Source organism: Acinetobacter sp. 102, assembly GCF_037028485.1.
In the GTDB taxonomy this organism is placed as follows: domain Bacteria; phylum Pseudomonadota; class Gammaproteobacteria; order Pseudomonadales; family Moraxellaceae; genus Acinetobacter; species Acinetobacter higginsii.
Genome location: NZ_JAZEZK010000001.1, coordinates 345,889 through 403,559, shown reverse-complemented (window position 1 = coordinate 403,559; position 57,671 = coordinate 345,889). Strand labels below are relative to the sequence as shown.

Here is a 57,671-nt window from a genome sequence, read left to right as displayed (position 1 = left end):
TTCATTGCTGGTCGCGTGTGTTTGCTCATCTGCAGTGAGTTTGCGCCATGTGGTGCCTTTTTTATTCAGTACTTTGTCCGCACCAATCTCTTTTAACCAGATCGCTAAAGTATCTGCATCAATGCCTTGTTTTTTATAATCATGAAATTCGTAATTGATGCCGTTGGCTTGTAATGCATCAAAGGCTTTTTTCATCGAATTACAATTTTTAATGCCGTAAATTTTAAACATAGCGAAAACCATAAAAAGAATAAAAGAGATGAACCAAAGCCTAACGCAAAAGAAGGGTGGTGTACCAGTTGAAATTTTTTATTAAGTTGATCGTTAGGGTGTATGCAACAACAATGAAATGACGAAAAATGATCATGTGAATTGAGCGTAACTGCTAAAGACAAATTCAAGCGAGAAAATCTAAGATTTAGAAAAGAGAAAACCCGCATATAATCTTCCTGATTATGCGGGTCTCATTTCAACGTCCAATGTCTCATCCATGCAAATAAACTTAATCTAAGTTTATTTTATCTTCCTACGGCGTCCTATCCCTTTTTGGTCATCCTGACCGCTTCCCTGTGCCGTGAAGCTATAATGCCGTTCTAGATGCGAAATAAAAATACACAAAAGCGACAAGTTATGTAAGCTAAAGAAGCGATCAAAGTGAACAAGTGTTCACTTATTCGTGTATTTTATAGTCGATAATCACGGGTGCATGGTCACTAAACCATTGTTCTTTATACACCCATGCATTTGTTGTGCGTGCTTTCCAGTCTGGAGAACAGGCATGGTAGTCGATACGCCACCCAACATTTTTCGCACGCGCTTGACCGCGATTTGACCACCATGAATACAATTCTGCTTCAGGGCGAACTTCGCGGAAAGTATCCACATAACCTAACTCGTCATACATATGATCGAGCCAAGCACGTTCATGTGGCAGAACCCCAGAAGATTTCTGGTTACCTGACCAGTTTTTAATATCGATGCGTTTATGCACGATATTGTAATCCCCACAGACAATGATTGATTTATTTTCATCTCGCCACTGTTTGAGTATTTTGGCGTATTCTTGTAAAAACACGTCTTTGCGTGCTTGCGCTTCGTCACCGCTTGATCCTGATGGCAAGTATAACGAGGCAATATGAACAGTTTGTGACAGCCCTAAATCAAATTCAGCTGTGGTAAAACGCCCTTGAGAATCAGCCAGTTCAAAGCCTAGACCATCTTTCACTGACACGAATGGCAGACGGCTATAAATCGCCGTACCTGCATAACCTGCGCGTTCAGCAGGAAACAGGTGGGTATACCAACCTTCAGGTTTAAATTTATCGGTCCATTGTTCATGGGTGATGCGACTTTCCTGCATACACACCACATCGGCACCCGACTGTTCTAACCATTCGAGTAGGCCTTTGGTGACTGATGAGCGCAAGCCATTTACGTTAATTGAAACGACTCGAAGAATTTTTACATCACTTGGATAGCTATCCTTTGGTATCATACGTCTGTTTAACCTCAATTGAAGAATTTGGAGCACTTTAATATGACAACGCCTGTGTCATTTCATCCGCAAGCTTTTATCGAACTCGCATTATCACGTGGAGTGCTTAAATTTGGTGAGTTTACCTTAAAATCAGGCCGTGTCAGTCCTTATTTCTTTAACGCAGGTTTGTTAAACGATGGTGAAGCACTGTCTTTGTTAGCGCAAGGCTATGCCGATAAACTAGTGCAGTGCGACAATGTTGGTGTGATTTTTGGCCCAGCGTATAAAGGAATTCCTTTTGTCGCAGCAACAGCGGTGGCCTTGTCTCAAGTGCACGGTAAAAGCGTACCTTGGGGCTTTAACCGTAAAGAAGCCAAAGATCATGGTGAAGGTGGTGTGTTGGTGGGTGCATCGGTTGCAGGTCAAAAAGTCTGGATCATTGATGATGTGATCACTGCGGGGACAGCGATTCGTGAAGTTGTTACGATCTTAAAGAATGCAGGTGCTGAAATTGCAGGTGTATTGGTTGCGCTAGATCGTCAAGAACGTGGTCAAGGTGAACTTTCTGCGATTCAGGAAGTACAAAAAGAACTCGAAATTCCAGTTCATGCATTGATCACTATGAAAGATTTGATGGATTATCTGGATACAAAAGGCGAAAAAGACGCTTTGGCCAATATGCAGGCGTATCGTGAAAAATATGGCATCTAAGTTTTAGATGTAAACGAAAAGGAAGCTGAGGCTTCCTTTTTTATTCTTTGGTTTGAGCGGGAAAATACGATTACTCTATCTTGTTTAAAGAGACTGTATTTTGTAGTTGAGCGTTATTTTCATGATATTCAATCGCTAACTCTATTAAACGGGTAATGAGGTCAGAGTAACTTAGTCCACTCGCTTCCCATAGTTTTGGAAACATACTTATATTCGTAAAACCCGGTAAAGTATTTATTTCATTAATAAAAACTTCTCCATTTTTTGTTAAAAAAACATCAACCCTTGCAAGTCCTGTACATTCCAAAACTTCATAAGCTTTGATTGAGATCTCTCTAATTTTTTCGCTAATTTCATTTGGTATGTTTGCGGGAATGGTTACTGTTGCACCTTTATCATTAATATATTTTGTGTCATACGAATAGAAGCTATCTTCAAGCTCAATTTCCCCACAAACACTTGCTGAAGGCTCATCGTTACCGATAACGGCACATTCTATTTCTCTGCCATTAATTCCTTGTTCAATCAAAACTTTATTGTCGTAAATGAACGCTGTATCTAGAGCTGTTTCAAATTCATCTTGAGTGCTGACTTTACTCACACCTACTGATGAACCCTGATTAGCGGGTTTAACAAATAAAGGGCAGCCTAATTGTGAACTTGCAATTTCGAAGCTGATATCTTTTCTTTTTTTCTTCATTAGCTTTATGAAGGGGGTAATATTTAAGCCAGCATCTCTTAATAATCTTTTTGTTATATCTTTATCCATACACATGGCAGAACTGAGGACTTGAGAACCAACAAATGGAAGGTTCACCATTCTTAACAATCCTTGCAATGAGCCATCTTCTCCAAGTGTTCCGTGAACGATCGGAAAGATCACATCCAATTGCGATAGCGTTTTGTTTTGAAACTCTATGATTTGTTTTTCATTTTTCCCTGGAATGAACGCAATATTTCGTCCTGATTGATGCAGTGAAATGAGAGATGGATTATCTGAATTTAATAAAAAATGAGTACTTTCATTCAGGTGCCATATTCCATTTTTATCGATACCGATCAATGTCACATCAAATTTTTCTCGGTCTATTGCATCAACAATATTTCTTGCAGACTGAAGCGAAACCTCGTGCTCGGTAGACTTTCCTCCAAATATAATGCCAATATTTTTCTTCTGCATTCCTATATTTCCTTAAATATTTACTAAATTTTCGACTAAAAACTAAACCTTAATGTACCTCTGAATGATGTAACATCATGATTAATATTTGTGACACTTAGCTAAATTTATCTGAATATCAAGGGAGAAGGGAAGCCATTACAGAATGATTGATTACTATTGGTTACGATATATTTTTCTTCATTTCTAGGTTAGCTAAAGCTCAATAATCTTTTAATAAAATAAAGAATTAAAATATTTAGCTTATTGTTGAAAATTAACTTAGCTTGGATATCAAAGATATTTTCATTTGTTTCAAATTGATATAACCAGAGTTAGAGAAAAGAAAAGTGAAAAACAAGATTGAGCAGGCAAATCCTGATGTGAAAATTATAAGAGGATTTTTTACATCCCAAAGTGAGTGCCAACTCATTTCTCAATGGCTAGATGCTCGATTTTATCACTCTCTTGGGATCACCGTATTTCTTGATCGGACACAAGTGATTGATACACAGTGGCAGCTGTTAAGACTATATGATTCTAACCAGCCTGATGAGCTCCTCGGTGTTGCAGCCATACTTGCCAGAGGGACTTGTTTTTGGTTACCTGAGGAAAGCAGCTCTGCTGGATTGCTTTGTTCAGAGATTCTTAAACTCCAGCCACTTCGAATTGTCACTACATCTTTTGGCCGTGATGTATTGCGTTCTGTGGCAGGGCATCAAGTGAGCATATTACGACAGTATGATCAATGGATTATGGTCTGTACACGTCGTTTCCCACAGACAAGTGGCCGTTTAGCGATTACTTCAGATATTCCTCGTCTGATTGAATATCAGCACTTATACAACCAAGAACGCTCGGTAGATGAACGATCTGATTGGGATGTACTTATTCAGCAAGCGAAAGTTGTTGTGTATGAGGTTGATGGTCAGATTGTCTCAATCGTCCGATTCGGGATTGAAACTCATCGTTTAGTCAGTCTAGGCGGAACGTATACCTTTCCTGCCTATCGTCGGCAGGGCTATGCTGAGTGTGTTTTGGCGTTTGCAGTCAATCAAATCATTGAGAGTGGGCGTACGGCACACCTCGTTGTCGATATAGATAACACCTCTGCAATAGAACTGTACCGACAAATGGGCTTTGAATGTATTGGTTCATCTTATGTTGGCTATTTGGAGTATTCATAAACAGCTAAACATTCTGGTCCAACATCGCAGGCATCAGGATTTCTTTAACGCAGCTTGCCTTGCTGGTTGAAAGAATAAAATGAATCGCCTGAATCACATCGGCTAAAGGGATGAGAGAGTATTCGGTTTGTTCTAAAACATCTTGTGTAGCTTTATCTATTTCATATTCACTGGCCAGATAGCCCAAGTTCAGCACACTGACCCCAATCAAGTGCTCACGCAAGATTTCACGTAGTGATTGTGCAATGCCCCTTAATGCAAATTTGGTTGCCGAGAAAACAAGTTCTTTACCGTTATGATTATCAACACCCCAAGTGGAGCCGATCAGAATAATTTTGGCATTATCGGAGAGTTTTAGATTTTCAATAAGAGATTGAATCGACAGGATACAGGTGCTGATATTGGTATGAATAATTTGGTTGATTTCAGTAGCAGGAACATTTTCAAAATTATAGTTGTCGCTAAAAGCTTGTTGTTCCCAAATGCCGACATTGTAAATCAGCACATCAAGTTTTTGTTGTCCAATTGCTGTCTTTACGTCGCTTACAGCCTGCTCTGGTTTGGATAGATCAGCACAAATCCAGTTTAAGTTTGGAGTTTCTTGTGGTTGGCTGCGAGATACGCCGTAGATGGTATCTGTTGGCTTTGGTACAGCTTGAACAATGGCTTTGCCTAGACCTTTGCTGACGCCGTATATGAGAAACGTTTTATTTGAGTTATCCATCCATCTATCCGTATTTTTAGATTAAAAGGTCACTATAAAAGCTCAAGTTAACTTGAGGTCAAGAGTTATTGGAATACTAGGGTGGTGCTATTGATAATATGAGGAATTTGGTGGATTATCAGAATGTAATTTGAAAAAGATATAATCAACTAGGTTCTTATGACTGAAGATGAATTATTAGAAAGAGCATTGAATTATAGTGCGACGATTCATCAGCCCCATGCAATAAAATCTTATCAGGCTGCGAAAAATATTTTTACAGTTTTGGGAAATAATGCTATCTGGGAGCAAGCTGATAAATTAATTTTTCAAAGTGAAGTATATAATGTGCGCTCATTTACTCAAGATAGTCATGATACAAAATTTTCATTACCTCGTATTCAAAGCATATTGAATAGAAGTATTTATCCTGTTGCATATTCAGCATTATATCAATGGTATCGCAATTATGGATTTAAAAATATTTTTGATCATTATATAAAATCAGCTGCCTCGAATAATGAATATTTATCTCATAATGTAACGATATTATTATCTTTCCAGACTTTGCTGCCTAAGTTGAATGAAAAACAGATATATCCTTTTTTAGATCGTTTTACAGAATTTTTAACCTCCACTTTTGGTAATACAAGCAAACAAATCCTATCTGAATCCTTTGATCAAAATATCACTTTTCAAAGTTTACTTAACGAATGTATACATCAACCTAGTTTCTTCGGACATAATTTAATTACGCTTACTTGGTTGATGCGGTGTGAAAATCAAATTCCATCTGAATTAATGCAAAAGTTTAAATTCCATCTACACATACAGGCTACTACACCATTAGAGGATCCTGAGGATGAGCTGGATGCGGATATTTATAGTCAAAGCTTGGAGGGCGATCTAACACAGTTCATGCTGACTTTAGATAATTTAATATTTGGGACCTGTAAAAATTTGCATCAGGTGACACTGGCAGATGCTTTACTTTATCTACAACAGCAATTTCCTATATACACCCGAAAGCTAAACCGTATTGCGGATTATCAAATAAGGTTATTAAAACGATCATATTGAGTATTTTCTTCCTCACACTTCTTACATTCCAACATCACGCCTAATTTCTTACTGCGCCCTTGTTTGGTTAACACCCAAGGGCGATTCTGCCACGGCGGATCATGGCGTACATGCTGCCCATGCCCACAAGCAAGATCAGCTATCCAATGAGCTTCTTCATCGAGATGAAAACCGACAATCGCTTGCTGCATTTAATTTTCCTGACTCTCGAGTTTAGATTGTTCCAAACCCTTTAAAAAACGATGGCATAAGTTATGAATCGCCAGCAGATCATTTGGGTCCATACCCAATGAGCAGGCGAGCTTAAACGGAATTGCGATAATTTCATCTTTTGAAATCAGTGCTTTTTCCAGCAAAATCACTTTTTTCATTCGCTCATCTTCTTTGACCGCAACACGCTTTAAAAACTGTTTTTCTTCGAGTTTTTTAATAATCGGTGTCAGCGTTCCAGAATCAAAAAAAGTCTTTTGTCCAATTTCAGACAACATCACATTGTCCTGCTCATACAAAGCCAGCAATACAATAAATTGCGGATAGGTTAGATCATATTCCTGAAGTAAAGGGCGGTACTGGCGAATCATCGCATTGGTCGCGGAATACATGGCAAAACACACTTGGTTATCCAAAAATGAAACTTCAGCCATGATGATTTGTCCTCGACTCGGTTGTTGAACATTCAGTATAAATGGGATTGCATAAAAAGTATATTGCGCATAATTAACTTGTACACAAGGTGATTGTGTGCAATATTAAATAGGCAGGCTGAATGATTCAGCAAACGATTTTGAGTACATCCACGATTGGATCGAAGAGAGAGCATCTATGAGCAAGATTTATGATTTTCAGGCTGAACTGTTAGAAGGCGAACAAAAGAACCTCGCCGATTACCAAGGCAAAGTTTTATTGGTGGTGAATACGGCGAGTCAGTGTGGTCTAACGCCACAATTTGAAGGTTTGGAAAAGTTATATCAGGACTATCAACAGCAAGGTCTGGTGATTCTTGGTTTTCCATGTAATCAATTTGCCAACCAAGATCCATCCAGCAATGAAGAAATTGGCAGCTTCTGTCAACGTAATTATGGCGTATCTTTTCCGATGTTTGCCAAGGTCGATGTGAATGGCCCAAGCGCACATCCTTTGTATCAATACCTCACTTCTGAAGCTAAAGGCCTGTTAGGCAGCAGCATTAAATGGAACTTCACCAAATTCCTGATCAATCAAAACGGGGAAGTGGTCAAACGCTATGCTCCCATCACCAAACCTGAAAAAATTGCCAAAGATATTCAAAAGCTTTTGCGATAAATAGGCTGAAAAATGAGGAAAATGGAAATGACTGGTCTACGATGTATCCACTGGTGATTTCCTCATCCGAAACAAATTAAATCATAAAGCTGAATATTTTTAATATGTTGTAATTAATTGAACAAAATAGATTTTTTAATCTTTAAGATTTATACAACTTGTTTCACGATTGACCGCAAACTTCGCTATACTTTTTGCCAAGATTAAAAATACGAGCGTCAGATTATGCGTGTACTTGTAGTGATGGACCCGATTGAAACTGTGAATCTTAAAAAAGATTCAACCATGGCGATGTTATGGGCGGCCAGCCGTCGCGGACATGAATTGGGTTATGCATTACAACACGATTTATATATCGACCAAGGCAAAGCCTTTGGCCTGATCTCACCACTAAAAGTATTTGAAGACTATAACCATTACTATGAGTTGGGCGAGCAGCGCAAAGAGTCGTTGGCCGATTACGATGTGGTGTTGATGCGTAAAGACCCACCATTCGACATGAATTTTGTTTATACCACTTACATTCTGGAACAAGCCGAGCGTGAAGGCGTGTGGATTATTAACAAACCACAATCGCTACGTGACTGTAATGAAAAGTTGTTCGCGACCCAATTCCCTGAATTACAAGTACCCACTTTGGTGACCTCACAACAAAGCCTGATTCGTGAATTTATCAAAGAACATGGTGATGTGATTGTGAAGCCTTTGGATGGCATGGGCGGTATGGGGATTTTCCGTTTATACCAAGATGGCGTGAACATTGGTTCGACCTTGGAAATGCTCACGGAAATGGGCACGCGTCCAATTATGGCGCAACGTTATATCCCTGAAATTGTCGAAGGCGATAAGCGCATCTTGATGGTCAATGGCGAGCCAATTCCATATTGCTTGGCACGGATTCCGCAAAATGGCGAAGTGCGTGGTAACTTGGCGGCAGGTGGTTTAGGTCAGGCCCGCCCACTGACTGAAAATGATAAATTGATTGCGGCAAAAGTCGGGCCCTTCCTGCGTGAAAAAGGTCTGGTCTTTGTTGGTTTGGATGTGATTGGTAACTATGTGACTGAAATTAACGTGACCAGCCCAACCTGTATCCGTGAGATTGATGCGCAATTTGGCACCTCGATTGCCGACGATCTTTTCGATGTTTTAGAAGCAGGTCCTAAAAACTAAAAAAAGTTGCATTTTTGACCGAATTGCCCGTTTGTATTCCATCAAAATTTGGACGCAAATGGGCTTTTGTATATTGGCAGAACCTTGTTTTTAACAAAGAATCGAAAAAAGCACAGCTTTCTGTTGTAAACAGGTGAAATTCGCTTTTCGTGAATGAAACTTTAGGATTAAAATAACTTCCGAAAACAATAGACGATAACCTTCTTTTTTTGAGTTGAAGAATTAGACCGTGACCAATTCACCGCAGAACAAACCCAAACATGTCATGATGATGGCCGCAGGTACAGGTGGGCATGTGTTTCCCGCGCTTGCTGTTGCCAAACAGCTGCAACAGGAAGGCTGCCAAGTCTCTTGGTTAGCGACGCCTACGGGAATGGAAAATCGGTTGCTGAAAGATCAAAATATTCCAATTTATCAAATTGATATTCAAGGTGTACGCGGTAATGGCTTGGTTCGTAAACTCAGTGCGCCGTTTAAAATTTTAAAAGCCACGCTCAGCGCCATGCGCTATATGAAGCAGCTCAAGATTGATGCTGTGGCGGGTTTTGGTGGTTATGTGGCAGGTCCAGGTGGCTTAGCTGCACGTTTGCTGGGTATTCCTGTGCTGATTCATGAGCAAAATGCGATTGCAGGATTTACCAATACCCAATTGGCACGTATTGCCAAGACCGTGTGTCAGGCTTTTCCAAATACATTTGCAAACAGTGATAAAGTCGTGACCACAGGTAATCCTGTGCGTGCGGAGATTACAGCGATTTTAAATCCGTCATGGCGTTATCAAACCCGTGAACAGGAACAATTGCCCATCAATCTTTTAATTGTTGGTGGTTCACTGGGCGCACAAGCATTGAATGAGCGTTTGCCTGAGGCTTTGAAAAAGGTCAATGTTCCGCTGAAGGTGTTCCATCAGTGTGGTCAAAACAAGCAAGATGCCACACGTGCATTGTATCAAGGTGCACCTGCGAGTTTGGATATTCAAGTGGAACCCTTTATTCACGATATGGCAAAAGCCTATAGTGAAGCAGATTTAATTATATGCCGTGCTGGCGCTTTAACGGTGACGGAAGTGGCAACCGCAGGTTTGGCGGCGATTTTTGTGCCTTTACCGATTGCGGTGGATGACCACCAAACAGCAAATGCGAAATTCTTGGCCAATGCTGGCGCAGCTAAGATTTGCCAGCAAGCAGACATGACACCTGCTGTTTTAGATGAGTTATTAGCGACCTTATTAAATCGTCAGCTACTCTCTGAAATGGCTGTAAAAGCACGTCAACAAGCACAACCGAATGCAACACAGCATGTGGTTGATCTGATTAAAAAATTGTAATTCGAGTTTATTTATGTCTCCTACAAATCCAAACCAAGCCAAAAAGCTGATTAAAGTGCCAGAAATGCGCCGTATTAAAAATATCCACTTTGTTGGTATTGGTGGTGCGGGGATGTGCGGTATTGCCGAAGTATTGAGTAACCAAGGTTATAAAATTTCAGGCTCAGACATTAAAGCGTCGAAAACCACAGCTCAACTCGAAGCGAATGGTATTAAAGTATTTATTGGCCATTCAGCTGACAATATTAAAAATGCCAATGTATTGGTGGTGTCGACTGCGATTGATCCTGAAAATCCAGAGATTAAAGCAGCTATCGAACAACGTACCCCAATCGTGCGTCGTGCGGAAATGTTGGGTGAGTTGATGCGCTACCGTCATGGTATTGCGGTTGCGGGAACACATGGTAAAACCACAACGACAAGCTTATTGACCACCATGTTGGCGGAAGAAAACCTTGATCCGACTTATGTGATTGGCGGTTTGCTGAATAGCACAGGTGTAAATGCTGCATTAGGCGAAAGCCGTTTTATCGTGGCAGAAGCGGATGAGTCAGATGCATCTTTCTTGTATTTGCAACCGATGGCTGCGATCGTGACCAATATCGATGCGGATCATATGGACACCTATGAAGGCAGCTTTGATAAGCTAAAAGATACCTTTATCCAGTTCTTACATAACCTGCCATTTTATGGGTTGGCTGTGGTCTGTGGCGATGATGCCAATATCCGTGAGATTCTGCCGCGCGTGGGTCGTCCAGTCTTAACCTATGGTTTTGCTGAAGACAATGACATCCGTGCGGTGGATGTGGCGCAAGAAGGTATGCAGTCGCATTTTACCGTATTGCGTAAAGACCGTGAGCCATTGCGCGTTACTATCAATCAACCAGGTTTGCATAATGTCTTGAATGCATTGGCTGCGATTGGTGTAGCGACTGATGAAGGCGTGTCTGATGGCGCGATTTGCCGTGCCTTAGAAGGCTTTAGTGGTGTTGGTCGTCGCTTCCAAGTTCAGGGTGAATTTGAGGTTGATGAAGGCTTAGTAAAATTGGTGGATGACTATGGTCACCATCCAAAAGAAGTTGAAGCAACCATTAAAGCAGCGCGTGCCAGCCATCCAGACCGTCGTTTGGTGATGTTGTTCCAGCCGCACCGTTTTAGCCGTACCCGTGATTGTTTTGATGACTTTGTTGATGTGTTATCGCAAGTGGATCAGTTGTTATTACTGGAAGTTTATCCAGCAGGTGAAAAGCCGATTGTGGGCGCTGATAGTCGTGCTTTGGCGCGTAGTATTCGTCTACGTGGTGATGTTGAACCGATTTTGGTTGATCCAGTGGAAGGCAATTTACCAAACGTTTTACAAAAAGTGTTACAAGCAAATGACCTGTTATTAACACAAGGCGCGGGTAACGTTGGCGCAATTTCGGTAGAATTGGCTCAGCATCGCTTGTATGCCAAATCCCCCTAACCCCCTTTGTTAAAGGGGGAACCCCTCTCTTTTTAAAGGGAGGCGGGGAGAGATTTAATAGAATATATGAAGTTTTTTTAAGGATATAAACGTGTCAAATGCTGCAAAATTCGGCAAAGTTGCTGTGTTGTTTGGTGGGAAGTCGGCTGAGCGTGCTGTGTCATTGGACAGCGGTCAAGCTGTTTTAGAGGCGTTATTACGTTCGGGCGTTCAGGCAGAAGCATTTGACCCCCAAGATCGTAGTGTGACTGAATTGGTTGGCTATGATCGCGCTTTTATCGTATTACATGGTCGTGGTGGTGAAGACGGTCAGATCCAAGGTGTATTGGAGTGGCTAAACCTTCCTTATACCGGTACGGGTGTGCAAGGTTCTGCGATCGGTATGGACAAAGTTAAAACCAAGCAAATCTGGCAAGGCAGTGATTTGCCAACAGCACCTTATCGTATTGTCACTAAAGATACCGATCTGGATGCCGTGATTGCTGAATTGGGCTTGCCAGTCATTATCAAACCTGTACATGAAGGCTCAAGTGTTGGCATGAGCAAGGTTGAGAAAGCTGAAGATTTTGCTGCGGCAATTGAAAAAGCGACTCAGCATGATGCGGTAGTGATGGCAGAAAAATGGATCACAGGTCGTGAATTCACCATTTCATTCTTAAATGGTCAACCATTACCCGTGATTCGTTTACAGCCACCTGCAGACGTTGCCTTCTATGACTATGAAGCAAAGTATCAGCGTAATGATGTGGAATATGGTATTCCTTGCGGTCTAAGCGAGTCGGAAGAGAAAAGCTTACAAGCATTGTGCTTACGCGCATTCCAAGCGGTGGGTGCAGAAGGTTGGGGCCGTATTGATGCGATGCAAGATGAGCAGGGCAACTTCTGGTTATTAGAAGTGAATACCGTTCCAGGAATGACCAGCCACTCGTTGGTGCCAAAAGCGGCGCAAGCAGTGGGTTATAACTTTGATCAGCTCTGTGTTGCGATTTTAGAGCAAACCTTAGCTACGTCGGCTTAACGATTTATGGCTCAGCTTCCTGCCTCGATGCGCCGTAAAACGCGGCCAGCCATTAGCTCGATTCACGAGAAACCGCCTTCGCCTAAACAAAAAATGGTGAATGCGGGCGGTTGGGTCTTGCTGGTGATTGCGTTTGCTGTTTTGGCATTGGGTTTGTTTGGCTTATATAAAGTCATGACCGATGCAAGAGCGGCGCAGTTGCAGGTGGTTGGAACCAATTCTGATATTGAGAACCAACAGTTAGTTCAATATCTGAGTCCAATTATTAAAGATAACTATTTCACTTCAGATTTAGAACAAATTCGAGATCAAGCGTTAAAAGTGTCATGGGTTGATCGTGTGGTGGTGTCACGGGCTTGGCCAAATGCAATTCGGGTACGGGTGATGCCGCGCCATGCGATTGCACGTTGGGGAACAGGGCGTTTGCTCAGTGACAATGGCGATGTATTTAGTGAGGCGGTGCCAACAGCACATCCAAACTTGCCGCTTTTACATGGGCCAGCCAGCCAATCCAAAATGATGATGCGTCGCTATAATGAAATTAATCAGTTATTTCATCCAGCGAATTTGAGATTAAAAGAATTGTATTTAACCGAGCGTATGACGTGGTTCATGCAGTTTGATTCGGGCTTACGGATTATTGTAGACCAAGATCAAACTATGAATAAGCTGCAACGCTTAAGCCATTTGGCACAAACGGATTTAAAACCTGTATGGTCAAAAATCACGGCAATCGATTTGCGTTATCGGAATGGTCTTGCCATTCAGTGGAAAAACGCAGCTCCGCCGAAGATTGTCAACGGTCAGTTAGTTGTAACGATTGATGACACAAGCCTTGCAGGGGCAATTCAGGCAAAGCCATAATACGTGGCTTAAAATAAAGGGCAATCGTCCTAAACAACACTAAAGATATGGTATTGAAGTAATGAGTGAAGCTGTTCCCTCAGTTGTTGCGATTGATATTGGGACTCATAAAGTCTCAGTTTTGATTGGTAAGATCCATGCACCAGATAAGATCCAAGTCATTGGCATGGCAACTGCTCGCAACCGAGGTATGGTTAAAGGCAAGATTGTTAGCTTAGACAAGGTCATTGCGGCGATTAAGAATGCGGTATCCGAAGCTGAGGATATGGCTGAGTGTCGTATTCATAGTGCGTGGGTGTCGATTCCAAGTACTGAATTACAAAGTTTTTATGCCTCAGGCCGTACGCCTGTTGCAAACCACGATCATATTATTACGACAAATGAAGTGGTGCGTGCGTTAGAGTTGGCGAAAGCCAGTCATGTATCGCCAGATTACTATCTTGCCAGTGCTGTGCCATTGGGCTTCGAGTTGGGTGATTCAGCGGAGTGGGTACAAAACCCAGTCAATATGTCGGCGCATAGTATGACTGGGCATTATCAGTTAATGATGATGCCGATCAGCACCATGCAAAACCTTGATCGTGCCATGAAAGGGGCGAATATCGGGGTGGAGAAAATGGTGGTGTCTTGCTTGGCAACCGCTGAAGCCAGTCTGCTCAAAGATGAAAAAGAATATGGCGTGTGTCTGGTCGACATCGGCGCGGGTATTACCAATATCGCGGTATATCTAGATGGCCGTTTGGCTTTGGCACGAACCTTGCCACGTGGTGGTGAGAATGTGACGCGTGATATTGCTGCCGTTTTGCAGACCACCACAGAAGAAGCGGAACGCATCAAGATTTTACACGGTTGTGTTGACTTGAGTGTGGTGAAACCTGATCACATGATTCAGGTGCAGGGGATTGATGGTACGCAAACCATCAGTCGTATTGAGCTTGCAGAAATCATCATTGCGCGTTATGAAGAAATCTTCACTTTAATCCGTGAAGAATTGGAACATAGCGGTGCGATTCATGGTCTCTATCATGGTGTGGTACTGACAGGTGATGCGTGTCAAATTGAAGGTATGGTGAATTTGGCGCGTCGAATGTTGGGGGTGTCTGCGCATTTGGGCAATCCGCCATTACAGGTGTATGCAGATGATCAGCATTTAGCTGCATTGCGTCGTTCAATGTACGCAACCGCATCTGGCTTGTTGATGTTTAGCCAAAGTGATTTGCAAGATACGGTTGAAGAGCCAGAAGAAGCAAATGATCGTAGTTTTGTTGATCGTGTTGCCAATGGTTGGAATGCATTAAATAGCAAATTAAAGGCCATCTTTTAAGTTGTAGTTATTTTTGGGAAAATTTGTTAGGAAGTTGTTCTAAATCAGCCACTGTACTTGACAAGCTAGCTATTATTGAACAGCATCCTAAACATCAGTTGTTTAAAAATCAGGGCAGTAACGGGCTGAAGTAACTGCCATTAATATTAGGAAATCTAAAGGTCATGGCCTCATTTGAATTTATAGAAGATGAACTAGACAATGGCAACGGTCAAGCCCGTTTCACAGTATTTGGCGTTGGTGGTGGTGGCGGTAATGCCGTACAGCACATGGCGCAATCTGATATCCAAGGTGTAAAGTTCGTTTGTGCAAATACAGACAAACAAGCCTTGGATAGCATGAACGCCCCATTCAAAATTCAATTGGGTGAACAAAGTACACGTGGTTTAGGTGCAGGCGCTAATCCAGAAGTGGGTCAAATCGCAGCGGAAGAAAGCCGTGAAGTGATTCGTCAGCATCTTGAAGGTACCGACATGGTGTTTGTCACTGCCGGTATGGGTGGTGGTACAGGTACAGGTGCTGCACCAGTGGTTGCAGAAGTTGCCAAAGAGATGGGCATCCTGACCGTAGGTGTGGTGACTACACCATTCAACTTTGAAGGCCGTCGTCGTCAAAAGTCTGCTGAAAAAGGGATTGATGCTTTAGAAGCACACGTTGATTCATTAATCATCATTCCAAACCAACGCTTACTTAGCGTTTATGGCGATATTTCAATGAAAGATGCCTATAAAAAGGCAGATGATGTATTGTTGAACGCAGTGCGCAGTATTTTTGATCTTGTGGTCAATCGTGGTCACATTAACCTCGACTTTGCTGACTTGAAAACTGCAATGAGTACGCGTGGTTATGCGATGATGGGTGCTGGCTTGGGTCGCGGTGAAGATCGTGCTCGTCAAGCAGCAGAGCAGGCGATCCGTAGCCCATTGCTTGATAATGTAAATATTATCAATGCAAAAGGTGTGTTGATCAACATCACGGGTGGTGATGACATTACCCTACGTGAAACTGAAATCATTACTGATGTAGTCAACCAAATCGTTGATTTGGATGAAGGTGAAATCTTCTACGGTACGGTATTCGATCCGGATGCGCGAGATGAGCTTCGTGTGACTGTTATTGCAACAGGCTTAACCCGTAATGCAAGTGAAGTTGATCAGAAAAGACGTACTGTAGTTTCACATGCACCGTCTGCTCAAGCAGCTCAGCAACCAGTGGATGAAGATGATGTTCCTGCGATCAGCAAACGTGCAAATACGGATGCACCAGTGGGCGCAACAGCAAGTTCTACGCCACGTTCATCGCCAATGAGCATTCAAGACTATCTGAAAAATCAACAGCGTAAATAATAAAATCATATATTTAGAGAAAGGGGGTAAGTAATTACCCCCTTTTTTATTTTTTTAAAATGGCAAAATATGCTAAGTTATATCGGTTTTTGCAAATGAAGTTGGTATGGCATGTTGAAACAACGTACTCTCAAACGTGTGGTGAAAGCGAGCGGTATTGGTCTGCACAGTGGTCAAAAGGTGCTGATTAATTTTGTTCCACATCATATTGATGGAGGTATTGTCTTTCGCCGTATCGACTTAAATCCCCCGATTGACCTTCCAGCCAATGCTTTATTGATTCAAGAAGCCTTTATGTGCTCGAATTTGGTCCGTGAAGATATCAAAGTCGGCACTATTGAGCATGTCATGAGTGCGATTGCAGGACTGGGGATTGATAATCTGATTGTTGAAGTCTCTGCATCCGAAGTACCGATTATGGACGGTAGTGCAGGGCCTTTTATTTATTTATTGATGCAAGGTGAATTGGCGGAGCAAGACGCGCCAAAGAAGTTCATTCGTATTTTAAAGCCTGTTGAGGCTTTAATTGACGACAAGAAGGCCATTTTTTCACCACATTCAGGTTTCCAGCTGAACTTTACCATCGACTTTGATCATCCTGCCTTTGCCAAAGAGTATCAATCCGCAACCATCGATTTCTCGACGGAAACTTTTGTCTACGAAGTGAGCGAAGCGCGAACTTTTGGCTTTATGAAAGATTTGGACTATTTAAAAGCCAATAATCTGGCTTTAGGTGCGAGCCTTGAAAATGCGATTGGTGTCGATGACACAGGTGTGGTCAATGAGGAAGGTTTGCGCTTTGCCGACGAGTTTGTACGTCATAAAATATTAGATGCTGTTGGAGACTTATATTTGCTTGGACATCAAATTATTGCCAAGTTTGATGGCTATAAATCGGGGCATGCGCTAAACAATCAGCTATTACGCAATGTTCAAAACGATCCAAGCAGCTATGAAATTGTAACATTTAATAACGAGAGTGATTGTCCAATTCCTTATGTGAGTGTGACATAAGTCATTGTCTTTTATTGCCTATGTTATATTATAACAAATGAATGTGAGAGTTTCGTCACATAAAACTAGTGTGTATTCCAACACTTAATATATGAAGTTTACTTTTTATTGCTTGCCAAACGTAGTAAAGCTTGGCTAAGCTTAGGGTCGCTCACATATTCAGCGGCGCTGCGCAATTGCTCTTGGGTCTCTGATGTTAGTGTTTTTGTTGGGGGAGAGGGTTCACGAGAGACAACTGTTTTGTTTCTTAACCGAACTTGAATTTTTCGTAATTCCTTGAGTCCTTCGAGCTGAGCTAACTGCGCAACATAGTGGCTTTGTAAATAGCTGAGTTGACTAATCATTGCTTGATTTTCACCAGTGATGATCAATACACCATGTTGATAACAAACAACCTGCCATTGCTCTGGTTGGGGCAGTAAAGGTTGAATAATTTTCGTAAGTTGTTTCCATTGTGTGACTTGCGTCGTCAGAAACGTTAAGTTTCCAGTTTTTATGTGTTGTCCTTTCTGTTGGAAAACGTTGTTAGGGTCAGACATAGAACTTCCTCGGAGGTGATGTGTCCATCTTAAGCGTTTGCTTCAGCTGTTATCAAGGAACAGATGATAAAGGAACGTTTGAAGGACGGTTTCAAGAGGTTTTTTATGCATCATACGCGTCGTATTTTACTCGCATTTTCGTTGGCTGCTTCAGCTGCTTCGGTTGCTTTCGCAGATTATCAGAACATTGGTCAAGCCACAGGTGATGACCGCTTAGAGCAATTATCAAAAACCTTAGCTCAAGGTTCTTATACTCATTCTGCTGATATGGATCTGCCAGCCGTATCGAATGTCTCAGTTAAATTACGTGAAAAAACCATTGAATTGAACAACGCAACGATCGAGAAGAAATATGGTCGTTCAGCGATTTCATCTCAAGACAATGCTCCTTCATTCTCTGCAAACACAGGTTATTCTTGGTTGGTGAGTCATCCATTGCAAGAAGGCCGTGTCAGCTCTTCTTGGGGTAACCGCACCCTATTAGGTTCAACACGTCATCACTCAGGTGTTGATCTTGCTGCACCTTCTGGTACGCCAATTTACTCAACTGGTCCTGGTGTTGTGACGAAGTCGGGTTGGGGTACAGGCTATGGTCAGTATGTCGAGATTGATCATGGTAATGGCTATATCACTCGTTATGCCCATGCATCACGTTTAATCGTGAATGCGGGTGATCGTGTGAGTGCTGGTGAGCATATTGCCAATGTTGGTTGTACAGGTCGTTGTACGGGCCCACATTTACACTTTGAAGTAGTCAAAGATGGTCAACGTAAAAATCCATCAACTTACTTAGCAATGTTGCCTTAATGTAATTTGTTAACAGTTGTATATAAATATTCAAAAAAATCGCCTTTATTGGCGATTTTTTATGTGTTTTGTTTCATTTAGGTCAATGACTATTTTGTCAGAAAATAATAAGGCGTTTTGCATTCATCTGGGGCAATAGTTCTATCACAGCAAAACATGATAAAAATAGGGTCGACAAATAACTTAAGGGAAAAGGTGAATTGTATGGCGTTTTATGGCGACTCTGACGCGCAAGAAACCCAAGAATGGCAAGAAGCATTTGATTCAGTATTACAACATATGGGCACGGAACGTGCTGCCTTCTTACTAGAAAAACTCTATCAACGGGCAATTGCGAAACATGTGCCAATCCAGCGCTTAAATACACCTTATCTCAATACCATTTCAGTTGAAGAACAACCAGCGATGCCTGGCGATCAGGATATGGAACGCCGTATCCGTGCCTTGATCCGCTGGAATGCCTTAGCGATGGTATTACGTGCCAATAAAACAGGCGATGACCTCGGTGGCCACCTTGCAAGTTTCGCATCATCTGCAACATTATATGATGTGGGTTTTAACCATTTCTTCCGCGCAAACAGCAATAACTTTGGCGGTGATATGATTTATTACCAAGGTCACTGTGCCCCTGGTATTTATGCGCGTTCGTTCTTGGAAGGACGCTTAACTGAAGATCAATTGAATAATTTCCGCCGTGAAGTGGGTGGCAATGGTCTTCCGAGTTATCCGCATCCCTATTTAATGCCTGATTACTGGCAGTTCCCAACCGTATCGATGGGTTTAGGCCCGATTATGTCGATTTACCAAGCACACATTCAAAAGTATTTGATGAATCGTGGTTTGATCAAAGAAGAAGATCGTAAAGTCTGGGCTTATCTTGGCGATGGTGAGATGGATGAGCCAGAAAGTACAGGTGCAATTTCACTTGCGGGTCGTGAAAAGCTTGATAACCTCATTTGGGTTGTGAACTGTAACTTACAGCGTCTCGATGGTCCTGTACGTGGTAACGGTAAAATTATTCAAGAATTAGAATCTTTATTCCGTGGTGCGGGCTGGCGTGTGATTAAAGTGGTGTGGGGCCGTCATTGGGACCCACTACTTGCGCAAGATAATTCAGGCGCTTTAAAAGCGGTCATGGAAGAAACAGTTGATGGTGAATATCAGCGCTATCAAGTGAAAGGTGGTGCGTATACACGTGAGAAATTCTTTGGCAAGTACCCAGAAGCTGCGGAACTGGTCAAAGATTTAAGTGATGAAGACATCGATAATCTTAACCGTGGTGGTCATGATCCGTACAAAGTTTTTGCTGCCTATGCAGAAGCAATGAAAGCCAAAGGTCAACCAACCGTTATTCTTGCGAAAACGGTTAAAGGTTATGGTCTGTCTGAGGAAATTGAAGCGGTGAACAAAACTCACCAAATCAAAAAAATGCAGATCGACTCTTTGAAATATGTACGTGACCGTTTTAACCTGCCATTTACAGATGACAAGTTAGAAGAACTCCCATTCTACCGCCCAAGTGAAAACTCTCCAGAAATGAAGTACATGAAGGCACGTCGTGAAGCATTAGGGGGTTACCTACCAGCACGTCGTCGTGAGAGTGACACTTTAGCGATTCCTGAACTCTCTGTATTTGATGCGGTATTAAATGGTTCAGGCGGTAAAGAACAATCGACCACGATGCTGATGGTTCGTTTAATTGCGGCTTTACTGAAAGAAAAAGCAATTAAAGACCGCGTCGTGCCAATCGTTCCAGATGAAGCGCGTACTTTTGGTTTAGAAGGGATGTTCCGTCAGCTTGGTATTTATGCGGCACACGGTCAAAAATATACCCCAGAAGACCAAGAACAGTTAATGCATTACCGTGAAGCAAGTGATGGTCACATGCTTCAAGAAGGAATTAACGAAGCGGGTGCGATGAGTGCGTGGGCTGCATTGGCAACCAGTTATTCAACCAATAACTTGCCGATGATTCCAATGTATATGTACTACTCAATGTTTGGTTTCCAACGTATTGGTGACATTGCCTGGGCTGCTGGTGATGCGCAGGCACAAGGTTTCTTACTCGGTGCGACTGCTGGCCGTACCACATTGAACGGTGAAGGTTTACAGCACCAAGATGGCCATTCACATATCTTGGCGAACACCATTCCAAACTGCGTATCTTATGATCCATGTTTTGGTTATGAATTGGCTGTGATCGTACACGACGGTTTACAACGTATGTATGTGAACCAAGAGCGAGTGTTCTATTACTTAACCGTAATGAATGAAAACTACGAGCATCCTGCAATGCCAGAAGGCGCTGAGGAAGGCATTAAACGTGGTATGTACTTGTTCGAAAAAGATGAAAAAGCCACTGTGCAATTATTGGGCTCAGGTGTAATCCTTCGTGAAGTGATTAAAGCGGCGAAAATCTTGCGTGATGAATACCAAATCCACTCAAACGTGTGGAGCGTCACCAGCTTCAATGAGTTGTCGCGTGATGGCATGGCATGTGAAGAATACAACCGCTTACACCCGCTCACTGAAGAAGTAAAAGAATCTTGGGTATCTAAACAGTTACGTGGTACAGAAGGTATCGTGGTTTCTGCGACGGACCATATGCGTGCGTACAGTGAACAGATCCGTGCATATCTTCCAGATGGTCGTCCATTTGTTGCATTAGGTACTGATGGTTATGGACGTTCAGATACACGTGCAAACTTACGTAGTTTCTTTGGTGTTGATGCTGCGCATATCGTGGTTGCGACATTGAAAAAATTAGCGGACGAAGGTGAAGTTGAAAACCGTTTGGTGAAAGACGCAATTTCTAACTTTGAGTTAGATACGGACCGTCCAGTGGCATGGGCGCCACAAGCACATCCAGAAGTTCAGGCAGTTGCTGAATACCATGAAACGCAAACAGGTGAGGGGAAATAATCATGCAAATCCAAGCACCTGATATTGGCGTAGATAAAGCACTGGTTGCAGAAATCTTAGTCAAAGTAGGCGACCATGTTGCAGTTGACGATAGCCTTCTGGTTTTAGAATCAGATAAGGCAACGGTAGAAGTACCAAGTACTGCGGCAGGTATCGTGAAAAGTATTCTGGTTCAACAGGGCGATGAAGTCACTGAAGGCGTCGCATTGATTGAATTAGAGTCTGAGTCTGCTGCTGAAACATCTAAGAACGAAGCACCGACGCAAGAAGCGCCAAAAGCCGAAGCAAAAGCTGTCGAAGCTGAAACAAAAGCGCAACCAGTTGCTGCTCCAGCAGCGACTTCAAGCCAGATTGTGGATGTAAAAGTTCCAGATATTGGTGTAGAAAAAGCCTTGGTTGCAGAAGTGCTGGTCAAAGTCGGTGATCAGATTGAACCTGAACAAAGTATTGTAGTGGTTGAATCGGACAAGGCGACGGTAGAAGTCCCAAGTTCGGTTGCGGGGATTGTGGAAGCGATCCAGATTAAAGAAGGCGACAGCATCAAAGAAGGCGTGGTATTGATTCAGGTCAAGACTGCGAGCGCTGCAACGTCATCTGAACCACAAGCAGCCCTAGCTCAAACAGAAGCGCCAGTCGCAACTACAGAAGCACCAGCTGCAACAAATACCTCAACAGGTAATGTTGAAATTGAAGTACCTGATCTAGGTGTAGAAAAAGCTCTTGTTTCAGAAATTCTAGTCAATGTCGGTGATCGCGTTGAAGCTCAACAAAGCCTATGCGTGGTTGAGTCAGATAAGGCGTCGGTTGAAGTGCCAAGTTCAGTAGCAGGGATTGTGAAAGCAATCCATGTGTCTGCGAATCAAGAAGTGCGTCAAGGCGTGGCTTTGGCAACGATTGAGGTCAGTGGTCAGGCCGCTGCACCAGCATCTGCACCAAAAGCTCAAGCTCATTCGGCACCAGCAGCAACGACAGCTCCAGCAAAACCACAAGCAACCGTGACAGCGGCACCAAGTGAGCCTGCGCAAGCTGAGAAGTTGACTAAACAGCAAGAAGCTGACAATGCAAAAGTCTACGCGGGTCCAGCCGTGCGTAAACTGGCACGTGAGTTAGGCGTGGTTCTTGGACAAGTGAAAGCATCAGGTGAGCACGGCCGTGTGATGAAGGACGATGTCTTTGCCTATGTGAAAACACGTCTGACTGCACCACAACCGGCTGTAGTAACCCAAGCGGCAGCAGTTGCTTCAGGCTTACCGAAGTTGCCAGACTTTAATGCATTTGGTGGTGGTGAAGTGAAAGCGATGACGCGTTTACAGCAAGTGTCTGTACCGCAATTGTCATTGAACAACTTCATTCCACAAGTGACGCAGTTTGACTTGGCGGATATTACCGAGCTTGAAGCATGGCGTGGTGAGCTGAAAGATGGCTTTAAAAAGCAAGGCCTTAGCCTGACTATCTTGGCCTTTATTGCCAAAGCGGTTGCGCACTTGTTAAAAGAAGAGCCGTATTTTGCTGGGCATTTGGCTGATGATCAGAAGTCGGTGCTATTGCGTAACGAAATTCATATGGGTATTGCAGTTGCAACCCCAGATGGTTTAACAGTGCCTGTATTGCGCAATCCTGATCAAAAATCAATTAAGCAAATTGCAGCAGAATTGGCTGAACTCAGCCAAAAAGCCCGTGATCGTAAATTGTCACCGAAAGATCTACAAGGTGCCAATTTTACCATTACCAGCTTGGGTAGTATTGGTGGTACCGCATTTACGCCGTTGGTCAATTGGCCGCAAGTCGCGATTTTGGGTATCTCACCAGCGACCATGCAACCTGTGTGGAATGGTAAAGACTTTGATCCGCGCTTAATGTTGCCATTATCATTGTCTTATGACCATCGTGTGATTAATGGTGCGGATGCAGCACGTTTTACCAATAAGTTGACCAAGTTACTCAAAGACATTCGTAGCTTATTGCTCTAATCGCTTTTTGAATTTAGAAAACCTCGCTTTGGCGGGGTTTTCTGTTTTTAGGCTGAATAAAATATGAATAGATGTATGTTATGTTGAACTTAAAATAAATTTTCATTGCTGAAGGAGCAGGGATGTTGGTGATTTATCGGGTGATGCTGCCTTTATTGCTGATTGTTTTTGTGGCGATGGGCTTGTGGGTCAGCTTCTTACATTTTCCATGGGATTGGGTGATGTATGTGGTGATGGGAGTTGAAGTGCTGCTTGCGACTGTCGTCATGGCGATGGAATATCAAGCCCAAGATGTGGGTGGAGCGAGTGGCTGGGGGAGCTTTGGTTTTCTGGGCTTAAGTGCTTATTTGGCGTTTTTACTTGGTTGTCTGCGTGTGTTGATCTGGAGTTACCAAAAATTTTGGGTTTAACCATTCAAAAGCATTTTATTGTTTGCTAGAATAGTTTCACTTCATTGGGGAGTAGCCGCTCTTTACGCAAAGTAAAGAGGTGATGATCAACATAATTGTTCAACCGAACATGGTCATCATAGCAAAGAACCAAGAACAGCTTCTCAGCTGTGCTTTTGTTGGCAAGACCTTTGATTTACCACTCTGCATCAATCTATTTGATTTTGGCTAGCAGGAGGGGTAGGTCATCGGTATATTTTGCTAGCCAGAGCATTCAACTATGTATGAATTTCTCATTTCCACCTCAATTGTTGCCCTTGCTGAAATGGGTGATAAAACGCAATTACTCGCTCTCTTGCTTGCAGCACGTTTCCGTAAACCGATTCCGATTTTAATTGCCATCTTACTGGCCACTACGATTAACCATGGTATTTCTGCTGTCTTGGGACAATGGATTACCACCGTACTCAGTCCTGAAATTCTATTATGGATTTTGGCGCTTGGATTTATTGGTATGGCAATCTGGATGCTGATTCCAGATGAATTGGGAGATGAAACTGAAAACATCAATAAATGGCAGAAATTTGGGGTATTTGGTGCCACCTTCATCTTATTCTTCTTGGCTGAAATTGGCGATAAAACCCAGATTGCAACCGTGGCTTTAGCGGCACGTTTTGATAGTGTGTTCTGGGTGATGTTAGGTACCACATTTGGGATGATGCTTGCCAATGCCCCTGCGGTATTTATTGGTAATAAGCTGGCGGATAAATTGCCGATTTCATTAATTCATAAAATTGGCGCCGCGATTTTCTTGATTGTGGGTATTTCAACTTTAGTGCAGCATTATTTCTTCTAAATGATTCGAATTTAAAATCAGTCCAGACCCATCCAACAGTGATGGGTCTTTTTTATAAATTATGATAAAAGTCCAATATTTGATTGAAACATGAACTAAATCCCATTATTTTATTATGGAATTAAAAATATTTCATATTTAAAGATTTTTTCTGGGGTGGTTATGAGTTTTGAACGGACAACATCGCAAATATTGTTTGATAATGGCACACATAAATGCATTAGTTTTACCAGTTTGGTTAAAGGGGAAGGTATTCAGGCCAATCAATTTTTAATTATTGATCATGAACGTGCCGCTGTCTTAGATCCGGGTGGCGATCTGACGTATGTTCCTTTAACCATGGAACTCAATCGCTATACCAAATTGAAAAATCTCGACTATGTCATGGCCTCGCATCAAGACCCTGACATTATTACCTCAATGCCGCGCTGGTTGGTGTATACCGATGCCAAAGTAGTGGCTTCTAAGCTGTGGGCACGGTTTTTACCGCATTTAAATTCAGCTTTTATGAGTGAGCGTATGAAGGGGAATTGGGAAGATCGTCTGATTGAACTGTCCGATACAGGGCAAATTATTCCTTTGGGCGAGTCTGCGATTGTTGCAGTGCCTGCACATTTTCTGCATTCCGTTGGTAATTTCCAGTTTTATGATCCAACTGCCAAAATCCTATTTTCTGGGGATATGGGGGCTTCGATCGTTGATGATGCAAGCCTACCGATTACAGATTTTGAAACACATATCAAAAAGATGAAAGGTTTCCATCAGCGCTATATGTGTTCTAATAAGGTGATCCGTTTGTGGGTCAATATGGTTCGCCAAATGGATATCGACATGATTGTGCCGCAACATGGAACCGCTTTTGTTGGTAAACAGATGATCAATCAATTTCTAGACTGGATCGAAACGCTGGAATGTGGCGTAGATTTGATGAATGAATATGTTTTTAGTTTACCGACTGAAATGAGCTAAATTTCTGAGTCCGGAAAATGACTGGGAAATACATAAATCGCTGATTGAGCACGCTTGTCGCCATCAATAAATTTTCTTAGGATTCATTAGATAAAGGATTGAATTTGATAACGAGAATTTTAAGAAAATGTTGTCTCAAATTGCGACACCAGATGCGTGTGTCAGTTGTGGTGCGTGCTGTGCAAATTACCGTGTTTCTTTCTATTGGGCTGAGGCAGAACGGATCCCTGAGCACATGGTTGAACCACTTACAGCCGTCTATTCCTCTATGAAGGGAACCAATCAAGCACAAGTCAAATGTGTGGCTTTGCAAGGGGAGGTGGGACAGCAAGTGAGCTGTTCCATCTACCCATTTCGGAGTTCAAGTTGCAAGGAAGTACAGATTGCCGATTCACATTGTAACAAAACACGGTTGGCGCACAACCTGATTCCGTTGGTCACGGTTGAGCAGCAGGCCTCTGAAAATAATGACAATTATGATCAGGTTTGCTAACAGGAATTATAGGATTCGGTAGGCATAAGTGTGCATCAGAAAGCTTTTTAAGCAACGCTTGAAATTATTTTCATCATAGAAAATGAAAATCACATCGAAATTTGTTTATAATAGCTCACGGAAATTACCAGTGAGATTGTTATGCTGACCATCGTTCAAGAAGCGCTAACCTTCGATGATGTCTTATTACTTCCTGCCTACTCAACTGTTCTCCCAAAAGATGTCTCCTTAAAGACACGTTTAACTCGCGGAATTCAACTTAATATCCCTCTCGTTTCTGCTGCAATGGATACAGTGACTGAATCACGTATGGCAATTGCGATGGCGCAAAATGGCGGTATTGGTATTTTGCACAAAAACATGGATATCGCAGCGCAAGCCGCTGAAGTTCGCCGTGTGAAAAAATTTGAAGCTGGTATGGTGAAAGACCCAATCACTGTTGGCCCTGAAACAACAGTGCGTGAGCTGATTGCGATTACCCAAGCGAATAACATTAGCGGTGTGCCTGTTGTAAAAGATGGCAAAGTGGTGGGTATTGTCACGGGTCGTGATACACGCTTTGAAACCAATCTTGAACAACCTGTAAGCAACATCATGACCGGTCAAGACCGTCTCGTGACTGTTCGTGAAGGCGAGTCTAAAGAAAATATCCAAGCATTATTGCAAAAACACCGTATTGAAAAAGTTTTGGTTGTTGGTGAGAACCATGAGCTTAAAGGCTTAATTACCGTAACTGACTTCCGTAAAGCTGAAAGCTATCCAAACAGTTGTAAAGATGATTTGGGTCGTTTACGTGTTGGTGCTGCGGTCGGTACAGGTGCTGAAACACCAAGCCGTGTCGAAGCTTTGGTCGATGCAGGTGTAGATGCGATTGTGGTGGATACTGCCCATGGTCATTCAGCTGGTGTCATTGAACGTGTACGCTGGGTTAAAGCAAACTACCCGCAAGTTCAAGTGATTGGCGGTAACATTGCGACTGGTGATGCAGCATTGGCATTGCTTGATGCAGGTGCAGATGCTGTGAAAGTCGGTATCGGCCCTGGTTCAATCTGTACCACACGTATTGTGGCAGGTATTGGTATGCCACAGATTTCTGCAATTGATAGTGTTGCAAATGCACTGAAAGATCAAATTCCTTTGATTGCAGATGGTGGTATTCGTTTCTCTGGCGATATGGCGAAAGCAATTGGCGCAGGTGCGAGCACGATTATGGTCGGTTCACTCCTCGCTGGAACAGAAGAAGCACCAGGTGAAGTTGAATTCTTCCAAGGCCGTTACTACAAAGCATACCGTGGTATGGGTTCATTGGGTGCAATGGCGGGCGTATCTGGTTCTGCTGACCGTTACTTCCAAGATGCTAAAGCAGGTGCGGAAAAGTTGGTACCAGAAGGCATCGAAGGTCGAGTGCCATACAAAGGTCCAATGGGTAACATCGTACATCAAATGATGGGTGGTTTACGTTCATCAATGGGTTATACGGGTTCATCTGTGATTGAAGATCTTCGTCAAAATGCAAAATTTGTGAAAATTACTTCAGCAGGCATGTCAGAATCACATGTTCATGACGTGACAATTACCAAGGAAGCGCCAAACTATCGAGTTGGTTGATTTTTGGTAATTTTGTTGACAGAAAAACCGTCAGTCCACTGACGGTTTTTTCGTTTTGGTGTAAAGTGAATCAGATGAAGAAAGATATGGTTCCACACCATATAAAAGATAAGAAAGTGAGTAAAAGATGAGCTATTTTGGTACTGATGGAATTCGCGGCAAATTTGGGCAAATGCCAATTACCCCAGAGTTCGCATTAAAACTTGGCTTTGCTGCAGGGAAAGTATTAAAAAGAAATAGTCCTAAAAATAAACCGATTGTGGTGTTGGGGAAAGACACACGTTTATCTGGTTATATTTTAGAAGCGGCTTTACAGGCAGGTCTGAATGCTGCGGGTGTTTATGTACATTTATTGGGCCCGCTTCCAACACCTGCCATTGCACATTTAACTCGCGCATTACACGCACATGCTGGGATCGTGATTTCAGCATCACATAACCCTTATTTTGATAACGGCATTAAATTTTTCTCAAGTGCAGGTAAGAAGTTACCTGATACTTTGCAAGATGAAATCAATCAGGAACTCGAAAAAGACTTAGTGATTGAAGACACTGCAAACTTGGGTAAAAGTGTTCGTGTAAAAGATGCTAATGGTCGTTATATCGAATTCTGTAAATCAACTTTCCCGTACCACTTTGACTTACGTAATTTAAAAATCGTAGTGGACTGTGCCAATGGCGCAGCGTATAGCGTGGGGCCTTCGGTATTCCGTGAATTAGGTGCCAAAGTTATTCCATTATTTAACGAACCTGATGGTTTAAATATCAATGAAAACTGTGGTTCAACCCACCCAGAACAACTACAAAAAGCAGTGCTAGAACATCAGGCAGATGTTGGTATTGCTTTTGACGGAGATGCTGATCGTGTGGTCATGGTGGATAAAAATGGTCAATTGATTGATGGTGACCATATTCTTTATATTCTTGCGACACAGGCGAAGAATAAGCCAGCGGGTGTTGTAGGTACCGTGATGAGTAATATGGCTCTCGAGTTGGCCCTAGAACAAGCTAAGGTTGGCTTTGTTCGTGCTAAAGTTGGTGATCGCTATGTATTGCAAGCCCTAGAAGAAAAGAATTGGGTCACAGGTGGTGAGCCTTCAGGTCATATTCTCACTTTGGATAAGAGCACAACAGGTGATGCGATTATTGCAGCGTTACAAGTGTTGACCGTGATGGTAGAACAAGGCAAAGCACTGCATGAGTTGGTTGAAGGTTTTGTGTTATTCCCGCAAGTACTGGTCAATGTTCGTCTACAACACATGATTGATCCATATTCAATTCCAGCTTTGGTTGCAGAATTTGAAAAGGCTGAACAGCAATTGAAAGGTCGTGGTCGTTTGTTGATTCGTAAGTCAGGTACTGAGCCTGTGATTCGTGTCATGGTGGAAGGTGATCAGCAGCAAGAGGTTGAGGCTTTGGCGAATCATTTAGCAGATGCAGTACGCGCTCAAGCCCAAGCTGCTTAAGGGGGAGCCATATGAGTGATGTCATTAAAGACCTGAGTGAGCTGCGTTTGAGCTATGAGCAGGGTGAATTACATGAAGCCCAGATCAGCGTACAGCCGCATTTACAGTTTTTGAATTGGTTTAATCATGCATTAGCTGCCAATTTACATGAACCCTATGCAATGTCATTAGCCACGGCAAATGCTCAAGGGCGTCCGCATGTGCGTACCGTATTATTACGTGGTGCGACAGAAGCAGGTTATGATTTCTATACCAATTATGACAGCCAAAAGGGTTTAGACTTAGCTGACAATCCGTATGCTGAACTGCTGTTTTACTGGCCAAGTTTAGAGCGCCAGATCCGCATTGGCGGCAAGGTCATCAAGATTTCTGAACAAGAATCGACGGATTACTACCATAAACGCCCGCGTGACAGTCAGATTGCTGCGCATATCAGTACTCCACAAAGCGGGGTGATTGAAAGTCGTGAGTTATTGCAACAACGCTTTCAAGCGCTGCAAGCTCAGGCTCAAGATGAACTGGATAAGCCTGAATTTTGGGGAGGTTATCGCTTAGAAGCAGATTATTATGAGTTCTGGCAGGGGCGACCAAATCGCTTACATGATCGTTTAAGTTATGAAAAACAAAACGATCTTTGGACTATACAACGTTTGATGCCATAAATGACGCAGATTCAAATTCAAAAAAGACCACTGCTTACACGCCCTGAACAGTTTCAGGGCGTGCCTGCTTTTATTGCCGAAATTTTAGCAAGGCGTGGTGTGCAGTCTGAGCAAGAGCTGGAACTCAAACTCAAGCACTTGCTATCTCCAGAGCTTAAAGGCTTAGCAGATGCAGTTGCGTTGATCGATCAAGCGATTGATCAGCAAAAACAGATCGTGATTGTGGGAGACTATGATGCCGATGGCGCGACCAGTACCGCTTTAATGGTTCTTGTTCTGCAAGATATGGGAGCTAGAGTTGAATATCTGGTGCCTGATCGTTTTAAGTATGGTTATGGACTTACGCCCGCCATTGCTGAATTGGCAAAGCAGAGCTATCAACCAGATCTGTTGATTACGGTGGATAATGGTATATCGAGTCATGCGGGTGTGGACACGGCTCAAGCGTTAGGTATGCAGGTGATCATTACCGATCACCATTTAACCACCAAACCGACACCGAGTGCTGAGGCTGTGGTTAATCCGAACCAACTTGGTTGTGGGTTTTCAAGTAAGGCTTTGGCTGGGGTGGGCGTGGCTTTTTATGTATTGGCGAAATTGGCCAGTTCGCGCAGCCAGCAAGGCAAAAGCAGCAGTAAAGTGACCCAGTATCTCGACTTGGTCGCATTAGGGACTTATGCCGATGTCGCCAGTTTGGATTATAACAATCGTATCTTGATTGATGCCGGATTAAAGCGGATTCAGCAACATCAATGTCGTGCAGGTATTTTAGCCTTACTGGATATTGCAGGACGTGACGCAGCCAGTTTACGTGCACAAGATTTAGGCTTTGTAGTTGGTCCGCGAATCAATGCAGCAGGTCGAATGGAAAGCATGCGTATCGGCATTGAGTGTTTACTTGCGGCTGATATGGCAACCGCTTATCCGATTGCACAACAGTTGAATCAGCTTAATATCGAACGCCGTCAAGTTGAAACTGAAATGAAGCAGCAAGCACTGAGTGCATTGCAACATATTCAGTTAGAAACAGAGCATTTACCTGCAGCATTGGTAATGTTTGATGAACAATGGCACCAAGGTGTGATTGGCATTGTGGCTGGACGTTTAAAGGAGCAATTTCATCGTCCAAGTCTGGTATTTGCTCCAGATGAAGATGGGATTCATATTAAAGGTTCGGCACGGTCGATTGATGGGATTCATATTCGCGATACCATTGAGCAAGTTGCAGAACACTATCCACATCTGGTCAGTCATTTTGGCGGGCATGCTGCAGCCGCGGGTTTAACCCTGAAGAAAGAAAATTTTGCTGCATTCAAAACGGCTTTCACCCAAGCGATTGCCGAAATGGATGATGAATTATTCACGGCAACGTTATGGACTGATGGCGAGCTGGGTGATTCAGATTTACATTTAGGGACTTTGGATTGGATTGAGCAACTTGGGCCCTGGGGGCAGAAGTTTCCACTGCCTCAATTTGAGGGGCGGTTCAAAGTGATCGATTATCGTTGGCTTAAAGAGCAACATTTAAAACTCAAATTGGCGGTCGGGTCACATTCCATAGATGCGATTGCATTTAATGCGATGGACCGTTTTGAATTTAATCCAATGTTGGGTTATGTCGATTTGGTGTATACCTTGGAACGGAATGTCTTTAATGGCAACACCCGTCTACAATTGCAAATCGCTTATTTAAAACAATAAAAAATCCGCTCTGATGAGCGGATTTTTTTAATCGTTTACACTATTGATTAGAAGCGGACAGTACCGTTGAGACCATAAGAATCAACACCATCTGTTGTGGTATAACCGACGCCTAAAGCAAATTGTGGCGTAAAGAATTTTTGCGCGTGAATATTGAAAACACTGTCTGAATCATCAGCGGTAGAATCTGCAAATGAGATGCCGACACTGAGGGTTGTATCCAAATAAAGATCAGCACCTAGGCGATAGGTTGTTTCATCACCGATATAGCTCAGTGCTTCAAAGTTGGTATAGTAACCGCCAATCTGCGAAACATATTTCGCGCGTAAAGAAACAGCGGTATTGTCATTTTCGCCAGACACAATTGCAGCGTTTGAAAGTGTATTGCTAAAGCCGTATTGCGCAACCTGAACTGGATTTAGGCTATCCGATAAATCTGCAACACCCACTGCTAGGAGTAATCCATTGATTGGTAAGAAACCTGCTTCAAGACTATAGCCATCACCATTTTCGGAATGAGAGCCTAAGCCATTAATTGTTGCTTTGACATTGGTACGATGTAAGGCACCAGAAAGATAAAATTGTGAGTTAGGGACGTAGAACTCACCTTGAAGGCCGATAATATTGAATTGTAAGTCACCGAGATCTTCGTCATCTTTCAGTTTGCTATAGGCATAGCCGCCACCGATATTCGATGCCTTATCTAAGAAAGCAGCTTCTGCTAAGGGTGCATTACGGGTTTGTACAGGGTTAAAATAATATTTACCGCTGATGACTGCACTGTTGCCTTTCCCATCATCCATGTTGATATGTTCATATGCACCGTTGGCTTCAGTTTGATAAGCATGGGCATTGATGGCAAAGCAAGCACTTATGAGTGTCGCAAGAAGACTTAGTTTTTTCATTCGAATTTCCCCCGATTAAAAATAATACATATTTTGTTACACGAAGTAGTGTATTCAAAAATAGCTAAGCGTCAATTCTTAAATACAGGATTAAGCTGGGGAAAAACAAAAGTGGAGGATTGAAAATGATAAGAAAATGGGGAGCAATAAAAAACGCCCTGAATGATTCAGGGCGTTTCCGATGTTACAAACTTCTGTTCAAGTCTTAGAAGCGGTATGCGCCACGAATACCGAATGAAGTGTAGTCATTATCAATATATGATTTATCGTTACCGAAGCCTACACGACCTTCTAAACTCACTTGTTGGTTGAAGAATTTCTTCGCAGAAATACCCCATTCATTTGAGTTGATGAAAGTGTTGTCATAATCAAGCTTCTGATAATCAACACCAACGCTTAAAGTTTTGTCGATGAAGTAATCACCTTTTAACTTCACTTCTTTATTGTCACCAAAAGCAGTATATGCTTCTAAGTTCACGTCATTTTGACCAACTTTAGTCACATACTTGGCACGAAGTGTTGGGCTAGTTTCACGGTCGCCATCTTTCACGTCAACAGTTTTCGCACCCGCAGCAACCAATAAACCTGGTGCTGGTAAGTAACCGACTTCTGCTGAGTAATGGTTGATTTTTAATTTGTCTTCGTCAGTTGCATATTTAGAATTCGGTTTGATTTCTTCACGGCCAATATTACCGCTTAAATAGAAATCGCTGTTTGGAACAAAGTATTCAATACCTGCGCCATATTGGTTGTTTTTGAATGCATCATCTTTTTCATGCGCGTATTGTGCTTTTACATTGCTCGCACGGTCAAGGAACGCTGCTTCTGCAAGAGGTGCATTACGTGTTTGTACTGGGTTAAAGTAATATTTGCCGTCTACGCTGAAACGATCATTGTCACCAAAACGATCTTGGTCTTTATAGGTATAAGAACCACCTACCTCAGCTTGATAAGCATGAGCAGTTCCTGTTACTGCGATTGCAGATAAAAGTGCTGATGCAATTGCTAATTTTTTCATGGTTGTTTCCTCATTAAGATTTAAACCAAGTGTTAAACACTGATACATGTTTTGTTACAACTTGAGTCTAGAGTAATTTTCAATATCGTCAATCTTGATAAGGTAATCGAACAGTACGAATGTAATTGACTTGTAATTTTGACATTTTATCTTATTGATATTATTTAATAAAAAATCAATGTTTTGATTTATTAAAACTTAGGAGAGATTGTGTGTTTTAGTGTAATTGGTCTAATTTTTATACAAAAACTAGGGTCGCAGAAATCTGACTAAACATTTCAGGCATAAAATTAAGTAATTTAAAAAATCAATTTTAATAAATAAATGTATTCAAAATGACATAGCTGTGTCGACTAAAACAGTTATGTTAAAATAGTGGATTAAGTGAAAAAATAGTGTGAGAAAAGACGCGTGGAAATTAATCCGTATTTAATTCAATTGAAAGACTTATCTGATCGTAGCCAAACACTACGGGGGTATCTTTGACTACGATCTAAAAGCTGAGCGTTTAGAAGAAGTTTTAAGAGAATTAGAAGACCCTGCGATTTGGAATGATCAAAGCCGTGCTCAGGCCATCGCAAAAGAAAAGGGCAGTTTAGAAAACACATTAGGTGTATTTGATCGTCTTGCTGAACAGTTGGATGATGCCAAAGCCATGCTTGACCTTGCGGTTGAAGCGGATGATGAAAGTTTATTGTTGGATGTTCAAGCAGAATTAGACAGTGCTGAACAGGCCTTAGGTAATCTTGAATTCCGCCGTATGTTTAGTAATCCAATGGATCCAAATCCATGCTTCCTTGAAATTCAATCTGGTTCAGGTGGTACTGAAGCACAGGATTGGGCGTCGATGTTATTGCGTATGTATTTACGCTGGATCGAACGCCATGGCTTTAAAGCTGAATTGATGGAAGTGTCAGATGGTGATGTGGCTGGGATTAAATCAGCAACCATCCGTGTAGATGGTGAGTTTGCCTATGGTTGGTTACGTACCGAAAGTGGCGTACACCGTTTAGTGCGTAAGTCACCATTTGACAGTAACAACAACCGTCATACTTCATTCTCTGCGGTATTTATCTCCCCTGAGATTGATGACAATATCGAAATTGATATCAATCCATCTGATGTTCGTACCGATACTTACCGTGCTTCGGGTGCGGGTGGTCAGCACATTAACAAAACTGATTCTGCAGTTCGTTTAACTCACGCACCGACTGGTATTGTGGTGGCGTGTCAGAACCAACGTTCACAACATGCCAACCGTGACCATGCGTGGAAGCAATTGCGTGCCAAGCTCTATGAGTTAGAGATGAGCAAACGTAATGAAGCTGCTCAAGCCTTAGAAGACTCGAAGTCAGATATTGGTTGGGGAAGTCAGATTCGCTCGTATGTCCTCGATGACTCACGTATTAAAGACTTACGAACAGGTGTGGAAAATTCCAATACCAAAGCAGTGTTAGATGGTGACTTGGATAAGTTCATCGAAGCAAGTTTGAAACAAGGTTTATAAGTTTTAATCCAATTAAAACGGCAATCTCGTTCAGCATCGGTCAGTTAATCGAAAAAATATGATATTAATATCGAAAAAAATGGATATTAATATTTAAAAAGTTCGATATACTGGTTTCAGGTGCTGAACAAAGCGTTGCCGCTTGAGAAACGTGGTGAGTCTATGGATATTGATGTTATAAGCAAAGCCTTAGCCAATCCATTACGTCGAGAGATTTTGCAATGGCTAAAAGAGCCTGAGCAATTTCTACCCGTTGAGCAATGTGGTGGTAGTTTTGAACGGGGCGTATGTGCAGGGCACATCGAACGTTTAGGAAAAGTTGCACAATCGACCATGTCGAATCATTTGTCTGTATTGCAACAGGCAGGTTTGATTAAGGTTGAGAAATATGGACAGTGGTCTTATTTCACGCGCAATGAAGCTTTGATTCAGCAATATATCGAACATTTAAAACAAGCACTTTAAATCGAAGAAGTGTAAGTTGAGGCGATCATGGCTGAACTAAATTCTACTTTGCAAGTAGGTGATTTCACGATTAAAAACCGCTTGGTTTTAGCTCCTTTAACGAGAGCGCGTAGTGGTGCGCAGCGTATTCCAAACGATTTGATGGTGGAATATTACCAACAACGTGCCAATGCGGGCTTAATTATTACCGAAGCAACCGTGATAAGCCCAAAAGCAGCGGGATATGCCAATACGCCAGGTTTGTGGTCACAAGAACAAGCGCAGGCATGGCATAAAATTGTTGAAGCCGTACACGCACAAGGTTCAAAAATTGTGGTTCAGCTGTGGCATGTCGGTCGTATTTCACATCCAGACTTATTGGATGGTGATACACCTGTGGCACCTAGTGCGATTCAACCTGCGGGTGAAGTGAGCTTACTTCGTCCCAAGCGTCCTTTTGTGACACCACGTGCTTTATCGCATGAAGAAATTCAAGAAATTGTCGCGCAATATAGAAATGCCGCTGAACAGGCCAAAGCTGCTGGTTTTGATGGTGTGGAATTACACGCAGCCAATGGTTATCTGATTGATCAATTCTTACAAAGTAGCACCAATCATCGTGATGATGAATACGGCGGTTCAATTGAAAACCGTGCGCGTTTATTACTACAAGTTGTCGATACCTTCATCGAAGTATGGGGTGCTGGTCGAGTCGGCGTACATCTTGCCCCACGTGGCGACTCACATGATATGGGCGATGAAAATCCAGTAGCAACGTTTGGTTATGTGGTTGAGCAATTAGATCAACGCAATATTGGCTTTATTTTCACGCGTGAATATGAAGCTGCAGATAGTGTATTACCGAAACTTCGTTCGAAATTTAAAGGCGTGTGGATTGCCAATGAAGGTTTAACCGCGGATTCTGCGAAACGTATTTTGGCGACAGACCAAGCCGATGCAGTCTCATTTGGTAAACAATATATTGCCAATCCAGATTTGTTTGAACGTTTGCAACATGATTTGCCTTTAAATCCGCTTCAACCACAAACTTTATATGGTGACGGTGCTGAGGGTTATACTGATTATCCTGCCTTTGAGCAGTTAGAAGCTTAATCTGTTTTAAAACTTAAAAAATGACTCATGTGATTTACCAAAATCGCATGAGTTTTTGTTTTAAATTCCGCATAATGAGCAGCAATCACATTGTCAATTATGGTCTCGGATGGCGCAGAACACAGTAGCACAGCAAACACCGTTTTGGTATAACGTTCTACTGGCTTGTATCAAGCCGTTGTACCGCTGGAAAATCAAACAACGGGCTGAAAGTGATGCGCTGTTTCAACAGGAATGTATTGAGCGTTTTGGGCCGTTTCAGCCTCCTAAAAATTTAGATGCGATTTGGTTCCATGCGGTATCTGTTGGTGAAACCAACGCGGCTCAACCTTTAATAGAACATTATTTAAAATTAGGCCATCCAGTTTTAGTGACCAATACCACCAAGACAGGGCAAGCGCGTGCCAAATCCCTATTTTTAAAAGCCCCTTATCTCGATTTATTTCAGGCGGTATATTTGCCTGTCGATCAAAAAGCATTATTAAAACAATTTTTTAATCTGTATCAACCGCGACTATTGGCATTGGTTGAAACAGAGATCTGGCCAAATCTTATTGCCCAAGCAAAACAGCAACAGATTCCCTGTATTTTATTGAATGCGCGTCTTTCCGAAAAATCGGCCAAAGGTTATGGCAAGGTCCGTCGTTTAACTCAACCGATGCTGCAACAACTCACTTGGCTATTGGCACAAGATGTGTCAACGCAGCAACGTTATGTTGAATTAGGTTTAGAACAAGCCAAAAGTCAGGTGGTTGGCAATATTAAATTTGATATTTCAGCACCAGAACAGTATCTGCAACAAGCACAGCAGTTGAAACAAGATTGGCAATTGGCTGATCGTCAGATTATTACTTTGGCCAGTACGCATGCGCCCGAAGAACAAAGTTTACTCAAACAATTGCAGTCACATTTAAATTCAAATCCGAATTTGCTCTGTATTGTGGTGCCGCGTCATCCAGAACGTTTTGATGAGGTATACCAAGTTTGCCAAAGTTTAAATTTAAAAACTCAACGCCGTAGTCTGCAGCAATCTATCCAAGTGGATACCCAAGTCTTCCTTGCGGATAGTATGGGTGAAATGTGGCTCTGGTATGCCTTGAGCCAAGCCTGTTTTGTTGGTGGTTCATTGAATGAGCCAGGCGGTGGGCATAATATTTTAGAGCCGATGGTGTTGAATGTACCGACAGTGATTGGTCCGCGTTATTTCAATTTTCAAACCATTGTGGATGAGTTTGTGGGTCAGCAAGGGATTCTGATTGGAGAGGATGCAGCACAGGTGGGGCAGCAATTATTAGCCTGCCTAGGGGCTGATGCACAGACTCAGCAACTGGTTACGCAGGCTCAGCGGGTTCTACAAGCAAATAAAGGCTCACTACAGCAGCATATTCAGTGTCTTGATCACTATTTACAGCAAACCGTATCGTCATGAATATCGTTTTACTTGAAACCGAACAGTGTGCTTCAGCGGATGTATGGCAAATTAGCCAGCCCAGACAATTACAGCATTTAGCTCAGCACTTACAGCTTAATGTTGGCGATACCTTAAAAGTGGGGATTCGTGCAGGTCAGCGCTACTTAACTGAGGTGGTCGCTATCAGCGAAGAATGCATTAGGGTTCGTCCAGTTCAAACTGAAGCGGTTCCTGCAAAGCTTCCCGTGCATCTAATTCTGGCCTTGCCACGTCCTAAAGTATTACGTCGCATCATTATGGATGCGGTGACATTGGGGGTGGAACGGATTAGCCTGATTCATAGTTATCGCGTAGATAAAAGCTATTGGCAAACCCCGTTTTTACAGCAACTGAATGATTATGTGACTTTGGGTTTAGAACAGGCTGGCGATACCATTGCACCCGAAATCCAGCTGTATAAACGCTTTAAACCTTTTGTTGAAGATGTTTTACCGACGTTGATCAGCGCAGAACAGCCAGCTTATGTGGCGCATCCTTATGCAGAGCAGCAAATGCCGTATGCAATTCAACAGCCTTGTAGTTTGATCGTTGGCCCAGAGGGAGGATTTATTCCTTATGAGGTCGATCTACTCATAAAAAACGGCTGCCAAGCGATGAGCTTAGGCAACCGAATTTTGCGAACTGAAACAGCCGTATCGAATATTTTAGGGCGATTATTTGTCTAAAGCATCGCTCAGCTCAGATTGATCACCACGATAGACTTTGACTTCCTGCACTGGATAAGGAATTGAAATTCCTTTTTCATCAAAAGCAGTCACCACCAATTCTTGGATTTCACTGATAGAGGCTGAGGTGGTGGTTTCAGTGGTATTGACCCACCAGCGTACTGTTAAATTAATTGAGAAGTCTGCCAGTGCGGTAACGTTGACCGAGAAGCCGGGTTGACTCAGTACATTTAAATTACGATCCAGAATATCGAGAATAATCTTCTTGGCTTTTTGCATGTCATCTTCATAGCCAATACCGACCACAAACTCACAACGACGACGTTGATAGGCATTGTTGACTGTGACTGCACTGGTGTACACCGTGGCATTGGGAATTACGATACGGCGGCCATCAGGTGAACGTAAGAAGGTTGCTCGGATTTGAATATCCTCGACGTTTCCTTCCAAGCCATTGACGACAATATCATCCCCGATACGAAACGGTTCGCTGATTAAAATCAGAATCCCTGACAGTAAGTTTTGAAAAATATCTTTGAAAGCAAAACCGATCGCAACCGAACCAATACCGAGTGCACCAATCAATTGACTTGGGGTAAAGCCCGGGATGGCAATCACCAACGCAATCAAGAAGCCAAAGAAGATAATAAAGGTACTACCGACCCGATTCAGTACCAATACTAGGTTTTGGCGGGTATAGCTGCGATTTTCTAAAGTCTTGCGAATAAAGAGCTTAAACAACTTGGTGAGTAACCAAAAGATAATGAAAACTGTAATTGCGATACCGATATAGGGAATACGCTCCCAAAAGCTGTCCATGATTTTATCAATGGTGGTATAGGCATCGTGATACTTTTCAGTATGGGCCAAGACTGTTTCAGTGGTCTTGGTGCTGGCTTGATGAATCAGCGCACCCGTATCTTTTGCCACTTCAGTCAATGTTGTTTGTTCGTTTGCCACAGCAAGATCTCTATTTCGCAAAGGAAGGAGTAAATGAGGGAAGCAATCATAATGAATTTATTGCCAACACGCATGCAAAATTCAGTCTTTGTTTCCCATGATGATTAAATCAATTCGCTGAATACGGTCGTTTAAAAATATTCGGTCGTATTTTGAATGATTTGGGTTGGGGCTTCCCATAAATCTGGGCTAGCAAAATAATAAGCAAAAATGAATATCGTAAACATCATGAATAGGCTGAGCAGAATCATGAGCCATGCCAGTAATTTTTCCCAGCCACGAGATGGGCGAACATCACCATAGTCATTGCGATGCGGCGTTCCTGGTGCAAGCAAGACATATAAGGTAAATAGCAGCTGAATCACCGGCACCAATAACAGCAAGCATAGCCAGCCAGTCTTATTTAAGTCATGTAAGCGACGAATCAAAAGCACGATTTGTAAATAAAAGGCACCCAACCATGCTGCAATCATGGCAAAGACAGACATGCCTGAAAACGCACTAAATATGGCATCATCGATGTTGCTGCTTGCAAAAATACCAGCAAAGGCAAAGATCAAGATAAATGCAGCCAGACAAGCCAAACTGAGCAAACCGTACCAACCTAAATAGCTGAGACGGTTAAAACGACCCTTAGGAGAAAGTGGATGGTCATTGATTGGTTGTACTTGGGTCGTTATTACAGGGTCAAACATAGTGCATTCCTATTTTTCTGATTATTAAATCTTTTAAGCTTTTGGCAATGATCAAAATAATCACTTATTTTAAGAACAAAAAGCATAGACAAGCAGTTCAAATTTAAATTATTTTGAGTAAATTTTTGAAAAGAAATGGATCGTAAAAGCGTCGGCTTTGCTATTTTAGCCTAAAACGAAGACAAGATTGAAAGATTAAAAGCCCTGACATTTCTACGACCAAAGCCGCATTGTTTGCGCTTGTAAATGGTGTCAATACTGCAAGTGAGAACAAAACATACCCGTGTAATAGATGAGAACATCTAAGGTATGAGATAAAAAACCAAGGAAGTGAGCTATGAAAGAAATCTACCCAGTGCCTGATAAATTCAAAGAAACGGCAAGAATCTCTGAAGCAGACTATTTCAAACGTTACCAGCATTCGATTGAGCAACCTGAAGCATTTTGGGCAGAGGAAGCCAGCAAGATTGAATGGATCAAACCATTTACACAGGTCAAAAATACCAGTTTTAATCAAGATAATTTCAAAATCGAATGGTTTGCTGATGGTGAGTTGAATGTCTCAGCCAATTGCTTAGATCGTCATCTTAAAGATAATCCATTAAAACCTGCCATTATTTGGGAAGGCGATCACCCTTCGCGTCATAAAATCATTTCATTTTCTGAATTGCATGATGAAGTTTGTCGTTTTGCCAATGTATTAAAGAAACAAGGTATTCGCAAAGGCGATCGGGTTGTGCTGTATATGCCTATGGTGCCTGAGGCGGCAATTGCCATGCTTGCTTGTGCGCGTATTGGTGCAGTGCATTGTGTGGTGTTTGGTGGTTTTTCACCAGACTCCTTGGCAAGCCGAATTGAAGACTGTCAAGCAAAACTGGTGATTACTGCGGATGCAGGAATGCGTGGTGGCAAGTTACTGCCACTGAAAGAAAACGTGGATGCAGCTTTAGATATTGATGGCACCAGTAGTGTTGAAAACGTCATCGTGGTACATCGTACAGGTAATCCAATTCAGTTTAATGCGCCACGTGATGTTTGGTATCACCTTGCCATCATGGAAGTAGACGAACACTGTCCTCCAGAACCGATGAAGGCCGAAGATCCACTCTTTATTCTGTACACCTCGGGTTCTACAGGTAAACCGAAAGGCGTGTTACATACCACAGGCGGTTATCTGGTCTATGTGAACACCACCTTTAGAGAAGTCTTCGATCTGCGTGAAGATGATGTGTATTGGTGTACCGCAGATGTGGGCTGGATTACAGGCCATAGTTATTTACTCTATGGTCCACTCAGTAATGCCACCACCACGGTGATGTTTGAGGGGATTCCACAATATCCAACATGGGCACGTATAGGTCATGTGATTGATAAGCATAACGTCACCATTCTATATACAGCACCAACTGCGATTCGCGCCATGATGCGTGAAGGCGATGCTTATGTCCGTGAAAGTAACCGCAGTAGTTTGCGCCTACTTGGTTCGGTCGGTGAGCCAATCAATCCAGAAGCGTGGAATTGGTATCATGAAGTGGTCGGTGAAGGTCGTTGTCCAATTGTCGATACATGGTGGCAAACTGAAACTGGCGGTATTTTAATTTCACCATTGCCGGGTGCAACAGCCTTAAAACCAGGTTCCGCGACACGTCCATTCTTTGGGGTACAACCCGCCTTGGTGGATGGCGAGGGCAATGAGCTTGAAGGTGCAACCGAAGGTAATTTGGTGATTAAAGATTCATGGCCAGGTCAAATGCGAACCATTTGGGGCGATCCACAACGCTTTATTGAAGCCTATTTCTCGACCTTTAAAAACTACTATTTCACTGGTGATGGTGCACGTCGTGATGCCGATGGCTACTACTGGATTACTGGGCGTGTCGATGATGTCCTCAACGTATCAGGCCATCGCCTAGGGACAGCCGAGATTGAGAGTGCCTTAGTCTCGCATGTAGCAGTTGCAGAGGCTGCGGTGGTGGGTATGCCGCATGATATTAAAGGACAGGGGATTTGTACTTTTGTCACTTTACAAGCTGATGTGGCTGAATCTGAGGAGCTACGTAAAGAGCTGGTGAATTGGGTACGTAAAGTACTTGGCCCTGTGGCAACCCCAGATGCACTACATTGGGCACCCGCTTTGCCAAAAACCCGTTCAGGTAAAATCATGCGACGCATCTTGAGAAAGATTGCTGCCAATGAATTGGATAGTTTAGGTGATACCTCGACCCTTGCTGAACCCGCTGTAGTTGATCATTTGATTGCTACAGTTTATCCAAACCGATAAACCCGATTCAAATGTGAAAAGAGCGTTCGATTGAACGCTCTTTTTTTTATCTGCATTAGATTTCTTGCATAAGTCATTTTTTAAGCTGTGTTGAATTCGCAATGAAAGTTCCCTCTCCTTTTTAAAGGAGAGGGCTAGGGAGAGGATTTATATGAAGAATTCCCCTCATTCTTTTGCAGACTCACAGCCCTCATCTCAAAGGGAGAAGGGACTTTCAATACTAATTATTTACCAATGATTGATCCTTTTTCGGCTTTTGAAAGAGCTCTATGATTTAATGGTTTCCTAAAAAATCTGCCGTGTTTTGTACAGTGGCAAAGAAACCCAGTGCAGATAAGAACGCCGTTTGCACATCTGCTGCTTTGACGATTTTACCCTCATGTTCCAGATCACGGGTTGCAGTGGCATCAGCGATCAAGATGGGTTGGTAGCCAAGCTCTTTCGCTGCACGTGTCCCAGAGTCAATACAGACGTGGGTCATCATGCCTGTAATCACTAACTGTTCAACTTGATGCTGTTCAAGGATGGCTTGAAGATTGGTTTCTAGAAAGCTATTGGGGAAATGCTTTTCGACAATCAGTGATTGATTGGTGACTTTCAATTGTGGGTGTAATTCAACACCGACGGTATTTTCCTGAAAAAAACTGGCTGAGGCAGGATTAATATGCTGAATATAAATAATTGGTAAATTATTTTGAATAAAATGATCTTCTAATTGGTTGGTTTTCGCCAGAGCAAGGTCTGGATTGACCAATTCCATTTTGCCATTTTTAAAATAGTCGTTTTGAACATCAATAATCAGTAAGGCTTGTTTCATTGTTTTTACGTCCAACATTAAGATAAAACAAGAGTAGGGTGAAACTGAGAAATCGGCTATATTCAAATGAAAGCATTGTTGCTGGTTTTCTTTCGTAATGAAAAATGAATATTGAACTTGATCCCATCGACTTAAAAATTATTGAACTGCTGAAGCAAGACTCACGTTTAAGCCATAAAGAAATTGGGCAGCGAGTGCATCGTACTGGGCAGGCGGTGGGTGCTCGTATTGCACAGTTAATGGATGCAGGTATTATCAAAAATTACACCGTCGCGATAAAATACGAACATCAACAATTCATCCAACTGTTTATGAATGATCAGCAAGCTTTTATTGAGGTTGAGCACTTAGTCAAACAATATGAACAGGTAGATGAGTGTTTTAAAATTCTCGGCAATGCCTGTTATATGATTGTTAGCCACTTTAATCCATCACAATTGAATGAATTTATTGAGCAACTGTCGCAGTGGTGCCGTTATTCGGTTGAAACTGTCATGCGAGAAATTGAGACTCGCTAAAATAAAAAAAGCCCCAAGCCGAGCCTTGGGGAGTATTTGCCATTTCTTTTGTTTTTCTTCTTATTTAATGCTGAAAACTACGCTGATTTTGCTGCGAGATGATGCTCCTGTTGTTGTTCAAGTTGACGGACGAGGGGGAGAACTTTTTCTCCAAAATATTCAACCTCCTCAATGAAATGCAGAAAACCAGAAAGAACCAGATCAACCCCCACATTTTTTAGGGCCACAATACGTTCTGCAATTTGCTGTGGTGTGCCAATCAGATTGGTTTTAAAGCCATCGTTATATTGCACTAAATCATCAAAGGTCGATTTTGCCCAGTTGCCCTCACGCTCAGGGGCTGCTGCACCAGCTTCACGGGTGGCATCACCGAAGGCATTCACCGCTTCGACGTTGGCTTGAGCAATGATTTCATTCAGTACTGCTTTGGCTTCTTCCTCAGTATCACGTGCGATAATAAAAGCATTGACCCCAATCTTGACTTGTCTGTTGGCTAACTTTGCTTTACTGCGGACATCATCAACCTGCTTCTTGATTTCTTCAACGCTATTGCCGTTGGTAAAATACCAGTCTGATACACGCGCGGCCATATCACGTGCTGCACGGGAACTGCCGCCTTGAAACACTTCGATATAAGGTTTTTGCAAAGGTTTCGGTTTAAGCGTGTAATTATGGAATTGGTAATATTTGCCATCAAAGCTGTAATTGTCAGTTGTCCAGATACCTTTGAGGGTACGAATAAATTCCTCCGAACGAACATAACGTTCATCATGCTCAGGCCAAGGTTCGCCAATCGCATCAAATTCGCCACGGAACCAGCCACTGACCACATTAATCGCAATACGCCCTTGGGTGAGGTAGTCAATAGTGGCCAGCTGTTTAGCCGCGAGTACAGGCTTCCAAGGGCCTGGCAGGATTGCTGCAATTACTTTGAGTTTTTCGGTCTTTGCTAATAAAGCATGGCTAAAACTTACGGATTCATGTTGGTTTTCTGCGCCATAGCCAGCGGTAAAACGGATTTGTGTGAGGGCATATTCAAAGCCGCTGCGTTCCGCTGCTTGTGCTAAACGCACATTATAGTCATAGCTCCAGTCAGTACGTTGTTCAATGTTGCTTACAACGAGACCGCCACTCACATTGGGAACCCAGTAGGCAAATTTAATTGCGGATGCTGTTGTTGTCATCGTTGTATCCTCCATAACAGATATGGTTTATGCGACGTGGGTTAAATTCTTGGTTGACTTTGGGTGTAAGCGAGATTCAGCTGCATCCAGATTCGGCACTGCCGCAGATGGTAAGACTTCGGCTTGTTCGATTTGTTTGTTGATGCCGAGATTCTGATTGGCTTGCTCAGTTTTGGCTTTGATGGCCGCTGCACGTTGGCCTTTGGCTGGTGCCCATTCTAAAATTGGTAAGGCACGTGCCACAGCGAGAGTGACGCGATCAGACAATTGTTCGCTTTTTACCGTATATTCAGGCGTAAAGTCACGATCAGTAGCATAGACCCCAATCGGTAAGGTTTGTGCTTGGAAAAAGCTAAATAAAGGGCGTAATTGATGTTCTAGCACCAGGGCATGACGGTCACTGCCACCTGAAGCGGCGAGTAACACAGGTACATCAACCAAAGCGGTCTGCTCAACAAAGTCGAAGAAATGCTTAAATAAACCTGTAAACGAAGCACGATAAACAGGGGTACCCACAATCAATGCATCTGCGGCTTCAACTGCTGCCAAATCATCTTGTACGCGTTGAGGTAGTTGATTACGATAAATGGCGCCACCCAATAAAGGTCCAATTTCACTGAGCTTGACGAAATGTACTTTAATATTAATTGCTTCCGAAAGCTCATCCAGAATCGCCTGAACTAAGCTTTCTGTTTTTGATGGGCTATTTAAACCACCAGATACTGCAACAATATTAAGCGGAGTTGAGAGGGTATTGTGATTGGACATAATAACGGCCTAAAAGATCATTTCGAATTGCTATTTATTTATCTACACCGCATGCCAAGCTGTAAAATAAGGAAATGCTGCAAGCTTATCTTTTTTAAAGATATGTCGATAAATCACAATAAATATCAAATTTTAGGTCGTTAATTTTCTGTTTCTATTCAAGATTTTTGAATCTGTTTTATGCAAAGATGATTTTAATCAAGTTATATCAATATTTGATTTATTTTGCGGGAAAAGGAAATAAATCGTACCTTGTGCTTGACCTAGCCTTGAATTGAAAATAGGCTTAAGCGGATTGAATTTAAATAAACATCGTACAGTGACGTACTTGCAGATAGCTTAAGCGCTTATGAATATTTTAATTGTAGACGACCATCCTTTATTTAGACATGCTTTGATTCAAGCGGTTCGTTATAGTTTGCCTCAGGCGCAGATCCAAGAGACTGCAGATGTAGATGAATTCTATGCACGTTTAGAACACGGTGCAGAACCTGATTTGGTCCTTCTGGATCTAAATCTACCCGGTGCTTCTGGTTTCTCCGCTTTGGTGTATGTGCGTGCACAATATCCTGCGATTCCGATTATTGTGGTTTCAGCACATGAAGAGGTGTCGATTATTCAGCGTGCGATTGCGCATGGTGCAATGGGCTATATTCCGAAATCCTCACATCCAAGTCATATTGGTGAAGCGATTAAGCATGTTTTAGAAGGTGAGATCTGGTTACCGCCAAACTTACCGACCCATGCGGGCTTTGATCCACGTGCGGCAGATGAAACGGCTTTAGCTGAACGTTTACAATCACTCACGCCACAGCAGTTCCGTGTGTTGATGATGGTGGCAGAAGGTTTATTGAATAAACAAATTGCGTATGAATTAGAAGTTTCAGAAGCCACAATCAAAGCACATGTCACCGCAATTTTCCGTAAACTGGGCGTACAAAACCGTACCCAAGCGGTATTGGCAATTAGTGCTTTAAATATTGAAGATAAGAAGATGTAAGAGATTGAATGACAAATTCGATTTTTAATTTTATTGAAGATCAGAAAACAAAAAACCAGTTCATCAGAACTGGTTTTTTGTTATGAATAGAGTGTTCTATGTAGAACATAAATCCAATATTAGAAACGGAACTTCGCGTTTAAGCCAATAGTTTGCGTATCAGTGCTTTCATGTTTCGCATTTGCGTTAACATAAGTTGCGCCTACAGCAATTGCTGGAGTGATGAAGTAGTTTACGTTCGCACCCCAAGCAGAATTGATTGCAGAGAAGTTGTCTTCATTTGCTGGGTTAGAGCTGAAGTTTGCTTCAGCATAAGAAGCACCAACGCTTAACTTAGGAGTTACATATACGTCAGTTTTCAATTCGTATGCTTGGAAGTCACCGTAAACAAGACCAGCTTCAAAACCTACAGCCATGTTTGTACCATCGATGTTACCTACGTATTTAGTACGCGCAGTGATCGCATCTTGGTCTTCACCAATAACTAATGGTTGAGCTACTGATTTAGCAATACCATTTGAAAGAACGCTGTTTGCGTCTAAAGCAAATTGGTCAGCGATGTTAGTATAACCAACAGCAACTAAGAAGTTAGGAGTAAGCATAGTACCGACTTCTAATGCGAAACGGTCACCATTGTCTTTTTCGCCTTCAGACTTAGTTTGTGAGTGGCTGTATGCAGCACTTGTATACACAGGTAAGTAAGGAGTTGGAAGGTAAGCTTCACCTTTTGCACCGAAAGAATTGTTCTTCACAGTTGCAACTTCGTCACCGCTTAATTCTGCAAAGCTATAAGCTACAGAAACATTAGACGCTTGGTTTAAGAATGCAGCTTCAGCTAAAGGACCTTTAGAAGCATCTACATTTTTGAAGTAGTAAGTACCTTGAGCAGCACCAGTGAAGTCTTTGTCATTGTTGCTTTTTGCATCGATGAATTCAGACTGACCTTGAACTTCTACTTGGTATGCGTGAGCACCGGTCATGGCTAAAACTAAAGCAGTGGCTAAACCGAGTTTTTTCATAATAATTTCCAGCTTTAAAACAAGAAAGAGTAAAGTTGGAGCCATTGTATTGTAACAAAGTATGAAGTCAATGTAATAAATTTGGGCTTCCGATAAATGAACAAATACCGATCATGCAGTGTATAATAAATGAACAATTAAGAAAAACGCTGTCAACCTTTTATAAAATACATATCTAACAAATAGATAAGTTTATTTTTTAACAAGATAAGTGATGTCATAATAATGTCATCCCTAAATATTTCAATTGGTTTATTCAATCATTGTGATCGGTTTTTTCATTTAAATCATTCTTGTTATTGTCATAATTTTGACGATAAAAGTGTGTATTGAAATATTGTTCTACTGTTTTTATGCGACCTGCTTTGCATAATTTCATATTATTGACTGCGCGTTAATATAAACCAAAAGCATCGAATAAATCTGATTTTTAATGAACAATCAACAAAATCGATTGTAACGATAAACCCGATCTATTTAATCAACTTTACTTTGTGAGAGCCAATTCACATAATACAAAGCAAGGGATATCTAATTTGCATTTAAATATCTCATAACATTTTCTTTTGAGTTTTTTGATGTTTTTACATCATCGTTTTACTAGCTCGGCTTTCCCCAAGGCTGAGCTTTTTTTTGTCTGTTTTTTTACAAAGTATTGATGAAAATAACACTACAGAACAACGGAGACAAAACACTTATAGTGACAGATTATTCTACTTTTCCAGCTTTATGATGATGTCGAAAAAATTAAAATGTCTGGCCTTTTTTACAGCCATCTTTTTTGCAATTCCCATGACTGCTTGTCAAAGTTTTAGCCAACAAAAGCAACAGCTCTCGACACAAAAAAATGAGCAGCAGCAGATCTCAAGTTTATTCCAGAGTGCCCAAACCAATGGTGTTTTGGTGATTTATGATGGCAAGAAAATTCAAAAATTTGGCAATGATCTTGATCGTGCAGAACAGCGCTATATTCCTGCCTCAACCTTTAAAATGTTAAACGCCTTGATCGGAATACAGCATCATAAGACCACACCAGATGAAGTATTTAAATGGGATGGTAAAAAGCGGGCATTCAGCAGTTGGGAAAAAGACCTCACATTAGCTGAGGCGATGCAGGCATCGGCGGTACCCGTGTATCAAGAATTGGCAAGACGTATTGGTTTGGAACTGATGACCCGTGAAGTAAAGCGTGTGGGTTATGGTAATAAAAATATCGGGACACAAGTCGATAATTTCTGGTTAGTTGGCCCCTTAAAAATCACTCCCATAGAAGAAGTTCGCTTTGCCTATGCGCTGGCAAAACAGAAATTGCCCTTTGACCAGCCGACACAGCAACAAGTCAAAGCGATGTTATTGGTGGATCAGATTCAGGGAACCAAAATCTATGCCAAAAGTGGTTGGGGTATGGATGTCAGCCCGCAAGTGGGATGGTGGACAGGCTGGATTGAACAGCCAAATGGCAAGATCACAGCCTTCTCACTGAATATGCAAATGAGTCAGCCTGAACATGCAGATGCACGCAAAGTGATTGTGTATCAAGCCTTGCAAGAGTTGGGATTGTTAGCCCATTAAATACGCAAAAAAAGACCCAGCTTTTGGGGAAAGCTGGGCTGAGAAAGGATGTTTCGCTTGGGGGAGAAAACATCCTAGAGGGTTAGAGGTTTAAATTCTGCAATCTCTGTATGCTTAAATTATGTGCTTTGGAAAGTAATTTGTAAAATTGATAATTTATATACTTGGGATAGTTTTTTTCGATTTTTAAATGCATTCAAGCGTGGAAAATCAAGCGCATAACCCAAGTGAAATATGATTGATTTTATTTAAAGTAGAAGTTTAGTGGCAAAACGTTTAGATCACTGGTGATGTGTAATGAGACTCAAAACGTTTTGCCCATATGAGTGCATTAAATTTCGTGATTACCACTCGTAGCGTAAGCGAAATAAATGCATGTCCGGCGTATGGTTGCTATCTTGGGTATATAGGCGCTCATAGTCAAAGCCAATACCATGATTGAAACGGATTGCCACGCCAATGCCATGATCGCGTCGAGAGAAATCGTAGCCGCTCCGATATTTTAAATAATTCCCCATCAGATAAGGTTGAATGTATTGCATACCATGATGGTCAAGGTCGACATGATAGCCTGCATAATATTCAAGTCCATAAGCCTCAGTGTCTAACAGGTTTTCAACTGATTGGGTGGAGGCCTGATTGAATGCATCAAAATTAGGCAATAGATTTTTATACCAGCCTGCACCTGTACTGAGCATCCATGTCCCATCAAAATAGAATAGGGCAGTCGCAAGCATGTCTTGAGAGAGCTTAGATGTTGCATGATCAGATTGCACCTGAGCTTTGTTGTGTTTCCATGAAATCGCCCAGTTTAAGTTTTTATTTAAGTGAATATCGACAGCGGCTTCTTGCCCCGCTTTGCGTTGATAACGGAGCGGATTAAGACTAGTGTGATCTTCAAATAAATAAGCCGCATAAAAATCAATATTTTTCGTTTTTTTCTCATATCTTAAAGTCTTACTGGCCGCTTGAGTCCCATCGAAATAAGCAAAAGGGCTCCATGTTTGTGGTTGCGCCAAGGTACTGTAGTCCCAAAGATCGGTTTTACTCCCGACCACATCGTAATACAGACTATAAATTTTTCCATATTTTAAAGTGCCATAGCGATGGCTCGAGATTCCCGCATAGGCTTGTTCTGTGGTCAGACGCTCATCATTGTTTTGATAATGCCCATCCCAATCTAAAATTTTGGCTGGATTAATAAAATTCTGATAACCCGTAATCAAATGCAGATCATCATTGATTTTATAGTCGGTATTGAGATAAATCCTGCTGGTTGAGCTATAGCCATTGCGACGATATTTCTGTGCTGCATTGGATGGCTGATACTGATCGAAATTCAGGGCTTGCAATCTGAGACTACCAGCACTGGTCAGTTTAAAGTTGTCCTGCGCAGTGAAAATCTGATCTTGATTGATCAATTCAATCTGTGCAAATGCCGAAGAGCAGAGTGCGAAACTCAGGGCAATAAAAACCCGATGGTATTGAAGTTTGAACTTAACCATTTTTAATTACGTCCATGTATAGATTTAAGTATGAGTAGTTAATCTCCGATGAAAATATTCATCTAAGATGTTGTAATGATGCGTGTTATTAAGTAGTTGGAAGGAGACAAAGTCTGGGTCGATGGCTTTCCTTTGATGAAAATACGACTGACTTTGCCCGATCAACTCATCGAGCTCTTGTGCGCCACAGAAAATGGCATAGGGCTTTTGGACAGCGGTCTCGACAAGGATGGGACTATATTGTCGAATCTCGTGTTCCGAGAGATTCAATGCTGTATTTAAATGGGTCTGTTGAATGGGCATGAGATCATAAATGCCACTCAATAAAACGGCTTCAGTTACAGCCGGATGCTTGAGCATTAATGCAGATAAATGAGCTCCTGCAGAATGCCCAACCAGTATGATGTCTTGAGTGCTCCATGCTTGTTGTTGGATAAAATCAAGTGCTTGTTGGATTTGCTTGACGATTTCGCCGATGCTGCGTTGCGGGGCCAAGTCATATTCAAGCAAGACACACTGCATATTGTTGGCAACAACATCCGTGGCGATAAAGGCAAAATCGGATTTATTGCACCATTGCCAATAGCCGCCATGCACAAACACGACGGTTTTGTGTGCCTGCGCTAAAGGAAAGAGATCTAAGCAGGATCGAGCCGTCTCAGCATAGGCAATATCCTGAATACAGGGGTGTTGCTGATAGCTCAACCGACTACGCTGTTGAAACTCCATCAGAATAGCCTGCTCATTTGCAACCGTTCGAGAATTATCATAAAGCTTCATGGTGTGTTTACTCAGAAGCTTCGGTGTTTGTGCTTAAATCGAGCTTTGCCGAGCTGCGTTTTAGCATATAAAAAATGATTAACAGCGCAATGAAGGGAATGCCAAACTGTAGCGTAGATTTAAATTCGGCAGTAACCCAGGTGGTGAGGGTAATGCTCAGAATACTGAATAAACCAAACAGTGAAATGAACTGACTGGCTGGAATTTTGTATTTTAATCCAATGCCATTTTTCACAATATGCCGTCTAAAACAGATATGGGTCACAAAGATGCTGCCCCAAGTAAATAATGCGCCGAACATGGATAAGGCAATCATGATGGGGAAAGCCGATTCCGGATTGATGGTATACACCACGCTGGCAACAGCAATCCCCATCGCGGATAAAAACAGCGCATTGATGGGCACGCCATTGGGACGGATTTTACCGAAGATTTGAGGTGCATCGCCTGCCCGTGACAAGCTAAATAGCATTCGGGTTGAAATATACAGCATGCTATTCATGGCAGAGAGGGCGGCAACAATCACGATGAAATTGAGAATGCTATCTGCATATGGAATCCCGACAATTTTCATCACGGTCACAAAGGGGCTGCTGGCCTCTTTGCCAATCAGTTCTGTCCATGGAACCAGTGCCACGATTAAAGACAGGGACAGTAAATAGAATAAAATTAGACGCAGTGCGGTACTTTTAAAGGCGTATTTAACCGCTTTTTCTGGGTTCGAGGCTTCACCTGCAGCGACGGCAATCATTTCAATACTTAAATAGCTAAAAATTGAAATAATCACCCCAATCCAGACGCCACTGAATCCATTGGGAAAGAAGCCACCGTGTCCAGTCAGATTACTCACAACATGGTGACTTTGCTGCGTGTTTTGAGTCAGAATACCGATTGCCAACAGAATAAACACGATAATCGCAAAAATTTTAATGGTGGAGAACCAGTATTCCACCAGTCCAAATGCCTTGACGCTATAAGCATTCACTGCAAGCAATGTACCTGAAAAAAACACGATCCAGATCCATGCGGGCAGATCGGGAAACCACATTTTCATGTAGTCTGCGACGGCGGTGATCTCAGTACCAACCGCCAGTACGATACAGGCCCAATAACTGTAGCGCACCAAGAAACCCGCCAAGGGGCTGATATAATGTTCAGCATAAGCCCCAAATGAGCCTGAAGTTGGGTGTTGCACTGTCATTTCGGCGAGACATGCCATCAGTGCAAAGGCAATCAGCCCGCCAATGGCATAACTCAAAATGACAGCAGGGCCAGCAAAGCTAATCGCAAATTTGCTCCCCATAAACAGGCCCGTTCCAATCGCACCACCAATTGCAATCATTGCCATCTGCTTGGCGGATAATTTTTTATGTAGTCCTGCTTCACGTGCTTGAATCTTATCAAAATTATTCATCGGCCTCTCCTAGCCATCAGCTCAATCCGAAAGTGACGACTTAGGTCACTTCACCCCGTACCAGGTAGCTTTCATTGTTCCATTCCTGATGCTGCATGATGGCTTTGAGATGTTGCACCGCATGCCAGATATCTTCAAATCCCAGATAGAGTGGGGTAATGCCAAAGCGTAAAACTTCAGGTTCACGATATTCTCCGATCACGCCACGGGCGATCAGTGCCTGAATAATTTCATAGCCATGTGGATGTTGATAGCTGACATGGCTGCCGCGATATTGATGTGCTTTCGGGGTGATCAGCTCAAAACCATACTCGGCACATTCCTGATCAACCAACGCAATAAATAGGTCGGTTAATTTAAGCGATTTCTCACGAATTTTCTGCATGTTGGCTTGCAGGAAAATATCCACCCCGCATTCGATCAGACTCATGGAAATAATCGGCTGAGTACCACACAGATAACGGCGGATATTGTTGGCTGGCTGATAATGCTGAGCCATGGCGAAGGGTTTTTGATGTCCCCACCAGCCAGAAAGTGGTTGCCAGAATTGATCCCGATGTTTGGGATTGACCCAGAGTAATGCAGGCGAGCCAGGACCACCGTTGAGATATTTATAGGTACAGCCAATGGCAAAATCACTGTCCGTTTGATTGAGATCCATCGGTACAGCGCCAACAGAGTGGCATAAATCCCAGATGATTAAGGCATTACTGGCATGGATTTGCTGATTAATCGCGGCCATATCATAGAAATAACCAGTGCGATAATTGACATGAGACAGCACCACAACAGCGACATCAGTCGTTAAAATTTCGCTTAAACCTGCGGGGCCATCAATCAATTCGACCTGATAGCCTTGATTGATCAAGTCAATAAAGCCTTCGATAATATAAATATCGGTGGGGAAAGCGTCTTTTTCCGCGACAATGATTTTACGTTGTGGATGTTTCTCGGCCTGAATTTTGACTGCAGCGGATAACACTTTAAATAAATTTAAGGTGGTCGAATCAGAAATCACGGTTTCGCCAGCATTGGCCCCGATCAGTTGTCCGACTTTATCGCCTAAACGGGTCGGTAAGCCCCACCAATCTGCTTTATTCCAACTGTTAATGAGATCTTCACCCCATTCTTGTTGAATAATATGCTGCGCATAATTTAAAGATTGCTTCGGTCTTGCACCTAAAGAGTTACCGTCTAGATAAATCACATTGTTAGGCAAGGCAAATTCATTTTTAAATGCGTTGAGCTCGTCTTGTTTATCCCAATAAAGGCATTGTTCTTGTGTCACCATATTGAATTACATCCCTATGTTTATTGAATTCCACTGTTAAATTTTATCACTGCAATTTTTGTTTTTTATCCGATAAAACCAGTAGATAAAGTTGAAAATTAGGATATGATTTCAATAATATTTAAATTATTAGAATAATTTCCGAATATGAATATTGATGCGATTGATCTTAAAATTCTAAATTTCTTGCAGAACGATGCACGCCTGAGTAATCAGGAATTGGCCGATCTGGTGAATCTTTCACCCTCTGCTTGTCATCGACGGGTCAAGCTTTTGGAAAGCAATGGCATTATTGAGAAGTACCAAGCTAGGCTCAATTATGAAAAATTAGGTATTAAAATTGAGGCCATAGTTGAAATAAAATTGATTCAACTTACTGAAAGTGATCATAATTTTTTCTTAAAGCAGATTGAGGACTTTGAAGAGGTCGTGAATGCCTATGTGATTACAGGCGAATCGAATTATGTGCTGCATGTGGCGACCAAAGACCTGAATGCGTTTTCACAATTCATTATTAATAAATTGAATAAGATTAAAGGCATTATGAGTATTAATTCTAAGATCATTTTAGATAAGGTCATTCAGAAAAAACTGCTTTGATTTCCGATTCTCTATTGAACCTTGGTCTAGATTTAAAAATATTTATTTTAATGATATAAAATACTTAGATTAATTTAATTAAATAAAAATCATTCTCATAATCAATTTTGAAAAGTAATTGCGGGACTGAAATAACGATTTAATAAAGTCAGTCGCGATTAATGTAACCAAAAACCTCGGTTTAAGCGTGGTAGTGGGTTTTATAATTCAGGTAAAATTAAGTTCTGTTTAAAAATCAATTGAGATCGTTTTTGAAAAGTACAAGGTGTATGAATGGGGCGTGAATTAAAAAGCTCGAAATTACGTTCTGAGCAGATTAGTCGTCGTCTCTTTTTCTGCATGATAGTCATTATCTTTTCGATTTTTTATCTCTCCATCCCTTTAATTATTAATAGTTATCAAGAATATATAAAATCAGAACAAACACTCAATGAAATTACCTGCCTTCGCACATTAGTTAAAACAGCCAATAAAATTTCCAGAGAACGTGCACCTTCCAATAAGGTGATGTCGAGCGAACCGAATGTGTTATTGGAAAATCAAAAAGAGTTATTCGAGTATCGCAAGATTGTTGATGCAGAAATTGATAACAGCATTGAGGTCTTAAAACAAAACGGGTTTAGGCTGATTGCTTATGAACTGGAAACTGATTTAAAAGTTAAATTGGCTGCAGCACGCGCCATTGTTGATGCTTATGCCAGCACGCCACATGCCGAGCGAACATCCAAGCAATATGATCATGCGATTTTATCCATGTTTAGTGTCTGGGATGAAAGCCGTGAGTTCTTAACGTGGTTATTGGTTCGTTCCAATAGCAAAAACAGCAAGATGTCGAATTATTTCACCTCAATTTTGGTGCTCACCGATATGCGTGATCAGGCTGGTAGAGTTGCATCTAATGTTATGGCACCGGTGACATTTGGGGAAAAAATTTCGGATGAAAATCGAGCACGCTCATTACAGACACAACATCAAGCGATCTATCTGTGGGAGTTAATTGATACGATCCAGCCTGAACAGTCGAAGACGCTTGAATATGTAGACTTATATCGTCGTGTTAAAACGGAGTTTTTAGATAAAGGATTACCGATTATTGCGCGCTTATTGGATGAAAGTAAAAATAATAAAGCCTACTTTCTGTCAGGGACACAATTGACAGAACGAATGGTGGGGAAATTTACGCCAGTCATGGACTTGCAAAACTATATTCTGGATTACAGCATCCAAGTTGCAGTGAATGAAAATAAATTCGCAAAGCGGCAGTTTATTTTTACTTTAATTATTTCGAGTCTGTCTTTATTGATTGCAATTTTCACCATGATTTATGCCAAGCGCAAGGTGTTTAGTCCACTGATCCATGCCCGTGATATGATTTTGCGCTTATCTGGAACTTCAGATGAACTTCCTTCAGGTAAAAATAATAAGGAAGAGTTTTTCTCGTTGTTTGAAGCGATTGATAAATTAAAAGGGATGTTAAAACAGCGCGATGCTATGGAGTTGCAACTCAAGCAGATTGCAAATTCTGATGTATTAACGGGGGTCGCAAACCGGTTGGCTTTAGATGAATATATTCAGCTTCTGGAATCCAAGCCTGAGGCTTTGTCTCAGACTTGTGTGATTGCGATTGATATTGATAATTTTAAGTTTGTAAATGATCAGTATGGGCATATTGTCGGTGATCAGGTGATTAGCATGATTGCTGATCAACTGAAACATAATGTTCGTGCATCTGACTTAATTGTGCGTTATGGCGGTGATGAGTTCTTGGTGGTGATCGAGAATATTCAGATGACCGCTGCCAAAGTGGTGGCAGAGAGTATTCGTTCGGCTATTTTAAAGGAAAGGATTGTGATCCCGAATGTAGCTGAGTCGATTCATGTTTCGGTCAGTATTGGTGTTGCGATTGGGGCAAATAGCTGGTTAGAGTTATTAGAAAAAGCCGATCAATCACTGCTCAAAGCGAAGGCAAAAGGGAAGAATATTGTAGAGACTTAACGCTTGTGCGAAAGGTGTGATGCTTATTTTGCTTTAGGTATCTTGAAATATTGAATCAAAAACAGGATTAAGTTTGTGTACTTAATCCTGCTCGAAAATGCTAATCCTTTATAAGAAGGATCACTTCAACAAAGGTTTTAAGAACTTCGCTGTATGTGAAATTTTAGATTTCACCACTTGCTCAGGGGTTCCTTCGGCAATGATTTGACCACCACCCGAACCGCCTTCAGGGCCTAGATCAATCACCCAATCGGCTGTTTTGATCACATCCAGATTATGCTCAATCACTACGATGGTATTGCCCTTATTGCGCAGCTCATACAAAATGTCGAGTAACTTGGCAATATCATGGAAATGCAGACCTGTGGTCGGTTCATCCAAGATATATAAGGTTCGACCTGTATCACGTTTTGCCAACTCACGTGCCAGCTTCACCCGTTGTGCTTCACCACCTGAAAGGGTTGTCGCTGCTTGTCCTAAACGGATATAGCCAAGCCCGACTTGGGTCAAAGTATCTAAACGACGATGAATCACAGGAATAGCACTAAAGAATTCCGCGGCATCTTCCACCGTCATTTCCAGTACATCAGAAATGTTTTTGCCTTTATAACCGACTTCTAA

At 42.1% G+C, this 57,671-nt stretch carries 54 protein-coding genes and 1 riboswitch (2 of these 55 only partly in view); of the genes, 34 read left to right on the top strand and 20 right to left on the bottom strand.

Annotated elements, in window-relative coordinates; translation table 11 throughout:
• Both WA352_RS01940 and WA352_RS01935 read right to left on the bottom strand, forming a co-directional pair.
• On the bottom strand, positions 1–231 hold the 5' portion of the coding sequence (locus WA352_RS01940; RefSeq protein WP_032859429.1) for an arsenate reductase. The gene continues 120 nt to the left of window position 1, outside the view; 231 of the gene's 351 nt are visible here — the first part of the coding sequence; its start codon is at positions 229–231; its stop codon lies beyond the left edge, outside the window.
• Between the two features lie 439 nt (positions 232–670).
• Complete coding sequence (locus WA352_RS01935) at positions 671–1,495, bottom strand: exodeoxyribonuclease III (RefSeq protein WP_005317339.1); 825 nt, start codon at positions 1,493–1,495, stop codon at positions 671–673.
• A 42-nt stretch (positions 1,496–1,537) separates the two neighbouring features.
• On the opposite strand from WA352_RS01935, the gene pyrE reads away from it, so the two are divergent.
• Complete coding sequence (pyrE, locus tag WA352_RS01930; RefSeq protein ID WP_005317342.1) at positions 1,538–2,188, top strand: orotate phosphoribosyltransferase; 651 nt, start codon at positions 1,538–1,540, stop codon at positions 2,186–2,188.
• Positions 2,189–2,258: 70 nt separating this feature from the next.
• Here pyrE and ddlA read toward each other — a convergent pair whose 3' ends face one another.
• Positions 2,259–3,368 carry a D-alanine--D-alanine ligase gene (gene ddlA / locus WA352_RS01925; RefSeq protein WP_005317345.1) on the bottom strand — a complete coding sequence of 370 codons (1,110 nt, stop codon included), beginning with the start codon at positions 3,366–3,368 and terminating at the stop codon, positions 2,259–2,261.
• A gap of 329 nt (positions 3,369–3,697) precedes the next feature.
• On the opposite strand from ddlA, the gene WA352_RS01920 reads away from it, so the two are divergent.
• Entirely contained in the window at positions 3,698–4,534 is an 837-nt protein-coding gene (locus tag WA352_RS01920; RefSeq protein ID WP_005317348.1) for a GNAT family N-acetyltransferase, read from the top strand.
• A 4-nt stretch (positions 4,535–4,538) separates the two neighbouring features.
• On the opposite strand, the gene WA352_RS01915 is transcribed toward WA352_RS01920, so the two are convergent.
• Entirely contained in the window at positions 4,539–5,258 is a 720-nt protein-coding gene (locus tag WA352_RS01915; RefSeq protein WP_005317351.1) for an SDR family NAD(P)-dependent oxidoreductase, read from the bottom strand.
• 159 nt (positions 5,259–5,417) lie between these two features.
• Here WA352_RS01915 and WA352_RS01910 point away from each other — a divergent pair, with 159 nt between their 5' ends.
• Positions 5,418–6,317, top strand: a complete 900-nt coding sequence (locus WA352_RS01910; protein ID WP_005317353.1) for a hypothetical protein — start codon at positions 5,418–5,420, stop codon at positions 6,315–6,317.
• Here WA352_RS01910 and WA352_RS01905 read toward each other — a convergent pair.
• Both WA352_RS01905 and WA352_RS01900 read right to left on the bottom strand, forming a co-directional pair.
• The gene (locus WA352_RS01905) at positions 6,287–6,508 is read right to left on the bottom strand and encodes a DUF3565 domain-containing protein (RefSeq protein WP_005317356.1); all 222 of its coding nucleotides are present in this window, start codon (positions 6,506–6,508) and stop codon (positions 6,287–6,289) included. The genes WA352_RS01910 and WA352_RS01905 overlap by 31 nt on opposite strands.
• Positions 6,509–6,961 carry a MarR family winged helix-turn-helix transcriptional regulator gene (locus tag WA352_RS01900; RefSeq protein WP_005317359.1) on the bottom strand — a complete coding sequence of 151 codons (453 nt, stop codon included), beginning with the start codon at positions 6,959–6,961 and terminating at the stop codon, positions 6,509–6,511.
• A gap of 178 nt (positions 6,962–7,139) precedes the next feature.
• Between WA352_RS01900 and WA352_RS01895 the strand changes: the two genes are divergently transcribed.
• The 9 genes from WA352_RS01895 to lpxC all read left to right on the top strand — a co-directional run bounded on the left by WA352_RS01895 (position 7,140) and on the right by lpxC (position 17,147).
• Entirely contained in the window at positions 7,140–7,619 is a 480-nt protein-coding gene (locus WA352_RS01895; protein ID WP_005317362.1) for a glutathione peroxidase, read from the top strand.
• Between the two features lie 225 nt (positions 7,620–7,844).
• On the top strand, positions 7,845–8,789 hold the full coding sequence (gshB, locus tag WA352_RS01890; protein WP_005317365.1) for a glutathione synthase: 945 nt from the start codon (positions 7,845–7,847) through the stop codon (positions 8,787–8,789).
• Positions 8,790–9,018: 229 nt separating this feature from the next.
• The gene (gene murG / locus WA352_RS01885) at positions 9,019–10,116 is read left to right on the top strand and encodes an undecaprenyldiphospho-muramoylpentapeptide beta-N-acetylglucosaminyltransferase (RefSeq protein WP_017402156.1); all 1,098 of its coding nucleotides are present in this window, start codon (positions 9,019–9,021) and stop codon (positions 10,114–10,116) included.
• A gap of 13 nt (positions 10,117–10,129) precedes the next feature.
• Positions 10,130–11,581 (top strand): UDP-N-acetylmuramate--L-alanine ligase, encoded by a 1,452-nt coding sequence (gene murC, locus WA352_RS01880; protein ID WP_005317368.1) that lies wholly within the window; start codon positions 10,130–10,132, stop codon positions 11,579–11,581.
• Between the two features lie 91 nt (positions 11,582–11,672).
• Positions 11,673–12,599: a D-alanine--D-alanine ligase gene (locus tag WA352_RS01875; protein ID WP_005201595.1), complete on the top strand. Its 927-nt coding sequence runs from the start codon at positions 11,673–11,675 to the stop codon at positions 12,597–12,599.
• Positions 12,600–12,605: 6 nt separating this feature from the next.
• The gene (locus WA352_RS01870) at positions 12,606–13,463 is read left to right on the top strand and encodes a cell division protein FtsQ/DivIB (RefSeq protein WP_005201594.1); all 858 of its coding nucleotides are present in this window, start codon (positions 12,606–12,608) and stop codon (positions 13,461–13,463) included.
• A 61-nt stretch (positions 13,464–13,524) separates the two neighbouring features.
• Positions 13,525–14,787, top strand: coding sequence for a cell division protein FtsA (gene ftsA, locus WA352_RS01865; protein WP_004803607.1), 1,263 nt, complete (start codon positions 13,525–13,527; stop codon positions 14,785–14,787).
• A 164-nt stretch (positions 14,788–14,951) separates the two neighbouring features.
• Positions 14,952–16,133 carry a cell division protein FtsZ gene (gene ftsZ, locus WA352_RS01860; RefSeq protein WP_005317373.1) on the top strand — a complete coding sequence of 394 codons (1,182 nt, stop codon included), beginning with the start codon at positions 14,952–14,954 and terminating at the stop codon, positions 16,131–16,133.
• A 111-nt stretch (positions 16,134–16,244) separates the two neighbouring features.
• Positions 16,245–17,147 carry a UDP-3-O-acyl-N-acetylglucosamine deacetylase gene (gene lpxC / locus WA352_RS01855; protein ID WP_004803611.1) on the top strand — a complete coding sequence of 301 codons (903 nt, stop codon included), beginning with the start codon at positions 16,245–16,247 and terminating at the stop codon, positions 17,145–17,147.
• Positions 17,148–17,245: 98 nt separating this feature from the next.
• Here lpxC and WA352_RS01850 read toward each other — a convergent pair whose 3' ends face one another.
• Positions 17,246–17,686, bottom strand: coding sequence for a hypothetical protein (locus WA352_RS01850; RefSeq protein ID WP_004803613.1), 441 nt, complete (start codon positions 17,684–17,686; stop codon positions 17,246–17,248).
• A gap of 105 nt (positions 17,687–17,791) precedes the next feature.
• Between WA352_RS01850 and WA352_RS01845 the strand changes: the two genes are divergently transcribed.
• The 11 genes from WA352_RS01845 (at position 17,792) to recJ (ending at position 31,528) form a co-directional block, all read left to right on the top strand.
• Entirely contained in the window at positions 17,792–18,493 is a 702-nt protein-coding gene (locus WA352_RS01845; RefSeq protein ID WP_005201593.1) for a M23 family metallopeptidase, read from the top strand.
• Positions 18,494–18,697: 204 nt separating this feature from the next.
• Positions 18,698–21,415 (top strand): pyruvate dehydrogenase (acetyl-transferring), homodimeric type, encoded by a 2,718-nt coding sequence (gene aceE / locus WA352_RS01840; protein ID WP_005201592.1) that lies wholly within the window; start codon positions 18,698–18,700, stop codon positions 21,413–21,415.
• A 2-nt stretch (positions 21,416–21,417) separates the two neighbouring features.
• Positions 21,418–23,385: a 2-oxo acid dehydrogenase subunit E2 gene (locus WA352_RS01835; RefSeq protein ID WP_005317375.1), complete on the top strand. Its 1,968-nt coding sequence runs from the start codon at positions 21,418–21,420 to the stop codon at positions 23,383–23,385.
• Between the two features lie 122 nt (positions 23,386–23,507).
• Positions 23,508–23,795 carry a hypothetical protein gene (locus WA352_RS01830; protein WP_004803620.1) on the top strand — a complete coding sequence of 96 codons (288 nt, stop codon included), beginning with the start codon at positions 23,508–23,510 and terminating at the stop codon, positions 23,793–23,795.
• Positions 23,796–23,829: 34 nt separating this feature from the next.
• Positions 23,830–23,971: riboswitch (yybP-ykoY riboswitch) on the top strand.
• A gap of 83 nt (positions 23,972–24,054) precedes the next feature.
• On the top strand, positions 24,055–24,630 hold the full coding sequence (locus tag WA352_RS01825; protein WP_004803622.1) for a TMEM165/GDT1 family protein: 576 nt from the start codon (positions 24,055–24,057) through the stop codon (positions 24,628–24,630).
• A 162-nt stretch (positions 24,631–24,792) separates the two neighbouring features.
• The gene (locus WA352_RS01820) at positions 24,793–25,599 is read left to right on the top strand and encodes an MBL fold metallo-hydrolase (RefSeq protein ID WP_005317378.1); all 807 of its coding nucleotides are present in this window, start codon (positions 24,793–24,795) and stop codon (positions 25,597–25,599) included.
• A gap of 127 nt (positions 25,600–25,726) precedes the next feature.
• Entirely contained in the window at positions 25,727–26,092 is a 366-nt protein-coding gene (locus WA352_RS01815) for a YkgJ family cysteine cluster protein (protein WP_336141062.1), read from the top strand.
• A 141-nt stretch (positions 26,093–26,233) separates the two neighbouring features.
• Entirely contained in the window at positions 26,234–27,700 is a 1,467-nt protein-coding gene (gene guaB / locus WA352_RS01810) for an IMP dehydrogenase (RefSeq protein ID WP_004803627.1), read from the top strand.
• Positions 27,701–27,827: 127 nt separating this feature from the next.
• Positions 27,828–29,165 (top strand): phosphoglucosamine mutase, encoded by a 1,338-nt coding sequence (glmM, locus tag WA352_RS01805; RefSeq protein ID WP_004803629.1) that lies wholly within the window; start codon positions 27,828–27,830, stop codon positions 29,163–29,165.
• A gap of 11 nt (positions 29,166–29,176) precedes the next feature.
• Complete coding sequence (gene pdxH, locus WA352_RS01800; RefSeq protein ID WP_005317384.1) at positions 29,177–29,827, top strand: pyridoxamine 5'-phosphate oxidase; 651 nt, start codon at positions 29,177–29,179, stop codon at positions 29,825–29,827.
• Positions 29,828–31,528: a single-stranded-DNA-specific exonuclease RecJ gene (gene recJ, locus WA352_RS01795; RefSeq protein WP_336141059.1), complete on the top strand. Its 1,701-nt coding sequence runs from the start codon at positions 29,828–29,830 to the stop codon at positions 31,526–31,528.
• Between the two features lie 47 nt (positions 31,529–31,575).
• On the opposite strand, the gene WA352_RS01790 is transcribed toward recJ, so the two are convergent.
• Both WA352_RS01790 and WA352_RS01785 read right to left on the bottom strand, forming a co-directional pair.
• The gene (locus WA352_RS01790; RefSeq protein ID WP_005317390.1) at positions 31,576–32,433 is read right to left on the bottom strand and encodes a putative porin; all 858 of its coding nucleotides are present in this window, start codon (positions 32,431–32,433) and stop codon (positions 31,576–31,578) included.
• A 205-nt stretch (positions 32,434–32,638) separates the two neighbouring features.
• Positions 32,639–33,451, bottom strand: coding sequence for a putative porin (locus WA352_RS01785; protein ID WP_005317392.1), 813 nt, complete (start codon positions 33,449–33,451; stop codon positions 32,639–32,641).
• A gap of 411 nt (positions 33,452–33,862) precedes the next feature.
• Between WA352_RS01785 and prfB the strand changes: the two genes are divergently transcribed.
• The 5 genes from prfB to WA352_RS01760 all read left to right on the top strand — a co-directional run bounded on the left by prfB (position 33,863) and on the right by WA352_RS01760 (position 38,651).
• A protein-coding gene (gene prfB / locus WA352_RS01780; RefSeq protein ID WP_096089470.1) for a peptide chain release factor 2 occupies positions 33,863–34,958 on the top strand; the annotation gives its coding sequence in 2 pieces (ribosomal slippage) (positions 33,863–33,934 and positions 33,936–34,958; 1,095 coding nt in all).
• A gap of 162 nt (positions 34,959–35,120) precedes the next feature.
• On the top strand, positions 35,121–35,423 hold the full coding sequence (locus tag WA352_RS01775) for an ArsR/SmtB family transcription factor (protein ID WP_032859433.1): 303 nt from the start codon (positions 35,121–35,123) through the stop codon (positions 35,421–35,423).
• A gap of 27 nt (positions 35,424–35,450) precedes the next feature.
• Entirely contained in the window at positions 35,451–36,515 is a 1,065-nt protein-coding gene (locus tag WA352_RS01770) for an alkene reductase (protein ID WP_005317396.1), read from the top strand.
• Between the two features lie 109 nt (positions 36,516–36,624).
• Positions 36,625–37,944, top strand: coding sequence for a 3-deoxy-D-manno-octulosonic acid transferase (locus WA352_RS01765; RefSeq protein WP_005317398.1), 1,320 nt, complete (start codon positions 36,625–36,627; stop codon positions 37,942–37,944).
• Positions 37,941–38,651 (top strand): 16S rRNA (uracil(1498)-N(3))-methyltransferase, encoded by a 711-nt coding sequence (locus tag WA352_RS01760; RefSeq protein ID WP_005317400.1) that lies wholly within the window; start codon positions 37,941–37,943, stop codon positions 38,649–38,651. The genes WA352_RS01765 and WA352_RS01760 overlap by 4 nt, the downstream gene beginning before the upstream one ends.
• Here the strand turns inward: WA352_RS01760 and WA352_RS01755 are convergent.
• Both WA352_RS01755 and WA352_RS01750 read right to left on the bottom strand, forming a co-directional pair.
• Positions 38,640–39,611 (bottom strand): mechanosensitive ion channel family protein, encoded by a 972-nt coding sequence (locus tag WA352_RS01755; protein WP_004803649.1) that lies wholly within the window; start codon positions 39,609–39,611, stop codon positions 38,640–38,642. The genes WA352_RS01760 and WA352_RS01755 overlap by 12 nt on opposite strands.
• Positions 39,612–39,742: 131 nt before the next feature.
• Positions 39,743–40,306 (bottom strand): DUF805 domain-containing protein, encoded by a 564-nt coding sequence (locus WA352_RS01750; RefSeq protein WP_005317403.1) that lies wholly within the window; start codon positions 40,304–40,306, stop codon positions 39,743–39,745.
• 337 nt (positions 40,307–40,643) lie between these two features.
• Here WA352_RS01750 and acs point away from each other — a divergent pair, with 337 nt between their 5' ends.
• Complete coding sequence (gene acs, locus WA352_RS01745) at positions 40,644–42,587, top strand: acetate--CoA ligase (protein WP_336141054.1); 1,944 nt, start codon at positions 40,644–40,646, stop codon at positions 42,585–42,587.
• A gap of 274 nt (positions 42,588–42,861) precedes the next feature.
• Here acs and WA352_RS01740 read toward each other — a convergent pair whose 3' ends face one another.
• Positions 42,862–43,404, bottom strand: coding sequence for a cysteine hydrolase family protein (locus WA352_RS01740; RefSeq protein WP_005317406.1), 543 nt, complete (start codon positions 43,402–43,404; stop codon positions 42,862–42,864).
• Positions 43,405–43,508: 104 nt separating this feature from the next.
• On the opposite strand from WA352_RS01740, the gene WA352_RS01735 reads away from it, so the two are divergent.
• Positions 43,509–43,922 (top strand): Lrp/AsnC family transcriptional regulator, encoded by a 414-nt coding sequence (locus WA352_RS01735; RefSeq protein WP_005317409.1) that lies wholly within the window; start codon positions 43,509–43,511, stop codon positions 43,920–43,922.
• A 77-nt stretch (positions 43,923–43,999) separates the two neighbouring features.
• Here WA352_RS01735 and sfnG read toward each other — a convergent pair whose 3' ends face one another.
• The gene (sfnG, locus tag WA352_RS01730) at positions 44,000–45,106 is read right to left on the bottom strand and encodes a dimethylsulfone monooxygenase SfnG (RefSeq protein ID WP_005317411.1); all 1,107 of its coding nucleotides are present in this window, start codon (positions 45,104–45,106) and stop codon (positions 44,000–44,002) included.
• 27 nt (positions 45,107–45,133) lie between these two features.
• Positions 45,134–45,874, bottom strand: coding sequence for an FMN reductase (msuE, locus tag WA352_RS01725; protein WP_005185815.1), 741 nt, complete (start codon positions 45,872–45,874; stop codon positions 45,134–45,136).
• A 349-nt stretch (positions 45,875–46,223) separates the two neighbouring features.
• Between msuE and WA352_RS01720 the strand changes: the two genes are divergently transcribed.
• Positions 46,224–46,874, top strand: a complete 651-nt coding sequence (locus WA352_RS01720; RefSeq protein ID WP_004657203.1) for a response regulator — start codon at positions 46,224–46,226, stop codon at positions 46,872–46,874.
• A 119-nt stretch (positions 46,875–46,993) separates the two neighbouring features.
• Here WA352_RS01720 and omp33-36 read toward each other — a convergent pair whose 3' ends face one another.
• Positions 46,994–47,938 carry a porin Omp33-36 gene (gene omp33-36 / locus WA352_RS01715; RefSeq protein ID WP_263974988.1) on the bottom strand — a complete coding sequence of 315 codons (945 nt, stop codon included), beginning with the start codon at positions 47,936–47,938 and terminating at the stop codon, positions 46,994–46,996.
• A 684-nt stretch (positions 47,939–48,622) separates the two neighbouring features.
• Between omp33-36 and WA352_RS01710 the strand changes: the two genes are divergently transcribed.
• On the top strand, positions 48,623–49,465 hold the full coding sequence (locus tag WA352_RS01710) for an OXA-286 family carbapenem-hydrolyzing class D beta-lactamase OXA-303 (RefSeq protein WP_005317413.1): 843 nt from the start codon (positions 48,623–48,625) through the stop codon (positions 49,463–49,465).
• A gap of 344 nt (positions 49,466–49,809) precedes the next feature.
• On the opposite strand, the gene WA352_RS01705 is transcribed toward WA352_RS01710, so the two are convergent.
• From WA352_RS01705 to kynU, 4 genes are read right to left on the bottom strand one after another with little or no spacing between them, the layout of a single operon-like run.
• Positions 49,810–50,970, bottom strand: a complete 1,161-nt coding sequence (locus WA352_RS01705) for a porin (RefSeq protein ID WP_005317415.1) — start codon at positions 50,968–50,970, stop codon at positions 49,810–49,812.
• Positions 50,971–50,994: 24 nt separating this feature from the next.
• On the bottom strand, positions 50,995–51,750 hold the full coding sequence (locus WA352_RS01700) for an alpha/beta hydrolase (RefSeq protein ID WP_005317417.1): 756 nt from the start codon (positions 51,748–51,750) through the stop codon (positions 50,995–50,997).
• A gap of 7 nt (positions 51,751–51,757) precedes the next feature.
• The gene (locus WA352_RS01695) at positions 51,758–53,164 is read right to left on the bottom strand and encodes an amino acid permease (protein ID WP_005317419.1); all 1,407 of its coding nucleotides are present in this window, start codon (positions 53,162–53,164) and stop codon (positions 51,758–51,760) included.
• Between the two features lie 40 nt (positions 53,165–53,204).
• Positions 53,205–54,455: a kynureninase gene (kynU, locus tag WA352_RS01690; protein WP_336141047.1), complete on the bottom strand. Its 1,251-nt coding sequence runs from the start codon at positions 54,453–54,455 to the stop codon at positions 53,205–53,207.
• Positions 54,456–54,602: 147 nt separating this feature from the next.
• On the opposite strand from kynU, the gene gigD reads away from it, so the two are divergent.
• Together gigD and WA352_RS01680 are read left to right on the top strand one after the other, a co-directional pair.
• A complete protein-coding gene (gene gigD, locus WA352_RS01685; protein WP_004657217.1) occupies positions 54,603–55,055 on the top strand; it encodes an Lrp/AsnC family transcriptional regulator GigD in 453 nt (150 codons plus the stop codon).
• Between the two features lie 273 nt (positions 55,056–55,328).
• On the top strand, positions 55,329–57,050 hold the full coding sequence (locus WA352_RS01680; protein ID WP_005317425.1) for a GGDEF domain-containing protein: 1,722 nt from the start codon (positions 55,329–55,331) through the stop codon (positions 57,048–57,050).
• Positions 57,051–57,170: 120 nt separating this feature from the next.
• Here the strand turns inward: WA352_RS01680 and uvrA are convergent, their stop codons facing one another.
• Positions 57,171–57,671, bottom strand: the 3' end of a protein-coding gene (gene uvrA, locus WA352_RS01675; RefSeq protein ID WP_005201547.1) for an excinuclease ABC subunit UvrA. It continues 2,331 nt past the right edge of the window; the window shows 501 of its 2,832 coding nt (coding positions 2,332–2,832); its start codon lies beyond the right edge, outside the window; its stop codon occupies positions 57,171–57,173.

Bases quoted from the DNA above. Each gene is read 5' to 3' on its own strand.
- WA352_RS01935 (WP_005317339.1), bottom strand. From the start codon at position 1,495: ATGATACCAAAGGATAGCTATCCAAGTGATGTAAAAATTCTTCGAGTC.
- pyrE (WP_005317342.1), top strand. From the start codon at position 1,538: ATGACAACGCCTGTGTCATTTCATCCGCAAGCTTTTATCGAACTCGCA.
- ddlA (WP_005317345.1), bottom strand. From the start codon at position 3,368: ATGCAGAAGAAAAATATTGGCATTATATTTGGAGGAAAGTCTACCGAG.
- WA352_RS01915 (WP_005317351.1), bottom strand. From the start codon at position 5,258: ATGGATAACTCAAATAAAACGTTTCTCATATACGGCGTCAGCAAAGGT.
- WA352_RS01910 (WP_005317353.1), top strand. From the start codon at position 5,418: ATGACTGAAGATGAATTATTAGAAAGAGCATTGAATTATAGTGCGACG.
- WA352_RS01905 (WP_005317356.1), bottom strand. From the start codon at position 6,508: ATGCAGCAAGCGATTGTCGGTTTTCATCTCGATGAAGAAGCTCATTGG.
- WA352_RS01900 (WP_005317359.1), bottom strand. From the start codon at position 6,961: ATGGCTGAAGTTTCATTTTTGGATAACCAAGTGTGTTTTGCCATGTAT.
- WA352_RS01895 (WP_005317362.1), top strand. From the start codon at position 7,140: ATGAGCAAGATTTATGATTTTCAGGCTGAACTGTTAGAAGGCGAACAA.
- gshB (WP_005317365.1), top strand. From the start codon at position 7,845: ATGCGTGTACTTGTAGTGATGGACCCGATTGAAACTGTGAATCTTAAA.
- murC (WP_005317368.1), top strand. From the start codon at position 10,130: ATGTCTCCTACAAATCCAAACCAAGCCAAAAAGCTGATTAAAGTGCCA.
- WA352_RS01870 (WP_005201594.1), top strand. From the start codon at position 12,606: ATGGCTCAGCTTCCTGCCTCGATGCGCCGTAAAACGCGGCCAGCCATT.
- ftsA (WP_004803607.1), top strand. From the start codon at position 13,525: ATGAGTGAAGCTGTTCCCTCAGTTGTTGCGATTGATATTGGGACTCAT.
- ftsZ (WP_005317373.1), top strand. From the start codon at position 14,952: ATGGCCTCATTTGAATTTATAGAAGATGAACTAGACAATGGCAACGGT.
- lpxC (WP_004803611.1), top strand. From the start codon at position 16,245: ATGTTGAAACAACGTACTCTCAAACGTGTGGTGAAAGCGAGCGGTATT.
- WA352_RS01850 (WP_004803613.1), bottom strand. From the start codon at position 17,686: ATGTCTGACCCTAACAACGTTTTCCAACAGAAAGGACAACACATAAAA.
- WA352_RS01845 (WP_005201593.1), top strand. From the start codon at position 17,792: ATGCATCATACGCGTCGTATTTTACTCGCATTTTCGTTGGCTGCTTCA.
- aceE (WP_005201592.1), top strand. From the start codon at position 18,698: ATGGCGTTTTATGGCGACTCTGACGCGCAAGAAACCCAAGAATGGCAA.
- WA352_RS01835 (WP_005317375.1), top strand. From the start codon at position 21,418: ATGCAAATCCAAGCACCTGATATTGGCGTAGATAAAGCACTGGTTGCA.
- WA352_RS01830 (WP_004803620.1), top strand. From the start codon at position 23,508: ATGTTGGTGATTTATCGGGTGATGCTGCCTTTATTGCTGATTGTTTTT.
- WA352_RS01825 (WP_004803622.1), top strand. From the start codon at position 24,055: ATGTATGAATTTCTCATTTCCACCTCAATTGTTGCCCTTGCTGAAATG.
- WA352_RS01820 (WP_005317378.1), top strand. From the start codon at position 24,793: ATGAGTTTTGAACGGACAACATCGCAAATATTGTTTGATAATGGCACA.
- WA352_RS01815 (WP_336141062.1), top strand. From the start codon at position 25,727: ATGTTGTCTCAAATTGCGACACCAGATGCGTGTGTCAGTTGTGGTGCG.
- guaB (WP_004803627.1), top strand. From the start codon at position 26,234: ATGCTGACCATCGTTCAAGAAGCGCTAACCTTCGATGATGTCTTATTA.
- glmM (WP_004803629.1), top strand. From the start codon at position 27,828: ATGAGCTATTTTGGTACTGATGGAATTCGCGGCAAATTTGGGCAAATG.
- pdxH (WP_005317384.1), top strand. From the start codon at position 29,177: ATGAGTGATGTCATTAAAGACCTGAGTGAGCTGCGTTTGAGCTATGAG.
- recJ (WP_336141059.1), top strand. From the start codon at position 29,828: ATGACGCAGATTCAAATTCAAAAAAGACCACTGCTTACACGCCCTGAA.
- WA352_RS01790 (WP_005317390.1), bottom strand. From the start codon at position 32,433: ATGAAAAAACTAAGTCTTCTTGCGACACTCATAAGTGCTTGCTTTGCC.
- WA352_RS01785 (WP_005317392.1), bottom strand. From the start codon at position 33,451: ATGAAAAAATTAGCAATTGCATCAGCACTTTTATCTGCAATCGCAGTA.
- WA352_RS01775 (WP_032859433.1), top strand. From the start codon at position 35,121: ATGGATATTGATGTTATAAGCAAAGCCTTAGCCAATCCATTACGTCGA.
- WA352_RS01770 (WP_005317396.1), top strand. From the start codon at position 35,451: ATGGCTGAACTAAATTCTACTTTGCAAGTAGGTGATTTCACGATTAAA.
- WA352_RS01765 (WP_005317398.1), top strand. From the start codon at position 36,625: ATGGCGCAGAACACAGTAGCACAGCAAACACCGTTTTGGTATAACGTT.
- WA352_RS01760 (WP_005317400.1), top strand. From the start codon at position 37,941: ATGAATATCGTTTTACTTGAAACCGAACAGTGTGCTTCAGCGGATGTA.
- WA352_RS01750 (WP_005317403.1), bottom strand. From the start codon at position 40,306: ATGTTTGACCCTGTAATAACGACCCAAGTACAACCAATCAATGACCAT.
- acs (WP_336141054.1), top strand. From the start codon at position 40,644: ATGAAAGAAATCTACCCAGTGCCTGATAAATTCAAAGAAACGGCAAGA.
- WA352_RS01740 (WP_005317406.1), bottom strand. From the start codon at position 43,404: ATGAAACAAGCCTTACTGATTATTGATGTTCAAAACGACTATTTTAAA.
- WA352_RS01735 (WP_005317409.1), top strand. From the start codon at position 43,509: ATGAATATTGAACTTGATCCCATCGACTTAAAAATTATTGAACTGCTG.
- sfnG (WP_005317411.1), bottom strand. From the start codon at position 45,106: ATGACAACAACAGCATCCGCAATTAAATTTGCCTACTGGGTTCCCAAT.
- msuE (WP_005185815.1), bottom strand. From the start codon at position 45,874: ATGTCCAATCACAATACCCTCTCAACTCCGCTTAATATTGTTGCAGTA.
- WA352_RS01720 (WP_004657203.1), top strand. From the start codon at position 46,224: ATGAATATTTTAATTGTAGACGACCATCCTTTATTTAGACATGCTTTG.
- omp33-36 (WP_263974988.1), bottom strand. From the start codon at position 47,938: ATGGCTCCAACTTTACTCTTTCTTGTTTTAAAGCTGGAAATTATTATG.
- WA352_RS01710 (WP_005317413.1), top strand. From the start codon at position 48,623: ATGATGATGTCGAAAAAATTAAAATGTCTGGCCTTTTTTACAGCCATC.
- WA352_RS01705 (WP_005317415.1), bottom strand. From the start codon at position 50,970: ATGGTTAAGTTCAAACTTCAATACCATCGGGTTTTTATTGCCCTGAGT.
- WA352_RS01700 (WP_005317417.1), bottom strand. From the start codon at position 51,750: ATGAAGCTTTATGATAATTCTCGAACGGTTGCAAATGAGCAGGCTATT.
- WA352_RS01695 (WP_005317419.1), bottom strand. From the start codon at position 53,164: ATGAATAATTTTGATAAGATTCAAGCACGTGAAGCAGGACTACATAAA.
- kynU (WP_336141047.1), bottom strand. From the start codon at position 54,455: ATGGTGACACAAGAACAATGCCTTTATTGGGATAAACAAGACGAGCTC.
- gigD (WP_004657217.1), top strand. From the start codon at position 54,603: ATGAATATTGATGCGATTGATCTTAAAATTCTAAATTTCTTGCAGAAC.
- WA352_RS01680 (WP_005317425.1), top strand. From the start codon at position 55,329: ATGGGGCGTGAATTAAAAAGCTCGAAATTACGTTCTGAGCAGATTAGT.